We start from the raw sequence: 41582 nt of genomic DNA, 5'->3' as shown, positions 1-41582 counted from the left end.
GCAGCGACTTGGACATTGACATCGTCAAAATTGCTGCGGCAGCCTCAACCTTCCTCAACCTTCCTCAACCTTCCTCAACCTCTCCCAACCCACATGAAATCAGTCCCACAAATCACCCCCCAACAAGCCGCTGCACTCGTTAAAGACGGCGACACCATTCTCGGTGGAGGTTTCGGCATGACGGGCAACCCCGTCCACCTGCTGCATGCCCTTGCGGAAACCACCATCAAAAATCTCACCTTCATCGGCAACAACGTTGGTGAGCCTGGTCTGGGTGGAGGCCGTTTGTTGCGCAACGGCCAAATCCGCAAAATGATCGGTTCGTTTTTTACCTCCAATCCTGATGCGGTAAAGGCAGCTCAATCTGGCGAAGTAGAATATGAATTATTGCCCCAAGGCACCTTGGCCGAGGCCATCCGGGCCGGAGGCGCAGGTATTGGAGGCTTTTATACACCTAGTTCGGCGGGAACGCTGATTGCCCAGGGGCGGCCCACTATGTTGATCAATGGGGTAGAACAAGTCTTTATCCCTGGGATCAGAGCCAATGTGGCCTTCATCCGCGCCTGGAAAGCCGATACTGCGGGCAACCTCACCTACCGCATGACTGAACAAAACTTCAACCGCGCCATGGCCACCGCTGCGGATATCGTCATTGCAGAAGTGGAAGAAATCGTGCCCGTGGGGGCCATCGATCCCAATTTTATCCATACCCCCGGTTGTTTTGTGGATTACCTCGTACAAGCCAATCTTTCACTGGAACTACTCGGCTCTTCAGCCTCAGTTGGTGCTGCTCGAAAGGCAAGTGAAAGCCGCATAAACATGGCCAAACGCGCTTTTGTCGAGTTGCAAAAAGGCGATGTGGTTAATCTAGGCATTGGCATTCCCACCCTGGTTGCCGACCTGATCCGTCCTGAACACGGCATCATCCTGCACACTGAAAATGGCATGTTGGGTGTAGGTCCTTCACCTGCTGATGGTGGCGGCGCACTGGATTATCCAGTGAATGCAGGGAAAATTCCAGTAACCGCGCTGCCTGGCAGTAGTTACTTCGATAGCGCCGATAGTTTCGCCATGATTCGTGGAGGACACGTAGATGTGGCCATTATGGGCGGTTTAGAGGTAGATGAAAAAGGAAACCTGGCCAACTGGGCCGTGCCTGGGAAGCCACTGCTGGGCGTTGGAGGCGCCATGGATTTGGCTTCAGGTGCCAAAAAACTAATCGTCACACTCACTCACGCTGACCCGGATGGGACTTCCAAAATTGTGCCGGAATGTACCTTGCCCCTCACTGCCATCGGGGTAGTGGATGTGGTGATTACAGAATTGGCGGTGTTCAAATACCTGGATGGTCAATTGACTTTGGTGGAGTTGATGCCAGGAGCCAGTTTGGAGGAAGTGAGAGCGAAGACAAAGGCAAAATTTGTGGAAAGGTTGAGTTAAGTCGCCAATTTTATCATGTGAAATAACTAAAAATAGATTTTTTGATTGTAAAACTTGCATTTTAGGTGAAAAAATCACGTAATTGCAGAAAAAATCATTATGCTGATCACTTTTCGCGTATCTAATTTTCTTTCTTTTAATGAAGAAGAGGAGTTCTCGATGTTGGCGGGTAAAGTGCGAAAGCCTGTGCGGCCAGCAGTGACGCTGGCTACGGGTGTCGAGGCGTTAAAATTGGCGGTTATTTATGGGGCAAATGCCTCTGGGAAGTCGAATTTAATCAAAGCAATTGATTTTGCTCACAAAACGATATTGAGAGGTATAAAGAGCCACTTTTATGTTAGTAATCATTTTAGGCTGGAAAAAAATAATGAAAGCAAACCTTCAAAATTTGAGTTTGAATTTGAGGTTAATGGGAAGGTTTATGCATATGGTTTTACCATTAAATTAGGTGAAAAAAGGATCCTTGATGAGTGGCTTTTTGAATTAAAAAAATCTTCTCAAAAAAGCATCTTTGAACGTGTTGTTAACTTAAATGGATCAACAACAATGAAGACTCACCCAAAATTTAAAGGTGAGGATGCTGTTAGGTTTTCAATATATGCTCAAGATGTCGAATCTAATGAGTTATTACTAACTATCTTAGGTCAAAAAGACTGGAATGAAAATTCAGCCTTTAAAATGTTTAGGATTATATATAATTGGTTTAAAACGAATCTTATATTGTTCTATCCTGGAAATAATATTTACCCATTAGATATAATTGACCTGGAAGATTCTGAGGACAAGGAATTTTACTGTGATCTTGTTAAATTATTTAGAACTGGAATAAATGACATAGAATTTAAAAGTGAAGATGCCAATGATATTTTGGAAAAAATGCCTGAGATTCGCAAAAACATGCTACTTGAAAATATAAATAAAGGGCGAAAGCATAAAATAGTGGAAAATGGAAAACCTAAATACTTTTCAAAAAATAAACAAGGCCAAATCATTGCATCACAAATGGTCACTAAACGAAAATTAAAGGATGAAAACGAGTTAGTTAATTTCGATTTTGACGATGAATCTGATGGAACTAAGCGGCTATTTGATTTTATACCTTTGCTTTGGCTCTTAAAACATCCAGATTCTGAACTTACGTTAATAATCGATGAAATTGATCGTAGTTTACATCCAGAACTGCTACATAAACTTACAGAGTATTATCTTTTTACCACCACAAATGTCAATAGCCAGCTCATCGTCACAACTCACGAATCCAGTCTCCTTGATCTCAGCCTGCTACGCCGGGATGAAGTCTGGTTCGTAGAAAAGAACAACCACGGAGAGTCCCACATCTACTCTCTCGAAGAATTCCAACCTCGCTTCGACAAAGAAATCCGCAAAGCCTATTTGCAAGGCAGATATGGCGCCATTCCTTTTATCTCGGATGTACAACAACTAAACTGGGAGACCGCCAATGCCGAGGGATAAAAAAGGACTAAGCCGCAAAAGTGGTGGGCAGCGCAAAGACCCCACGACCTTTTTTGTCATTGCCTCGGAAGGCAGAGAAAGTGAGCCGCAATACTTTGCTCACGTGGCCGATTTTATCAATACCAAATCTCTTGGTCGTTTGATCAAAATAGAAGCCTTGCGTAGGGAAGACAATGCCAGTGATTTTCGCCGGGTCTTGGCGATGCTGGATGAATACAAGAAAAAATACAAGCTTAGTGACAAGGATCAACTGTGGTGTTTGGTGGACGCGGACAAATGGCCTGAGAAGAACATGGCTGAAGCACAGCGGCTTTGCAAACAAAAAGAATATGAATTTTGTATGACCAACCCCTGCTTTGAGCTTTGGCTTTTGCTGCACCATCTGGATTTTAAAACCCTTGATGAGGCTGCAAAAAATGAATTATTGAAAAACCCCAAGGCTAGCTCTTCCAAAAATCATCTTGAGCAAATGCTCCATGAAATACTAAAAAAAGAGTTTGGTGAAGGTTATCGAAAAGGGGCAATTTCAAAAATACACCTTGAGAAAATACCTTTCGCCCTTCAGCAAGCCTTTGAGTTAGAATTGGAGAAAAACCATTGGACTTTTGATGCTTTGTGCACTCGAATCCACGTTCTCCTCCAACAAATTTTCCAATCTGAACCCCCAGATTATCCATTACCCGAATAACCAACTCATGCAAACCTACCTAATCGACGGCATACGTACCCCCATCGGCAGCTTCGGTGGCACCTTATCCACGGTAAGGGCGGATGATTTAGCTGCCCATGTGCTAGCTGAACTGCTCAAACGCAACCCGCAGCTCGACCCCGCCAGCATCACCGATGTCATCCTCGGCTGTGTCAATCAAGCGGGCGACGACAATCGCAATGTAGCTCGGATGGCACTCTTGTTGGCTGGATTGCCCTTTAGTGTACCCGGGGAAACCGTCAATCGGCTCTGTGCCTCGGGTATGGCGGCCATAGTCAATGCTCAGCGAGCCATTGGTATCGGCGACGGCGATGTGTTTATTGCTGGTGGCGTGGAGCACATGACTCGCGGGCCATACGTCATCTCCAAAAGCGCTAAACCTTTTGGCACCGATGCCCAAATGTACGACTCCAGTTTTGGTTGGCGGTTCATCAATCCCCGCATGCAGTCCATGTACGGCACCGATGCGATGGGGATCACCGCTGAAAACCTGGTCGAAATCCACAAGATCAGCCGGGAAGCTCAGGACCAATTTGCCTACAACTCCCAAATGAAAGCGGCCAAAGCCCAGGCTGAGGGTCGTTTTGCAGAAGAAATTATCCCGGTTCCAATCAGCGTTGGTAAAGGGGATACCCAAATTTTTGCTCAGGATGAATTCATCAAAGGCGGAACAACTGTAGAAAAACTGGCTCAACTGCGGCCCGCTTTCAAAAAAGAAGGGGGTTCGGTTACAGCAGGCAATTCCTCCGGCTTGAATGATGGGGCAATTGCAGTCATGCTGGCTTCGGAAAAAGCCGTTAAAGAACAAGGATTTGTGCCCAAAGCCCGTATTGTGGCCTCAGCAGTAGTAGGGGTAGAGCCGCGCATCATGGGCCTTGGACCGGTGCCTGCTACACAAAAAGCCTTGCAAAAGGCTGGCTTGAGCCTGAATGACATTGACATCATGGAACTCAATGAAGCTTTTGCGGCACAGTCCTTGGCCTGTATTCGCAGTTTAGGGTTGGCTGATGATGATCCACGCATCAATCCGAATGGTGGTGCCATTGCTTTGGGACACCCGCTGGGGATGTCGGGGGCTCGAATTACTTATAGCGCTGCGCTGGAATTGCAAAAACAACAAAAGCGGTATGCCTTGGCTACGATGTGTATTGGAGTAGGGCAGGGGTATGCAGTGATTTTGGAAAGAGTTTGATCACAATCTAACTAAAGTGTTTCTTAAGTGCCTTAGGTTTCTTAGGTGGTGAAAAAAGACAAGCTAAGCATATTTTAACCACCTAAGAAACCTAAGGCACTTAAGATACACCTTAGAAAAGCAACATATGGAATCATTGTTTGAACCACTTTTTTATAAAACGGAAGTAAATAAACTATTTAGTGCTGAAGCCTACCTCAGTGCCATGCTCCGCTTTGAAACTGCATTGGCCCAGGCTCAGGCAGAAGAAGGGATGATTCCAAAAGCTGCTGCGGATACCATCACTCGTTGTTGTACCCTGGATCACATCGATATTCCTACTCTAATTCCGGCCATCGGCCTGGCTGGAAATCCCAATATTCCGCTCGTAAAACAACTCACCGCAGCAGTCAAAAACATCGACCCTGAAGCCGCCAAATATGTCCACCTGGGGGCTACCAGTCAGGATGTGATTGATACCGCTTTGGTTTTGCAAGTCAAAGCAGCTTTGGTTTTGATCCAAAAAGACCTTGAACAGTTGTTAACCCAACTGAGCCAACTGGCTGAGATTCATCGCCCCAGCATCATGGCTGGGCGTTCCTTTTTGCAACACGCACGCCCCATCACCTTCGGGTACAAAGTTGCGTCTTGGATGGATGGGTTGATTCGCTCCTCGCAGCGTATTGAACAGGTATTGCAGCACAATTTGGTTTTACAATTTGGCGGAGCAGTGGGGACGCTGGCTGGTTTTGGAGATAAAGCATTGCCTATTGCACACACTTTAGCCCAAAAACTGGGTTTGACTTTGCCGCCCATTTCCTGGCATACTCAGCGTGATCGTTTGGTGGAAGTTGCCAGTACTTTAGGCATATTGACCGGTAATCTGGGCAAAATGGCCAAAGACATCAGCCTATTGATGCAAACCGAGGTGGCTGAGGTTTTCGAGCCTGCAGGTACAGGCAAAGGCGGCTCATCTACCATGCCCCACAAGCGCAATCCTGTCGGCTGTGTGGCCATTTTAGCGGCTGCACAACGAAGTCCATCCTTACTTTCCACCTTGTTTCAATCCCTGCCCCAAGATCACGAGCGGGCCACTGGGTTTTGGCATGCCGAATGGTTACCCTTAATTGAATTGTGCAAACTAACCGCAGGTGCTTTACAACAAGCACTGCATATGACCAATGGTTTAGAAGTGAATACCCAGCGCATGTTGCGGAACCTGGAGTTGACCAATGGTTTGATTTATGCCGAAAATGTAGCCCTGGCCCTGGCAGAAAAAATCGGCAAAGCAGCAGCGCACGAGCACGTTGAGGGCTTGTGTAAGCAGGTGGTACAAACAGGGGGACACTTAAAAATGCTGGTAAGAGCCGATGCAATTGTAGGTAAGTACTTTAGTAGCTCAGACATTGACCACTTGTTCGATCCCGCCAATTCCCTGGGTGACTGTGATCGTTTGATCGATGCGGTTTTGACGTTATTGCCACAAAGACTCTGAGCTATGAAGCAGCTCAATGCTATTTTTTAAAAATAAAATATACCGCCAGCACCAAAAAGGCAAAGCCAATGATGTGGTTTATGCGGAAAGTTTCGGTTTTAAATACCAACAGGGTAAATATGGAAAAGACGACTAGCGTGATCACTTCTTGAATTACTTTTAACTCAATCAGCGAGAATGGCCCACCGTAGTTTTTGAAACCAATACGATTGGCGGGTACCTGAAAGCAATACTCCAGCAAGGCAATGCCCCAACTGATGAAGATGATGGCGACTACGCCCAACTGACTAAACCCTTTAATCTGGTTGAACTTGAGGTGACCATACCAGGCTAGGGTCATAAAGGTGTTGGATAGAAGCAAAAGCAAGATGGTGTAAACAGCCTTCATTGGTGCATTTTTGGTTCAAGAAAGCGATAAATGTACAAAACCTTTACTCATGCCTACTCAATTGCATCAGTTGTCATTTTCAAGGTTTCATTCCAATGATTTTGAGGAATACCTGAGCTGGTTTGCCGACCCAGAACTCGACCAACATCTAGGGCCGATGGAAGCAAATGACCCATGGCTGGACTATGTAATAAGTAATCACCAAGGGACGGATTTTGCTGTTTATAGGGGTGGTGAAATGGTTGCTGAAATAGGGCTACAATTCCCAAATGAGGAAAATTTGGCTTATTACATTACCAACCTGGCTGTAAAACCAGAACTACGTGGACAAGGAATCGGCTCATTGGTATTGTCAGCAATCACCGTATTTTATCCACTTCAAAGTGGAGCGTCATGGCGTTGTTTTGTTCATAAAAATAACCATAAAACGAGGTTTTTTTTGGAGAAAAACAAATGGAAATGCCAAAACGAATTCCCAGACGAAGAGGGCTTCTTCGAATTCGTTTACATCCCCTAAATTTTATCCGCCAATGCATTCAACTGCTCATCCAACCATGCCCGACTGAACACATCGTTTGTCTTGACCATCGTTTCTCGGATTCGATCTAGTTCCAGTCGTGCTTTATCTGCTGATAAATAATCCAGTCGCGAGCGCAGGTGAGCTGCTTTGCGGGTGAGCCGGAAGAGGTTGTAATACCCCTTGCGAAAGTTTTCCGACATGGTTTTATCCCGCATCAACAACTGCCGGAAGGACTCGGTGAGCGAAAACAAGGGGTCGTATTCTTCCAGTTCGTAATAGGTTTGCAGCAGCATGGTTTTGGCTCCCAGGTTATAGCGCAAATCGCGGTATTCTACCTCCCGCAGCAGCAACATTGCCTCCTGTGGTTGCTTCAGACTCAGGTGATAACTCGCCAGATTGAAACGGTAGGCGTTGTCCTTGAACTCTGGCGCCAGCTTATCCTTGTAATCCTCAATAAACTTTCTAACCCATTCGTGTTGTTTGAGCCGTAACCCCGCCGCTACGATGTTTTTGTAATTCCACTCCAACATCACGCCTTCCTCCAGAAGTAAACCCTGATCAAGTTGATATTGATACAAACCAAATAATTTGTCCAAAAAACCCTGATCGCCCTGGTTGATGCGAATAAGACAGTAGTTTTTGAATTGGTTGTACAAATCGCTGACTTCCACTCTCGAGAAGGAATTTTCCCATTTCTGAAAAACATCAAGCGCTTGTTGGTAAAAATACGGATCATTGCCGGTCAACATGCGATAAACCATGTAGTGGGTGATGGTTTGGGGGACTTGCTGGTACTTTTCGATATTTTGTTCCACCTCTTGTAATACCGCCTCCAATAGTCGGGGAGGTTGCTCATCCCTTTTCATTTCCTGGCGAAAAATAGCTTCACAGGCATCTTTCAATTTTTGAGTAAGGTAAAATTCATCTAGTTCTTCTTGTTTTTTTCGAAAAGAACCCTCAAATTCAGGCTTATTGGATTGAGACCAGTACCGTTCACCCTCGCCAGCCAAGAGGTAGCGCATCAAGGTTTGATCCGCACCCAGGCATGGAGTTGGTTCTGGGTTTTCCTTTAAATCATTAAACAAACGCTCGTAAGGCCCAAAGGCTTGTTGCGCTCTCAATTGCCTCAAGTAAAGGTATTGCTGAAAATAAGCGTCTTCCCGGAACTCCTCGTAAGCCCAAAACTGCTCCAGCAACCTTTGGGTGTAGGTTAGTACCGGAGCCAATTGTTTTTCGCTATATTTACCGCTGTCAAAAACTGATTTATAGAGTAGTTCCTTTTTGCACTTTTTTTCGTCTAATCGAGGATAAACCTCAGAAAGGTACGCCACCAGTCGCCGCACTTCCTCGTGTTTGTTGAGGTAAGGGGAAAAAACAAACTCCTTAAAGCGGGTCATCTCTTTGCGAGACAATTTTTCTAGGTGGCGGATTAATTTGTTACTGCTCACAAAAAATCAATTTTCGATGGTGTTTTTTTGTCAATAAAATGCTGATTGACAAAAAAATATACTGTAAATTTGGCTCAATAATCGTGAATTTTTTCCAAAATTCCAACGATTATGTCGGTTTTAACGTCTGAAAAAAGCAGCACATTTGTATCAAGAGCAAAGTGTAGTTAAAAAAAATATCGCACCATGAACAATTCTACACGTTGGGTTTATCTACTGCTTTTCTGTTTTGGTCTGTTTTCGACGCAGTTGGAGGCCCAATCCCAAAAACAAGAGGTCTGTTTTAACTTCAACGACCTAGCCGACGGAACTAAGTTCGGCACCGATGCCAATCAAAAAACCGGCACAGTAATCTTTAAAAAAGATGGCATAGCCGCATCCATCGAGTCATTTTTCACCAACAACAACAGCACTGAATTTGGCTCGATCAAAGTCGAGGAAAAAAAGCTGCTTTTTGACGGAAGTTTCAAAGAAGCCGAAGGCAAAGTACTTTTTGTATCCAATGTCAATCTGAAGTGGATTTTTAGCGGATTACCCAAGAAGAAAGCGAAACGGGTTTGCCTCAATTTTATTGATGGAGGCGGCCAGGAAAATTTTTCAATCAATGGTCAGGAGGTTACCATTTTGGAAGACTGGTCATCCCTGAATGACAAAGAAGTTGCCAAAGGCGTCAAGGCTGCGGTATCCATCAAGGAAGACTCGGATTTACTGCAAGGCACCATCTGTTTTGAAGGAGAAATTGATTCCATTTCCTTTGGTGGCCAGGAATTTGGCATTGATAATGTTTGTGTGGAATATGAAAAAGATGTTATTCCAGTTGCCTGCATTCGCGATCTGGTGATTTTGCCCCGTCCCTGTACCCCCAATGGTGTTTTTTACCTTTCTGCCACCTTTAAAACCGATACAAAAGCCGACACAGCGACTTACCATGTTTTGATCAACGGCCAAAAATTTGGCCCTTTCAAATACAAAGATGTTTTCCCTGCTATTGGCCCAGTTAAACTGGACAGTACCGAGAAATACTTTTTAACCATTAGAGACAGTAAGGACAGCGCTTGTTTCAAAACTGAGGATTTTAAACACGATTGTGGAGTAAGTAATGCATGTGAACTAAAAGATTTATCAGCGAGCATCAAATATTGTCCCAAGGATACTTTTGCTACTCTTATCGTAAAGGTTGGCACTGTTCAGCCAAAAAATGCCAACATCATTTTGAGCATTGGCAATATTGTTATCGGTGAGTATTCAGCCGAAAAACTTCCCTTTGAAATCAAACTCTCTAAAAAACACCTGTTTTCCATAACTACAATCGTGCCTTTAATTCAGGCATGTGTGAGTTTACCAGGTGGTCGGTGCTGCATCAGTACAACACCAAAAATTGAATTGGATTCGAGTTGCGAGGATGACCCGGATGCATGTGGAATTAAGGAATTTGTTGCTCAAGCCGTTGATTGTAACAATGATGGTAATTTCCGCATGGTCTATAAGTTTAGTGGAGCAAACAAATGGTTGTCTGGCTATTACATTTATGTAAACAATCAGCGTTTTGGGCCATTCCGCTACGCAGTTAATGGAGGCACTGTAGGCCCAATCAAGCCAAACAATGATGGTTATTATCGGGTTGTGATGAGTGATGTGGAAAACCCACGCTGTGCGGATACCTTTGAAATTAAAAAATTCTTTTGCAAGCCTTGTTCGATTCGTGATTTAGCAGCAGCATACATCATCTGTGAAGAGGAAAATCAGGACATTTTCACCTTGAACCTGCTCTCAGGTCCAACCATAGATACAGGTTACCTCTTGACCATCAATGGAATTGAGATTGGCACTTTTTCTTTGAAAAAAATGCCACTACGCATCAGCATTTCCAAAGCCATCCCCAATTTGATCAACGATGTTCTCAAAGTGCAGGTTTGTTTGCCTGGAGTGGATAAGTGTTGCCTGGAAACCGTTGCTAAAATCATTCGGGTTAAATCCTGTACCAAACCAGAAAACCTTTGCCCAATCAAGGAGGTTAAAGCTGTAGCAACAGGTTGTGGGGTAATTGGAAAATACCGGCTAGATGTCAATGCTGCTTTTGATGAAAAATTATTGACCTCCGATCGAATATTCATCAAAGTAGAAGGCAAAACCTTTGGTCCATTCAAACCCAGTAGTTTCCCCGTGAAGCTTGAACCGATGGAGTTGTTGGTAGGAGGAATCTTTCCACTGAAGCTTCAACTTTGTACAGAAAGTTTGTTAGACACCTGTTGTGTTGAAATCACGCCTAACATCAACAACACAGAGTGTGACTGCAAGCTGGAGTTGAGTGTTACACCCCTGGAATGTAGTGGTGATAAATATTATGTGACCGCCAAGGTTGAAAGTAAAAATGGCAGCCAGGCTGGTTATTACATTCTTGGCCCTGATGGTAAAAAGTACGGCCCTTACAGTTATGAGCAACGTTCCAAAGTGCTCGGCCCATTTACCCGGGCTACCACTAGTCCACGGCAGGTTTTCTTCGCTGCAGATATGGAAAAACCTTGTGCGGATACGGTTGTACTTGAGTCAATAATTTGTTCTTCCGATACGCTTTGCCGGGTCAGAGAACTCAAAGTAGTGGTGCGTGGTTGTAGCCCCAAAGGTGGTTACGATTTATTAATCACGCCCTTGCTCAATTTGAATCCTTCCAATTTACTCTCGACTTACTACGTCTATATTGAAAACAAAAAATTTGGACCATTCAAATTATTGAGCACTCCTCAACTGATCGAAAATGTGGTCATCAATACCGACGCACTTACATTTGAAGTGAATGTGTGTGTTGACGGTCAAAGTGAAAAATGTTGTGTGCGGGCCAAGGTCGAAAAACCCAAATGCCCCGCATGTGAATTGGGTGAACTGGTGATCAAAACTGCTCCTTGCAACGATAAGGGTGAGGTGTATGCGTACCTGGATTTCAAATATTTTCGCACCAATTCAGACTATTTTGTACTTGTTCAAAATGGTAAGGAAATTGCCAAATACAAGTACTCCGAGCTACCCATCCGTTTGATTTATCCCTCACCTCAAAAAGATACCATTCGTTTGGAGGTGTACGATAGCAATACCCGTTCTTGCAGCAGCAAAGGTTTCATCAAACCATTTGAATGTAAACCACCTTGTAACCTGAGTGACATTAGTGTAAGTGAAATAAAATGCAATAACGATGGGACTTATAGCCTGTTGTTGAAGCTCAAGGCAACCAATGCTGACTCTATCCTTTGGCTACAAACCTCCACTGGCTTTGAAACACGCTTTAAATACACTGGTCAGGCGGTAAGAATCGACAAAGTACCGTTGCCTAAAAACAGCAAAACCGATTGGATCGTAGTTTGTGACAAAAACTCCCCCGATTGCTGCATCAAGTGGTTGTACGAAGTGCCCTGCACCCAAACAACTTGTGAATTTGGCCCATTGAAACTGGAACAGGTTTGCCTGCCTACTGGTGGATATTACGTGAATCTGAACTTTGAACGCAAAAATACTGGCGCACTTTTCAATCTTTACATCAATGGCAAATTGTATGGAACCTATAGTTACAATGTACTGCCTTTGCGCCTCAGCCAGATTGTGAGTGCAGATGTAGCCGTTCTGGAACTTAAGGTTGAAGACAAAGAAAAAGGCTGTACCCAGGGCGGGCGTTTGGAATTGAAAAAGTGCGAATCCAATTGCCCAATTGAAGGCTTAAAGGTAGAGTTATTGCCTTGTGAAAAAGGCTATTATTACGCCAAGGCACTGGTGGTATCCAAGCCAAGTTCTACTTTGCAAAAAGGATACATCATTTATGCCAATGGTATGCTTTTTGGGCCATTTACTTACAATGGTGAAGCCCAAAAAATTGGGCCGTTCCCAAGTTCCCCAAGTGGCAACATAGAATTCCTGGCCGTGGATGTAACCAATCCAACATGTTTTGCGGCAATCAAACTTCCTGCTCCACAATGCCCCGATCCAAACCCTTGTAAAATTTCCAACCTGGCCATTCGTAATTTAGGTTGTAACCCCGATGGTACCCGGCGCATTGCCATCAGTTTCAAGTACGAAAATGTAATCAACCGTTTCTTCAATGTTTTGGTAGATGGCAAAATCGTGGGTACCTTCCCGCTTATTCGCCTGCCTTTGGAAGCCAATTTCAAACTGCCAGCCGACAAGGAGGTATTCAAAATTACGGTTTGTATCAATGACCAAAAGGGTTGTTGTGAAACCCTAGAGGTAAAACTTCCTTGTGAGCGGCCTTGCCCTGATTTGGTGGTTGATGTGAAGCAAAAACCATGTAATGCCGGTGGCGCTTTTGGTGCGGAGTTGGTGTTTAAAAATCCAACCCCAGGACCCTTACGGATTGCCATCAATGGGAAAATCCTGGATACCCTTGAAGCGGGTAAAAAGGGATTCGATCTAGGTATGCTGCTTGGCGACGGGGTGACCGTCTATAAGGTGGATATCCAGAACCTGAAGGACACGACTTGCAAACGGATGGTGGTCTTTGGCCCGGTGAAATGCCGCAACAACCGAGTGAGTGACGTATGGCCAGGAGACGTGAACCTCGACAACATCGCGAACCACTACGATTTGTTGCACATCGGGCAGGCCTTCGGTGCCAAAGGATTGAAGCGCTTCCTGGCCAATTCCTGGGATTGGAAACCAACCCCATCTGAAGACTGGCCTGAAATCTTCTTTGATGGCATCAACTACAAAAATGCCGACGTAAACGGAGACGGAGAGATAAACCGAAAAGACATAGAGGCGCTGATCCTGAACTTTGGTTTGTCCCGAGGGCCTTTCAAAATCAGTAAGGCCTTACCTGCCACAGTACTTGACCCTAAAATTTTGGTTCAGATGCCAGCTAAGGGTGAGTTGGCGGACAGTACCCGCTTTGAAATCCCGCTTATTCTGGGCGACGACAAACACGTCATCAAGGACATTTACGGGACTGCCTTCAGTGTGAAGTTTGATCCAAAATTGATTGATCCTAAAAACCTGAGCATTGAAGTACCTACTTCCTGGATGGGGCAGCCTGGGGTAAATCTGGAATTCATCTACAAAGTATATCCCAACGAAGGCCGGGTGGACATCGCCATTACCCGTACGGATCAAAACGAAGTTTCCGGTTATGGTACCATCGCCAAAATGAAAGGTATCATCATTGACCTGGTTGGCCGTGCTGAAACCAAGTTACAAACCGAGGATGCCATCCTGAACCGATTGGACGGCGAGATCCTGCCATTGAATACCGAAGTAACTGCCTTTAATATCGTAGATGCCCCTCGGGCAGTGCGTCCTGAAGATTTGTTGAGTGGCGTTACGGTTTATCCCAACCCAAGCAACTCACAAATCAACATTACGACAGCAGTTGGCACTGTTACGGAAGTAGAAGTTATGGGTCTGGATGGCAAAACCATGCTAAAATCCTTCCGCAACACCAGCCAGATCGAGATCGATGACCTGAAGGCAGGTATGTATTTCCTTCGCATCAAAGTAGGCCAACAAACCTTCTTTGAGCGGATCATTAAGCAATAATTGAATGTTTAACATACTAGTGAGTGTTTTTTTCATATAATCCCATGTAACTGTTTTTTTAATCGTTTTCCATGATGCATATCCGGCTGCCGATTCCCATAAAAGGGGATCGGCAGTTCTTTTTTGATTTCGTTGTTCGACCTCCTCGAAAGTCTGAAACTTTCGAGGAGGAGTTTTAGTTTTTTGTATACTCAAAAACTGTGGTAAACATAACCAAGCATTGAATTTCTGGTTAATTTTCCCAGAACAAACACCACATCATGCATCACAAACGCCTAATCCTCCTACTCTCCTTTGCCTTCATTTTCTCCTTTTGCAAAACGCCAGCAAAGCATAACAGTCTTCATTCCACCGGAGAACGCCAAGCATTGGCCGATACCCTGGAGCAACTGCTCAAATCCAACCTAGTTGAAACCTGGTACCCAGTTGCCATCGATACCCAATACGGAGGTTACCTCTCTACTTTCAACGTCCAATTTAAACCCGTAGGCAACCAAGACAAGATGATTGTATCCCAGGCCCGACACCTGTGGAACAATGCCAAAGCTTCCCAACACTGGCCCACTGAAAAAAAATACCAAAGCTTCGCCCGTCATGGGTTTACTTTTTTAAGGGATAAGATGTGGGATCTGGAAAATGGAGGTTTTTTCTGGCAGGTGGATCGTTCCGGCAAACCGCGTGGAGATTCCTCCAAAACCGCTTACGGCAATGCCTTCGGCTTGTACGCAGTGTCCGCATATTACCAGGCCAGCAAAAACCCTGAAGCACTGGTTTTAGCTAAAAAGTCCTTCAACTGGTTGGAGCAACACAGCCATGACCCCATCCACAAAGGCTATTACCAACACCTGGATAAAACCGGGAAAATCCAACCCCGAAACAAAACCACACCTTCCACTGCTGATTTGGGTTACAAAGACCAAAACAGTTCAATTCACTTGTTGGAGGCTTTTACGGAATTGTACCAGATCTGGCCCGATCCTCTGGTCAAAACCCGACTCGAAGAGGTGATTTACCTCATTCGAGACAAAATCGTGAATGAAAAAGGCAACTTGGTTTTGTTTTTTCAACCCGATTGGACCCCCGTGAGTTTCCGCGATTCCAGCCGGGCCAGCATTCGGAAGCACCATAACCTGGATCATGTTTCCTGGGGACACGATATCGAAACGGCTTATTTATTGATGGAAGCCTCCCACGTGGTAGGTTGGAAAAATGACACCACGACTTGGCGTATTGCCAAAAAAATGACCGATCAATGTTTGGCTTTGGGTTGGGATGATCAGGTGGGAGGTTTTTATGATGAGGGGTATTTTTTCAAGGAAGATGGTGGTAGAATTACGGTAACGCAGGATACCAAAAACTGGTGGACGCAGGCAGAGGCTTTGAATACTTTATTGATTATGGCTGATTTGTATCCTGATGACCCAATGGATTATTACGGAAAATTTAGAAAGGAATGGCATTACATCAATACTTATTTGATTGATCATCAACATGGCGAGTGGTACGATAGTGGTTTGGATAAAGACCCGCGGAGTGCGGAAAGGAACAAAGGACACATCTGGAAGGCGGGGTACCACCAGTATCGGAGCTTGGAGAATTGTGTGCGGCGACTGAGGGGAAGTGGGCACTGAGGCTAAGGCCAAAGCGACATTTTTTTCCACAAAGAAAAAAAGAGAAGACACAAAGGACACAAAGTTAGACGTTGACGTCACCTTATGTCCCTTGTGGAGTTATCAGTAAATTTAAAACTTCAGCGTACTCGGCAAATACTTCGCGATCAAATCCTCATAATAAGGCTTCAATTCCTTCACATTTGGTGGAACCGGTGCCTTGGAATACAAGTCATAGGGATTGAACAACTTCACGTATTTGAACATCTCCCGATCGTAGTCATCCATCAGGTGCTCGTACGCATGTTCGCGGTGCTGGGCATAGAAGGAGTGATAACGGATCATGTACAGGGCCGAATCAGGCAGGTGATCTTTAACCATTTGGTACAGGTACTCATCGTGCCCCCAGGACATGTGTACATTGCGCAAACCACAGTTGGGCTCGTATACACCGTAAGTGGTGTTGTAGCGCTCATCCTGGCTATCCGGATTGAATTCAAAAAACTCCGGGTAAACGATTTTATCCGAATGCTTGCAACCAACCGGGAATGTGTCGCCAACTACCGCCCATTGCGGCTCGCCAAACAAACACAATACCTTGCCCATATCGTGCAACAAACCCGTCAGCACAAACCAATCTGGATGCCCATCGGCACGGATAGCCTCGGAGGTTTGTAACAAGTGTTGCAATTGATCCAATTCGATATCGGGATCGGAATCATCTACAAGCGTATTCAAAAAGTCGAAAGCAGACCAAACCGGCATTTCTTTTTTGTCAAATTTGAGGTAGTCTGCCTCCTTTTGCATTACAAAATCGTAGGTTTGGTAAGTATGGTTCAAACGATAAAACTCCCGTACGGTATCCCGTTTGGGGTCATCGTAGTTGCGAAATTCTTCTTTGGCTTTGGCAGTTGTATTGGGCTCAGGGTAGCGGAGTAGCAGGTCATCCTCCCACTCATCGAGGCTACCCAGAGGCGCATTGATATCGAAGTCCTGGTTCATTTTGATTGATTTTAGGCTAAAATTACAAAGGATTACCAGAATACGGTATAAAGTGCTGCTAAAATGCCACAAATCAGGATAGACAAGATAGCAAAACTACCAGTGACCTTAAACATTCCACTATCCAATTCCAAACCTTTGGAATTGTCGGCACTTTTTTTGTCCAGCAGAGAAATCACCACCATAATGGCTACCAGGATCAAAAAACACCATCCCGTACGGTGCAAAAAAGGAATGGGAGTGCTAGGTATCAATTTAAACGCCACTGCCAATGGAATGGATACGGCCGCTGCCACAATTGCTGCAGTGGAAGTTGTGCGCTTCCAGAACATCCCCAGGAAAAACAGCGCAAAAGCCCCCGGTGTCAAATAGTTCGAATATTCCTGAATGAATTGGTAGGCCTGTTCCAATTGCCGCAACTGGGGTGTGATGCACAAAGCAATGGCGAATGCGCCCAATACTGCCCAGCGTCCAATCCGTACGGTTTGTTTTTCGCTTGCTCCTGTGTTGAGGTATTTTTGGTAAATATCCAGGCTAAATATAGTTGAAATACTGTTGCATTTGCCAGCCAAGGAAGCTACGATTGCAGCGGTCAAAGCTGCAAACGCCAAACCTTTGAGACCATTGGGCAACAAATTCATCAGGGTAGGATAAGCGCGATCGGGCTTGACAGTACCTGCTGCATCTACCAATTCCTGTTGAAAATAACCATTCTGGTACAACACGTAAACCGCAATCCCTGGGATCACACAAATAAGCGGAATCAACAGTTTGAGAAAAGCCGCAAAAAGAATTCCCGAGCGAGCTGTATTCAAATCGGCACCTAAAGCCCGTTGTACGATGTACTGATTGCAACCCCAATAGTTCAGGTTGTTGATCCACATCCCGCCAAAAAGTACGGCCATGCCGGGCAACTCGTAATAGTATTTGTGGCCTTTGGCAAAAATCATGTGGAAATGATCATCGGCTTTGTTGTGCAATAAACTGAGCCCGTCCAGCACGCCTGAACCACCAAAATGATCAGAAACCATAGATAGTGCGAGGTAGGTCACCACCAAACCACCCATAACCAGCACCACCACCTGAACAATGTCGGTGTAGCCAATTACCTTCATGCCACCTAGCGTGATAAAAATGGCAAAAGCCGCCAACCCAAACATACAATATGTAAAAGGCACGCCCGAAATGCTCTCTACGGCGAGGGCACCCAGGTATAAAATGGAAGTCAGGTTGACAAAGACATATAAAAGCAGCCAAAACACCGCCATGATGGTTGCCACAGTGCCGTTGTAGCGCTTGGCCAGGAACTGAGGCATGGTGTAAATTTTATTCTTCAGGTAAACTGGAATAAAAAATACGGCTACCAGGATAAGGGTTGCTGCCGACATCCACTCGTAGGAAGAAATAGCCAACCCCATGGCAAAGCCTGAGCCAGACATGCCGATAAAATGCTCAGCTGAAATGTTGGAGGCAATGAGTGAAGCTCCGATGGCCCACCAGGTCAGGGAACCCTCGGCCAGAAAGAAGTCTTTGGTGTCGGTTTCTTTGGATTTTTTGCGTTGGTAAATCCAGTACCCATATAGCGACACGGAGACCAGATACACCAGAAAAACCAGGTGATCAAGGAATTGTAGTTGGTTCGTCATTTTGTTTTGCGATTGATGTAACTGTTCTAGGGGCGAAAAAAAATAAATGTTCATTTTGGCAGAGGAATAGATAAGTAAACGCTTCAATTTAAGTGTCTTATCTATTCCTCTGGCTCAAAGAAAAATGAACATTTATTTTTGCCCCACTAACTAGGAAGAAGTTTCAAAAAAATTGCTGGAAATTTTAAAAAACCGATCTTTTTTTATTGCAACACACCAATTACCTGAGCCAACCCCTGTTTTAGTTTATCCAAATCTTCCACTGAATTGTACACCGAAAAGGAAGCCCGCACTGTGCCCGGAATCTCATAAAAATCCATAATCGGTTGGGTGCAATGGTGACCGGCGCGGATACAAATGTCTTGTTGTCCAAGAATTGTAGCGAGGTCATGCGGGTGAATGCCATCGATGGTAAAGGAGATGATGCCGGACTTTTGGGCAGCTTCGCCGTAAAATTGAATCCCAGGAATGCCCCTCAATTTTTCCATTCCTGCCACCAACAAGGTTTGTAAATGGGCTGCAATGTGATTTTGCCCCAATGATTCCACAAAATCAAGCGCTGTGGCCAAAGTTGCCACCCCCGCAATATTGGGAGTGCCTGCCTCGAACTTGTGTGGAATGGGGGCGAAAGTCGTTTTTTCAAAAGTGACATCCCGGATCATTTCCCCACCAAAGCGGTAGGGAGGCATTTCTTTTAGCCATTTTTCCTTGCCGTACAAAACTCCGGTACCCGTAGGGCCAAAGGTTTTATGCCCAGAAAAAACCAAAAAATCAACATCCAGGGTTTGTACGTCGATTTGATGCGAACTGATGCTTTGAGCTGCATCAACCAAAACCGGAATGTCCTGTGCGTGGGCCAAAGCAATGATTTCTGCAATGGGGTTGATGGTACCCAGGGTATTGGAAATATGGGTAAGCGCCAGGATTTTTACCTTTGGGCTGAGTAAGTCTCTGAGTACTTGTAAATCCAACTCTCCTTTTTGGTCGAAAGGGATGACCTTCAGTTCTGCTTTTTTGGCCAAACAAACCTGTTGCCAGGGAATCAAATTGGAATGATGCTCCATGGAACTGATCAAAACCTGATCTCCGGGCTCCAGCCGGGGCAGGGCAAAACATTGGGCTACCAGATTGATTCCATCCGTAGTGCCACTGGTGAAAATGATCTGTTTGGCCTGTGGGGCGTTGAGGAAACGGGCACAACGATCGCGGCTACCTTCATAAAGGGAAGTTGCTTTAGCCGCCAGGCGGTAGATTCCCCGGTGAACATTGGCATTGTGTTGTTCGTAAAATTCCTGTTCCGCAGCAATTACCACTTGTGGTTTTTGAGTGGTGGAAGCACTGTCGAGGTATACCAGGTTGGGGAAATGTTGAAAAACCGGAAAGTTTTGCCGAATCTGCTGTGGACTGAACATTGGTAGCGATTTGGGTTTCAATTTAGGGAAAAACAAGTATTATTGAGTCGAGAAAAATGAGCAAACCCAATTTCTCAATCATTTAACCTATGCTGACCGTAGCCCAAGCTGAAGCCACCATCCTCCAACATGCCTTTCCACTGCGCATAGAGCAAGTGCCTTTGTCCAAGTCCCTTGGGCACATCTTGGCCGAGGACCTCTTCGCCGACCGCGATTTCCCCCCTTTCGACCGCGTAACGATGGATGGTATCGCCATAAATTTCAACGAATTTGCAGCGGGAAATCGGCACTTCCCAATCGAGGCCGTACAAGCGGCTGGGACAGCACAACTTACCTTGCGACAGACTCAAAACTGCCTCGAAGTGATGACGGGTGCTCCCTTGCCTCTGGGTACCGATACTGTCATTCGCTACGAGGACTTGCTGATTGAAAATGGTATTGCCAAAATCAACATCGAAGCCATCACCAAACGTCAAAACATCCATCCTCAGGCAATTGACCGCCGCCAGGGAGACTTGATCATTGCCGCTGGACGCAAAATTGGCCCGGCAGAGATGGCTACGGCGGCCACTTTGGGTAAGGCTGAAATTGCAGTAGCTCGTTTGCCCCGCACTGCCATTGTTTCTACGGGCGACGAACTGGTAGAAGTACACCAAACACCCTTGCCTCACCAAATCCGCCGCTCCAATGTATATGCCATTCAAGCTGCTCTGGCCGAATGGAAAATCGAGGCGGATGCTTTTCATTTTTACGACGATGAAGCGGCCATTCAAAAGGGGATTCAGGATATACTGGCACAATACGAACTCGTCATCTTGAGTGGTGCAGTTTCGGAGGGCAAATTTGATTTTGTCCCCAAAGCCCTGGCTGCAGCGGGCGTGCAACAGCTTTTCCACAAAGTGAGCCAAAGACCTGGGAAACCCTTTTGGTTTGGGGTTTTTGGCACGAAGGCTGTGCTTTTTGCCCTGCCAGGAAATCCAGTTTCCGCCTTTGTCTGTACCTACCGTTATATTTTGCCTTGGTTGCAGCAATCACTTGGTCTTAAGGACCGACCAGTACAAACGGCAACCTTGACCCGTGAACTCGATTTTAAACCAGATTTATCCTATTTTGTTCCAGTTAAATTGGACAATGGAAGTGCTGGTATCATCAGGGCAACGCCACTGGAAGGGCACGGCTCAGGCGATTTGGCCAATCTGAACGATGCAGATGGCTTTTTGGAGTTGCCCAAAGAAAGGTCGCATTTTTCTGCAGGAGAGGCCTTCCCATTGTACTGTTACCGGTAATTATTGCAAGGATATGGAGCAGGAACTGAATGAATTGTATTCGCCCATTATTTTGGATCACAACCAAACCCCCCGACATTACCAAAAACGACCAGAGGCAGCCTTGATTTTGGACGCATACAATTCCTTATGCGGGGATAAATTCAAATTGTACCTGGACCTGCAGGAGGATAGGGTAGTGGAGGCTTCTTTTTCGGGTTATGGTTGTGCGGTATCCAAGGCTGCTACTTCGGTTTTGATAGAAAAAATTCATGGCAAAACTTTAGAGGAAGTGAAGGCTTTGGTACAGGACTATTTTAAAGTCACCAAAACGGATCAAGGGTCGACAACTGACGAGGAATTGCTAGCTTTTGCAGTAGCAAAAAAATTCCCGGGGAGGTTGAAATGCGCGGTGTTGAGCTGGGAGGCGGTGGATGAGTATTTGGAGGAACTTTAAAACTGCCACACATCCAAATACTTTAAAAATATCTTCGCCAAATTCTGTGCATCCGCCAGCGCCCGGTGCTGCGGCCCTGTAAAATCAAAGCCCTCCGCTTCTACACTCGCCTTTAGCCCCCGAGGACGACGCAGGCGCTTTAGCTCCATATACTGGTGTTTGATGTTGATATGAGAATGTACCCAGTCATCTTCGATGTCGTGGAGTTGGCAATCCTGGAGCAGCAGTCGTTTGTCGGCGCCTCCCCATGAGCAAAGGACGTAATCCTCGTCCAGCATCAAACCCCAATCCTGAAAACTCTCTACCACGCTTGGAAAAAGAGCGGCCCGATCCACCTCCATTTGTTTGATGTTCGTCAATTCCTGGCAATACGCCGACAGGCGGGGATTGAGAATTGGGCGAACCATGCGGCTGAATTCATCTTCCACCTCGCCGTAACCATTCATTAGGACGGCGCCAATCTCGATAATCTCCTGGACTTTGGAGGGTGGGCTGCCCTCCCAACAAGTGGCTTCAAGGTCAAAAATGATGAAATTCAAGGCGATTGGGTTTTGAGTTTTTGAGTATAGGGCAAAAAAAATGAACATTTATTTTTGCCCACTATTAAGCTTTTATTTCGGCTCCAGGGTAAGGAGGGCTTCCTTTTTGATTTCGATTACCTCGTCCAGCTGGTAATTGTCCAGGCGGTTATGGTAATAGTACAACAGGGTAAAGTCTTCACTGACAATGGCTTTGTCCCGATTGTATCTCAACGGTTTTTTCAAGTGAAAAGTGCCTAGGTGTGTCAAACCATCCCGGATCAGTTCATCCAAGCCCCCCCTTACAATGGTGGATAGTTTTATTTTGCCCGCATCTTCCAGGCGGTATAACTCTTTCCGGATTTGTTCAATCACGTCCTTGAGTACCGACTCATCAAATACATAATCTTCGTTGGGCAAACGCAAAACCCCAAATAAATCAAGGCGGGCATTTTCTTTGCGCAACATTTGAAAAGCAGCAAATGCGACCAAATGACTACTTAAAACGATGTTGTCCGCATGGTAGCGCTCCACGATTTTTTCAGCCAGATCCTTGGTGTATTCTGATTCCCGTTGCAGGTTTTCAGTGACTTTGCCCTCGTATACAAAATAATCGCGCACCTGGATCAGATTCCCATATTTGTCGTAACTCTTGCCATCAACGTTCACCGGATTGCCCAATACGTCCATGGGTTGCCCAAAAGAAAGGGCGATGTCATTGCCCTCCGAGAGCACTTGCCAAATGAAACGAATGATTTGTAAAGGGTTGTAAAAATCATCCTTGGCTTTTAAAAAACGTTCTTTGCCCATGGCCCGCAAGTAGCCCTCGATCAAAAACGGAGCTTCCAACACGAAGTGATAGCCCAAAACCAGGGGCACAATGAAGATTTTATCCTGTTTTCCCTGTTGGTACAAAGCCCGTTGTGCTTCTACCGTTGTGCTCAATAACCCGAGTTTGAGTTTTTCCTCCAACTTGCCCGAACGAGAACGAGTACCTCCGGGGAAAAACAAACTATTGGTTCCCCTTTGAAGCGACAAGTTGGACATGGTTTTGAGCGTCTCCAGATAGATGCCATTTTTTTTGCGGCGATCCACTCGGTACGCTCCCAGGCGATTCATAAAATAGGCAGTATACCCCGTATTGTAAAGATTTAAACCGGCCCCATAGGAAAAAGAGGGCAGTCCCAGTACCAAGTCCAGGACATAGCCGATCAAAATGGAATCAAGGTTGCTGAAGTGGGTAGGTACAACCACTACGGTGCCTTTGGTCATCAAGCCCCGGATTTTTTCCAATTCACCTTCTACGATCAACTTTTCTGCCAGTAGCCTTTTTTGGTAGGCAAAACGCCAGAATCCCTTCTGCCGGGCTTGCAAAAGGCTGTTGAAAAAACGGGTCAAAAAACGCCGGGCAAAGCGGAAAGTGGAAATGCGAAAGGTGCCGACAATTTCCTCAGAATAACGGTGGATGATGCTTTGCAGGATTTCGGCATTGTTTTTGGCTGCTTCCTGATCTGGCTTGTCCAGGGAGTATTTGATGAGTTTTCGCCGGATCCGGCTCCAAAACTGCCTTTCCTTGGGTGGGTCTACTTTCCAGCGCTCCTCTTTGATGCGGATGCGTTCCTGATAAATGGTTTCCGCAATCAGGTCGGTGACCTTCTGTGTCGGTTTTCGGGTAAGCCGATCCTGGGTAAAAGCGTCGATTTCCTGGATAAAGGCCTTACGGTCCTCACTCAACTTATAAATCGGCCATTCTTCAATATCTGGAATGACTGGCGGAAATACGGGCGTTTTGGATCGTTGCTTCATACGAAATAAGTTGAGGGGTTGGGAGTTGAGGCTGCCGCGAGGTATTTTAACAATGCCCTTGTCTAAGTCTCTTGCGGCAACCTCAACTCCTCAACTTTCATCATTTTTTCTTTTTAATCTCCAGCGCCCCTTCTGCGGCTAAACCATCAATAAAATTTAGAATTTCATCCCGTCCGATGTTTTTACTGGCCGAGGTGAAGAATTGCTGGGGCAACTCATTCCAGTATTCCAACAGCTTTTTTTGCACTGCCTGGATATTTTCCTCTATCTCCTGCGGCTTCAACCGATCCGTTTTGGTGAATGCCAATACAAATGGAATGTGCATTTCCCCCAACCAGTTGATGAAATCAATATCCACGGTTTGTGGCGGAATATTGGAATCGATCAGTACAAAAGCGCAACACAAGGTAGGCCGCAAAACCAGGTAATCCTGGATCATTTTTTGCCATTCCTTACGTTTGATTTTGGAAATTTTGGCATATCCGTAACCTGGCAAATCGACTATGGCCCATTGTTGATTGATCAGGTAATAATTCAACAATTGGGTCTTACCGGGTTTTTGTGAGGTATGCGCCAACTCCTTTTTGTTGCACAACATGTTGATCAAAGAGGATTTACCCACGTTGGATCGCCCAATAAATGCAAATTCTGGCAATTCCTCCTTGGGGCATTGCAAATGACTAGGAAAACTCCCCTTAAACTCCGCTGTCACTATTTCCATCATTTCTGTTCCTCTTTTTGTGGGGTAAAAGTAATAACTAATGGTGGTTTGGCGTAAGATTTGCATCTTTTGTAGTGCACGGGATTGAAATATTCATTAAACTACCCGTGGATAAAAACTTAAAACCATGAAGAAGTACGCTTTGTTTTTGTGCTTGATGACTTTGGCTACAATGAGCTTCAGTCAAATTCGTTTTGGTGTAAAAGGGGGCTTATTGACTTCCAGTCTGAATCAGGAAAACCTGGCAATTTTGGATGCCGGTGGAGTAACCCGCCTCAAATTGGCACTGGAAGATGCCAACTATGGGGTCAATTTTGGATTTTTGATCCGGGCAGAAATTGGTGATGGATTTCTACAACCAGAAATCAACTTCCGCTCTAATTCCGTTAATTTCACCCTCGATGACTTGGGACAGCCAGGTACTCCAGGTGATATCTTGAAAGAAAGTTATCAGTATTTTGACATCCCAGTTATGGTGGGTTTCCGCCTTGGCCCTCTCCGTCTGCAAGGTGGGCCACAAGGGAATTTTTTCCTCAACAGCACCTCCGACCTGTTTGATTTTGATGATTATGATCAAAACTTCAAAGACTTTACGGTTGGATACGTTGTAGGGGGCGGCCTCGACATCTGGAACCTGATGATTGACCTGCGTTACCAGGGGAATTTCAGTAAATTTGGAGAGCACATCAATTTTTTTGGCAAACAGTATCAGTTTGACCAAAGCCCGGCGCAGTTCAATCTTACGGTTGGCTGGCTGTTTGGAGGGAGAAAATAGTTGGAAAGTTGAAATCTTTAATAGTTGAAGAGTTGAAGAGTGGGCTACTGCAGCAGCTTTGAAGAGGACCTAGTCTAAGTCTCTGCGGTAGCCCACTCTTCAACTTTTTAACTAAATTGTGCTACTTTTGATATGACTTTTTCTGGTTTTCTGCATCCAAATAAAAAACCAAGGACCAAATGAAAAAAATACTGAAAAGATTGTTGTTAGCACTTGGAGTGCTTTTGTTGTTATTTGTTGGAACAGCTTTGGCAATCCCCTATTTTTTTAAAGATGAAATCTTGGCCAAGGCCAAGGAGGCCATCAATGCCAACCTGAATGCCAAGGTAGATTTTTCGGATGCCAATCTCAGTATGTTGAGTACTTTCCCCAACTTGGGCTTGAGTATGGACAGTTTTACCATAGAGGGAATTGACGCCTTCGAGGGAGTAAAACTGGCGGATGTAAAAAAAATGACGCTCACACTCGATTTTTGGTCGGTCTGGAATGGCATGAATCCGATCAAAATCACCTCAGTAACCGTAGATGACCCCAAAATTCATGTATTGGTGACCAAAGAAGGGCTGGCCAACTACAACGTAGCCAAACCTACCGACGATACCACTACTACGGAACCCACTGATTTCAAAATAGACCTGGAAGACTACCGCATCAACAATGGTAGCCTCATTTACGATGATGCGAGTATTGGTGCTTATGTAGCAGCCAAAGGCCTCAACCACAGCGGCTCCGGCGACCTCACTGCAATGATCTACGACCTTGATACCCAAACCGAAATAGATTCTTTAACGGTAACTTACGGTGGGGTGAGTTACCTCCGCAATGCCAAAACTGCCCTGGATGCCATTTTTCAGGTAGATCAAAACCAAAGTAAATACACCCTGAAAGACAACGACCTTTTGGTCAATGCCTTGCGTTTGCAAGCGGATGGTTGGTTGCAATTGCCCGATGAGGACAATGTAAAGATGGATTTGAGCTTCAATGCGCCTGAAAATGATTTCAAAAATTTGTTTTCCATTATTCCCGGCGCTTACCTGCAAGGATATGAGCAGGTGAAAGTAGACGGCAAATTTGCCCTAAATGGAAAGGTGAAAGGCACCTACAATGCAGTGACCGAACAAATGCCTGCATTCAAAATCAATTTAGGTGTTGACAACGGACGGGTGAAATACCCCGATTTGCCGCTATCAATCGCCAACATCAATGCCAAAGGCAGCATTGCCAGCCCTGGTAGTGATTTGGATCAAATGGTGATTGATTTTTCCAAATTTGCCCTCAAAATTGGCAGCAACCCGATTGATTCCCGCTTTATCCTCAAAACACCTAAGTCCGATCCAGATGTAGATGCAAAAGTTAAAGGAATCCTCAATTTGGCTGAATTGGCCAAAGCATTTCCAATGGAAGGTCTGGAAGACTTGCGTGGCAAAATCACTGCTGATGTGGTGATGCGGGCCCGCCAATCCCAAGTCGAAAAACAACAATACGAAAGTGTGGACATGCGTGGCAATGCCCGGGTTGAAGGTATGGCATACCGGGGAGCAGGTTTGCCAGTGGTCAACATCCAGGACGCCCAGATGAGTTTTAGTCCTCAGTTTGTGGATTTGAGCCGTTTCGTAGGGAAATTGGGGAAAAGTGATCTCCAGGCCAGTGGCCGCATCAACAACATTTTGGCCTACTTTTCACCCAGCAAAACCATGACAGGCAACTTGAGTGCCCGCTCGCACTATTTTGACGCCAATGAATGGATTCCTGCCGAGGAAAGCAGCAGCACCGTTACGGCAGCTTCCCTTTCGGGATCGGGGACGACTACCACCTCCGCGGAAATTTTTGACCGTTTCGATTTTGGAATTGATGCCCAGGTAGACAAATTGGTGTACGATAAATACACCTTACTCAATAGTGTGGCCAAGGGCCAAATCAGCCCCAATCGCATGAACATCAGTTCAGCAGCTACACAAATCCAGGATAGCGACATTGCAGTCAATGGCACGATTACCAACGTGTTTGACTACCTCTTCAAAGGCGGCACTTTGGGCGGAAACATCAACCTCAATTCCAATAAACTGGATCTCAACCAGTTTATGACCGAGTTTACGGGTACCCCATCCAGCGTACCTGTAACTGAAGCTCCCGCCGAAGAATACGGGGTCATCCTGGTGCCCGACAACATCGATATCAACATCAATGCGAATGCCTTACAGGTGCAGTACACCAACATGACGCTCGAAAACATCAAGGGTAGCCTGGCAGTAGCAGATAAAGCGGTGGAATTGCACGACATCACGGCCAATACCCTGGGGGGATCCATTGGCTTTGAGGGCTTGTACGATACCAAAAATGAAAAAAATCCACTGTACAACATGCGTTTGGGTATGTCAAAAATGGATTTCCAAAAAACCTTCAAAACCTTTAACTCCTTCCGCATCCTGGCGCCAATTGGTGCTTTTATCACTGGGGTGTTTAATACCAATCTGGTCCTAAAAGGCAACCTGAAAGACAACATGATGCCCGACCTGAGTACGGTAGACGCCAAGGGCTTTTTGGAAACAGTCAACGGTGTGGTGAAAGGGTTTAAACCCCTGGACGCCATTGGTCAGGCCCTGGATATTGCCGAAATCAAGAAAGAAATGTTCCTGAATACCAAAAACTGGGTAGTTATTCGGGAAGGAGGGATTGATGTGAGTGCCTTTGACGTAAAGGTGAAAGACATCCAAATGACGATCGCCGGACGGCACACCATCAATCAGGACATCGATTATACCGTAAAACTCAAAATACCAAAAAAATACCTGGATCAAAACCCCGCCGGTAAGCTGGCCGCTACGGGTTGGAAACAACTCAAGCAACAGGCTTCCAAAATCGGGGTACAAATGCAGGAGTCGGAATTTGTCAATGTGTTGGTGAACCTAACAGGCAATGTGACCAATCCCAAAACTCAGTTTAACCTGCTTGCTGGAGATGGTAAAACCGTCGTTACCGATGCCGTGAAAAATACCGTTGACCAAGAACTGGACGTTCAAAAGAAAAAACTAGAGGAAGAGGCCAAAAAGAAAATGGCCGAAGCTGAAGCGAAAGCGAAAGACCTGGCAGGTAAAGCAGCCGACTCCTTGCGCAATGCAGCACAGCGGGAAATTGACAAGAAAAAAGCCGAACTGGAAGCCAAAGCCCGTGAAAAAATTGGCAAAGAAATCGGTGGCAAAGTGGCGGATACCTTGGGCAAAAAGGCCCAGGAAAAATTGGGCAACGTAATCGATAAAGGCAAAACCCAGCAAGAGGTGGATAAAGTGAAAAATGAATTGGAGAAATTCAATCCATTTAAAAAGAAAAAGGCAGCTACAGATACAACCGGAGTGAAGAAAAACTGAGTCTTTTGGCTGCTCAGCTGAGGTGTACCTTAAGTGCCTGTGGTTTCTTAGGTGGCGAAAAAGAACGCGACTTATTTTCACCACCAGAAACCACAGGCACTTAAGGTACACCCAAGCAGTAGCATATATTTTACCTGAAATTACAGCATATGCGTACCCTCTACTTTACCCTACTCCTTTTCTGCTCCATCCAAGTTTTGGCACAGGACACCAAAAAGGCCACCACCTTACCCGATTGGCCCGTCAAACCAGCTGCCCTGAGTTCGCTCAACTCCCCACAACGCGATATCAACCTGTCCATTACCCCCAATGGTCGGTTTTTGTATTTCATGAGCGGCCGTGGCCAACAAGCCTGGTCGCAATCCTCTACCAGCTACAAAGGCCGCCCCGAGTATGATGGAGACATTTGGTACGCTGAAAAAAAGAATGGCCAATGGGCTGCCCCAAAATGTTTACAAGCTCCCATCAACACCCACAGCGGAGAAGATGAACCCAATATTTCAGCGGATGGTCAAACGGTGTATTTCCAGAGTTGGCGTGATGATTGGGCGGTTACTGGTGGCCCTTATTACAAGGCCGAACTCCGGGGTGAGCACTGGGAAAACCCCCGGGGACTGGGTAGTGGGATAACTCGCTTTTTTCGAAGTACCGGATTTACTGCCACGGATGGGATGTCCATCTCGCCCAATGGCCGAGTGATGGTCCTCGCCTGTGGCCGGGTGTACGATGGCCCTATGGACTTGTTTGTCAGTTGGAAAAACGAAGAAGGCATCTGGAGCGTGCCCGAACGCCTGGATGTTTCTACCCGTGGAGACGAACGTTCGGTATTCATTGGGGCCGATAGCAAAACCCTCTATTTCGCCTCTGATGGCTGGGGTGGTTTTGGCAAGCTGGATATTTTTAAAACAACGCTCGAAGGTGGCGCAACTACCGGAGAGTTGATCAACATCGGTAAACCTTTCAATACCCCAAACGAGGACTATGGTTTTGTCCTAGATGCCCCCCGCAATGATGTATATTTCGTGCAGGAAGGCGACATTTATTATGCCAATTTAGGAAATAACGTAGATGCCCGCATCAAACCCGAAGCGGTGATTGTTATCAACGGGACGGTTCGGGAAAAAGGGAAAGGCGCCTTGGAATCCAACCTGTTCTTCCGCTTTGATGAAACGGAAGATGTTTTGACCAAAGCCCGCAGCAATGGCCTAAGTGGTGAATACTCTATGTCACTGCCCCGTTATCCTGGCGAATATACCCTGCGGGTGAATTTTATGGAAGGCTACCCTTCGATTGAAAAAAAAGTGATCATTGATGAAAATACGCCCGAAGTTCTGGAAATTTCTTTTGAGGTAGACCCGGCCGCAGCCCCGGAACCGGAGCCAGAAAACCCCAAGCCTGTAGTGGTCGAGAAGACGCCAAGCCAATCGATGTCTTCCATCATCCTCTTTGCTTTTGATCAGGCTGTCATCAATGAAAGTAGCCGGGCAGATTTATTGGCGATTGCCGAAGCTGCTAAAAAGGCTGGCAGTTACACCTTGACCATCATCGGCCATACCGATGATGCGGGCTCCTCTGATTACAACCAAAAATTGTCGGAGCGCAGGGCCAAAGCAGTGGCTGATTTTTTTGCCAGCCAAGGGCTTAAGGCCAAGATTGCAGCTAAAGGAGAGTCGGTGCCCGCTGTGGCAAATGATTCGGATGGGAATAAGGCCAAGAATAGAAGGGTAGAGGTGGTGTTGGAGGTGTTGTGAGGGTCTGCATCAAATGAGCACATTTTTTTTAGTCGAACCCATTTCTAAGCACACTCCATTTTTGGAGGCGAAATGCAAATAAACATGATTTGCTTTTTAATTTAGAATGAGTATATTGAATTGATTATTAGTGAAGAATTAAATTAATTTTGTTGACAAAGACTCTTCTACTATACGGGGTAATGGAAATTCCTCATCAAAAATTAAAAAAATATGAAAAAGATTTCTCTCTTTATCTGCTTTATTTTTTTGTTAAATGCTCATGTAAAGGCACAAAATTGGGTGTCGTACAGTACTTCAATTCCAGCTAAAGGATTGGAAGGATTGCCATTCCGCTTGAAAGCGATGATTAAGGCAGAGATAGCCCACGATAGTGCAAATGCAAGAATGTGGATTAGAATTAATAAACCAACAAAGATGGGTTTTTTCGAAAATATGCGGAATAGACCAATCCGAAATAAAGCATGGAAACCTTATCAAATTGATGGAATAATTGATTCTGGGGCGGTCAAAATTTCATTTGGAGCCTTATGTGAATTTGATGGTAAATTTTCCTACGATGATTTCAAATTGGAAGTAGAAACGCGCAAAGGGGAATGGAAAACCATTTTTTCTGAAGATTTTGAAGATGGAAAAACTGAGCCATTTGTGCAAGGGGTTCAAGGAGGAACCTCGGGGATTAACAACAAATTTTCGGCTACAACAATTAAAGGCGGAAGTTCAAAATCAGGACAATACCTTGAGATTTTAGGCAAAGGGGTGCCAAGTTATGGATTTAATAAAGCAGCTGGGAAACTAGCTGAAGTGAATGGTGCTCGAATTTATTATGAGGTTTACGGAGAAGGGAAGCCTTTAGTGCTTTTACCTGCAAATGGTTGGGGGATGCCAGGATTGGTCAGCGAAATAGAGTATTTTCTGAATAAAAAATACCAAATTATAGTCATTGAACCACGAAACTCCCCAAAAAATTGGAGCAAGGGGCAAGCACTTTCTTTTGAGTTGATGGCCTCTGATGTCAACGAGGTGCTCAAAAAACAAGGTGTAGATTCTGCCTACATCATCGCTAGTGACCAAATTGGCTTTTATTTGGCCCAAAAGTTTCCCGATAAAGTCAAAAAAATGGCCATTGACGAATTTTATGTTCGATCTGATACTTTTGGAATTGAGCCTTGGGCACATCAGTTGCTCAAAAATTCTATGGAAAAAGAGAAAGAGGAACGCAACCACAATCGGTTAAACCTAATTCTAAATACACCTCAGATTTCTTTTTCTGACCTTGAAAAAATCCAAGCTGAAGTCCTTTTAATCAATGTTGACTGGGATGGACTTGTTCGCCTGAGCCACAGCCTGGAAATCATTAAACATTTGCCCAAAAGTAACCTTTTTGTCTCACCCGGAGGATACGACGCAAATGTTCAAAACCGCGAATTGACCTTAATAGCCATCGAAAACTTCTTTGAAAGGCGGTTTACAGGTAAACCGTAAGTTCGGGGGTATAACAATACCTTGTTGTTTGACACTAGAGCAACCTATTGGCGTATACACCAATAGGCTGCTCTGGAGCTTAGACACAAGTTGAAAATTTATGGATCCGCAATTTTCGATGAACATTTGAGTCCGTTTATTCAATACTTTTACCCAACCAAGCCGGATTGCAATCAATAAGGTGGTATTGTTCCGCATATACCTAACCACAACCCAAACCCACCCATGTCCAAAAAATCCGAACTCATCGCTGACTACTTCCCCAACATCTACCTCGCCGTCATTTCCTTGCTCCAGGGCATTGCGTTGTCCCAACTGGTGCCTATTTTTTTGACCTATGTTGAGGTTGCAGGGAACCCTTGGTTGGACATCCATTTGTTGCCTATCCTGCTGATGTTGCTGATCATTTTTACGATCTGGCACCATTATGCCATCAGCATTTTTTTCCTACGCTGGTTCCCCAACATCATTGATACGCTGGTGCCCTTTTTAGTCGGGGTAGCACAGTTTGTCCTCATTTCTTATTTGACCATCAAAACGGATTTGACTGACATGAGAATGGAAGATTGGACGCTTGGCTTTGCCATTTTTCTAATGTCGGGCTCTTTTCCCTATTTGGCCGCCGCCTGGCGCCTGGAGGTGGATTTGTTTGCCAACATCATGAGCAAAAAGAACGCCATTCGGCATGGAGAACTGACCAAAAAATACTACAAATGGGCTGGTTATTCTATTTTCATTCAGGGCGTTTTTGTTATGCTGATTGTCCAATTGAAGCAGGATACCTGGTTGTGGCTCTCTTTGCTTTTTTTATTGAGCCATCTCTTGTTGTTTGAATATTGCCTTTTGTACCGCATCAAGCCACATTATGTCCAAAGTATGGATGAATTTGAACGGCAAAGAGATTGATTTTCAGTAAACTCCCCATTCAGTGGCATTTTTTCGATCTCCCCCTTTAGGAGGATGAATTTGGTGTGTCAATTGCCGACCTTTACACCATTCAATTTTAACGCACCAAAACCAATTGCCATGAAAACCATTGCCACGCTGAATGCACTGCCGCATTTTATACTCAAACAGACTAAAAAAATATGCCAAAAATGCCTATTGATTTTTGGCCTGCTGCAAATTTTTATCCAATTACAGGCTCAAAACCCCAACGAAGCGGCACATTCCATTCTACCTGCTGACGGCATCATTCAATACCTACCTAAGGATACTTCGGCTGCATCCAATCCCGCTATCCTTTCCACCAACAAACTTCAATTCACCCCACAAGTCAATTTTTTCTTCCTGCCCGAAGGCACCCTGAATTACAAAGGGGCTGGCCTGGCAGTAGATACCGGCCATCTTAATTTTTACCTACGTGGTGATTTTGGGGCCAAACTTTCCTTGCCCAAAAACGTGGATATGGTTTTTAGTCTGCAATCCTACGGCATTTACACCCGCAGTTTGGGCCCCTTGGACCCCAACCTGACCCTATATGAAGGTTACGTGGACTTGAAAAAACTGGGCCGCAACAGCAACCTGGCCCTGCGTTTTGGCCGCATGTCCCTGGGCAAATACGGCAACGAAATCCTGGTTGGCGATGATGATTTCATCAAAGGCCGCAGTTTTGAAAGTGTAAGGCTCCGCTACAAAAAAAATCGGGTGACCAGCGACTTGATGTGGGTACAACTCTACCAACCAGCCCCGCCTGCTGCCAACTTCGACTGGAACCACCCCATTTTCCTGGCTACGTTTAATACCTTCAATTTTTCCGAGGCATTTAATATTGATGCCAACCTGCCTTTTATCATCGATCAGTACAACAGTGGGTGGCGGACTTCGGTATTCATGCCCGATGTGCGCGCCTTCGGACACTTGGGCAACTTCAAATATTCTGCCGAACTCATCCTGCAAACCGGGACGGCAAAAGACATCCTCAACCCCAACATCACCGGAACCCTCAATGCCTATGCTACCGAATTTAGCGCAGGTTACACCTCTACAAGCGGCAAACTCAACGCGAGCCTGGCCTACTACCGTGCCAGCGGCGATGACAATACGGCGGACAATCAGCTGAAATCCTACAATGTGTTGTGGCAAAATGAACACCGCCGCTTCGGGTACATCGATGCCTTCAAAGGGTCAAACGTTCAGGCTGTAACCTTTCACCTGGATTGGAAACTGGGCAGACTGGTATCGTCTGGGGTGCATGGAGTGATGGCACAAGTCCTGGAGTCAAAGGATCGTGCCAGTGGCGTAATTACCCTTGAAAATTTGAATCGGCTCAACACGATCAATAAATTCATTGGTATAGGTGGCGATTGGTACCTCAATTATTACTACAATCACAATCTGAATTTCCAGTTTTCCACTTCCGCATTTAAAACAGGAGAGTATTTTACGGCAGTGAATGGGACGGATAAAACGATGATCCGTTTTTATTTGATGATGGCTTTGCGGATTTAGAAGAAATCTTTGGTACCACTTTTGTGTCTCTGGTTCCTTAGGTGGTGAAAAATACCCTGCGAAGCAAGTTTTCTCTTCACCACCATCAACCAATTCCGTCCTCATCTCATTTTATCTCTACACAAAACCAGGACACCACAACATGGAAATAGGCATTGATAGTTTTGCCGCCGCCCATTTTAGCGGATCGGCCAGCGACCCCAACAAAAACATGCAAGCAATGGCCGACCTACTGGAACGCGTACAACGCGCGGATCAGGTTGGATTAGACGTATTTGGCATTGGTGAACACCACCGCAAAGAGTTTTTGGACTCGGCCCCCATCACCATTCTTTCCGCAGCTGCGGCCATGACTAAGCGCATTCGCCTGACCAGCGCAGTCACGGTATTGAGTGCTGCTGACCCGGTGCGGGTGTTCCAAAATTTTGCCAGTCTGGACATCATCTCCAGAGGAAGAGCCGAGATCGTAGCCGGGCGAGGCTCTTTCATTGAAGCTTATCCACTCTTTGGCTTTAATCTGCAGGATTACGATGCCCTTTTTGCAGAAAAATTGAACCTGTTGTTGCACATCCGCGACAATGAAGTGGTTAGTTGGAAAGGGAAGTTTCGCCCAGCACTGGAAGAAGCGGAGATTTACCCACGCCCGGTTCAGCCAAAATTGCCCATCTGGCTGGGGGTGGGAGGAACGCCACAGTCCTTCATCCGCGCGGGAAGCCTGGGGCTACCTTTGATGGTGGCCATTATTGGCGGTGAAACCCGGCGTTTCCGCCCCCTGATCGACTTGTATCGTCAGGCTGGGGCAGCCGCAGGTTTTAAACCAGAAGACTTGACTGTGGGGCTACACTCTCTGGGGTATGTTGGGGAAACGAGTAAGGATGCACGCGATGAGTTTTTTCCCGGCTATGCTGAGGTATTCACGCGGATCGGCAAGGAGCGGGGCTGGCCACCGGTGACCCGGCCTCAGTTTGAAGTACAAGCCGGGCATCACGGAGCATTGTTGGTGGGGGGGCCAGAAGAGGTCGCCGAAAAGATCCTGCGCCACAGCGAGGCGTTGGGTGGCATTTCCCGTTTGACTTTTCAAATGGACAATGCAGCCTTGCCCCAAAGCAAGCTGTTGCGGTCTATTGAGTTGATTGGAGAGCTGGCAACGCTGGTGAAAAAAGGATAGATTAAAGTCGAGAGAGGTTAAAAATCACCCGCATTTTTAACCTCTCTCAACCTGAATGCATCAAAAATAATTATGAACCCAAGGCCTTGTCTCTAGCGGATGTATCGTTCAAAAAACTCGTAAATTCTCAACATCCGGTCGATCCTTTGGCGCACATTTCCTGAGCGACTCAACTCGTGGGTGCCGCCTGGCATCAGGACATATTCCACATCTTTTTCCAGGTATTTCAAACTGCGGAACATCATCTGTGATTGGATCACTCCGGTGCGCAAGTCATTTTCGCCGTGTTTGATCAAAAACGGAGTACGGATTTTATTCACGTAGCTGTAGGGTGATTCAGCGTCGATTTCAGTGGTTTTTTCCTCTTCCCAGGGCAGGCCGAAATAATTGGGCACCAGGCGCCAGGCATTGCCTTCGCCCATAAAAGTGGTCAGGTCATATACTCCCCGCTGGGCAAAAGCAGCTTTGAAGCGGTGATCGTGCGCGATGATCCAGGCGGTAAGGTAACCCGCATAAGAACCGCCCGTAATCACTTGTTTGGCAGTATCTACCCAAGGGGCTTTGGCCGCATCGGTGCAGGCAGCTAGGGCATCCTCCTGTGGGCCAGGGCCCCAGTCGCGGTAATTGGAAAACTGAAAATCCTTGCCATAACCGCCTGAACCCCTTTGGTTGGGATACACTACACCATAACCTTGCGAACAAAAATATTGGAACTCATGCCACATCGAAAACTCACCAGGTCCCCACATGGCGGTGGGGCCGCCGTGTAGTTGCAGCAGCAAAGGATACTTTTTGCCAGCTTCCATGAACGTTGGCTTCATGATCCAATACTCTACTTTTTGGCCTTTCGTGTTGGTATATACCCGTTTTTCCGGCAAACTGAGTTTTTTGTCCTTCAGCCAGGCTTCATTGTGACGGCTGAGTTGAACGGGGTTTTTCATGTTCAGGTCAGCGTAAAAAAGCTCGGAAGGATTCAAGACATCCGTTTTGCTGTAGACCACCTTGTTGCTCGTCAGGTCAAAAGCGTTGATGCCGGTGTCAAAATCACTCAAACGTTCAACTGTACGGGTTTTGGCGTCGACGCGGTACACTGGTGAACCACCATTAGAGGGCGCAGTCAGGTAAATGTATTTGCCATCAGTTGACCAGTTGGCGCCACTAGGAGTACGGTCGAAAGGTACAATTTGCAGGTTGCTGCCGTTGGCATTAGCCAGAACCAATTGGCTGAATGACAACAAATTTGGCGTCGACATGATGGCCGCTAAGGTACTGCCATCGGGGGAGAGACTATAGCCACCAAAAGATTTGCCGCTTTCGGCCAGGACGGTTTTTTCATCCCCTCCTTGCAGGTTCATACTGACAATGGTGGATTCCTGCTCCCGGTCGGGGTGTTGGTTGCGGTCTTTTCCCGTTACGGCCCAAATGCGCTGGCCATCAGCCGACCAATTGCCCTGACCATACGACCAAAAACCTTTTGTGACCGGGCTGGCCTTGGCACCTTCCTTAACCTCAATCACAAAGAGATGATTGAATTGAATTTCAGGCTCTACTGTGGCTTCGCCCTGGAAGTTAAGGCGATTGAATACCTTGGCCTTGCGGTCTTCCACATCTTTATCGAGGTAGGCGCGGATTTCTTCCAGGTTCCCATCGGGATCGGGTTTGATTTTTTTATCGCGGTTTAAAAATTCGTTTTTTGGAAACCCGGGTTTTTCAAGCGACCAACCGGGAACTCCTTTGCCTGGATTTAAAATGGTGTCCTTGAGCAAAGTGCTCAAATTGAGGGAAACACTAAAGAGGATTTTTCGCCCATCTGGTGAAAAGCGGGGATTCCCGGCGCCATAAGATACATCAGTCAATTGCCAGGCTTCGCCGCCGTCCAGGGGTAAAATAAAAATTTGGGACTTACCTTTTACTGCCCTTGCAAAAGCAACTGTTTTGCCATCGGGTGAAAATACCGGACTGGAAACACTTTCAGCACCCCGGGTTAAGGCGCGGGGAGCAGCATTGGCTTGTAAGTCAACCAGGTACAGGTGATTGCGGTAGTCGTACTCCAGTTTGTTCTCGGCATTGGGCTCAATGGTTCGTAAGGTATACAGCGCCTTATTTCCATCGGGTGAAGCAGCGACCGATACTACTTGTTTGATACGGGTAAGATCCGTGACCAGGATTTTTTGGGTGCCGTTTTGGGCAAATACGCTGATGGCTTGAATGGAAAACAAAAACAGCAGCAAGTGAGTGTGGATGCTTTTCATGTATGGTCTTACTATGATTAGGAATATTGATGAACACTAAGGTAACCCCAAAATAATAAAAACTATAAGTCTAATAAGCCTTCCGGTAAATCCACCAGCACTTTTTTTCCTTTGTGGTCTACCGATTTGATAAAAACAGGATTTAGAGGTACACTTACCTCGCGCCCCTGGTATTCTAGAAAAGCCAGGTATTGCCCTGGAGATTCAACCACTTCTTCAATGGCACCTAAGTCACCCAATTCCACATCCTGCAATAAATAGCCTTCAAAACGTTCGTATTGCTCTACATTGGCCTCGGCAGCTTCTGGCAACAAGTCGCTTTCCCGCATAAAAAGTTCCTTGCCACTAAGGGCTTGGGCCAGTTCGCGTTGGTTCAAATCTTCAAATTTGACGATCGGGTCGAGGCCTCCACGAAACTCTTCGATGAAATAAGGCACTACCTTTCCAGCCGATTCCACAAACAGCACTTTTGCTTCCGCAAAATCATCCCAATACCGATCCTTGATTTTTAGTTTTAGTGCGCCATCTACCCCGTGGGTTTTGCTGACTCGACCAATGGCAATGTACTTATCCATGCGTTATTTCATTTCCGTTCCTGAGGATTTGTGGTACTTCTTTATAGATGATTCCGCCTCCAATCACATCATCACCTTCCATAAATACGGCCGATTGCCCTGGAGCAATGCCACTCACATTGGCAAAAAACTCTACGGAGATGCGCCCATCGGGGATATTGTTCAATTGGCTCATGGTTCCGGCATCTTTATAGCGTACTTTGGTCAAAGCCTCAAGTCCATCAGGAATTCGATCGTATTTCATGGAGTTGACTTGATATACGCTCATGCTATTGCGGATCAGTTCATCCAACTCCCCGAGTACTACGGTGTTGCTTTCTGGGCGAATTTCGGTAACAAACATTGGTTGGCCGAATGCTACCCCCAAACCTTTGCGCTGGCCGATGGTATAAAAAGGATATCCTTCATGTTTGCCGATGACCTCACCTTTGGTATTGACGAAGTTGCCTCCTTTAACCTGTTCTTCAAGATCGGGCAGGCGGCGTTTGAGGAAACCCCGGTAATCGTTATCAGGTACAAAACAAATTTCGTAACTCTCCGATTTTTTGGATAATTCGGCGTAGCCAGAGTCAAAGGCAATTTGCCGGACTTCCGGTTTGGTGAACTTGCCTACCGGGAATTGGGTACGGTGCAGCGCCTCCTGGCTCAAACCCCACAACACATAAGACTGGTCCTTGTGTGGATCGGCCCCTTTGCTGATGTATTTTCGGCCATTCAACTCCTTAATCTGAGCGTAATGCCCTGTAGCAATGAACTCACAATCCAGTGAATTCGCACGTTTCAGCAGTGCGCTCCATTTGATGTGGGTATTGCACAATACACATGGATTGGGGGTACGCCCGGCAATGTATTCTTCAACAAAATTGTCAATTACAAAATCACCAAATTCATCTCGAATGTCGATGATGAAATGATGGAAACCCATACTGACCGCCACTTCGCGGGCATCGTTGATGGAATCGAGACTACAACAACCGGTTTCTTTTTTCGACCCGCCAGAATTGGCATAGTCCCAGGTTTTCATGGTAATGCCAATCACTTCGTATCCTTCCTCGTGGAGCAACATCGCCGTGACGGTACTATCGATTCCTCCACTCATGGCCACTAAAACCTTTCCGTGTTTACTCATTAGTTGATTTTTGAAAAAATATCCCGGCAAAATTACAAATTTATCGACCCAAAAGTTCGCAATAGGACAAAAAGGACTTCGTTTAATAGTTAAAAAAAGTAGACTTTTGCACCGGAGGAGTTTAATTTTGCCTCCCGGTTGTTTTATCACTTTATTCAAAAAAAGAAGAATGGAGCCATCACCCGCTCTGGTGTTTTTACTAAGCATGTTGGCTAGTATTGTTGGTACTTTGCCCTTCGGCCCCATCAACCTATCCGTAGTTGATACCACCATCAACCGCAGTTGGCGAGCTGCATTTCATTTTTCAGTAGCGGCTGCTTTGATCGAAATCCCACAATCCTTTATTGCCATACGTTTTAACCCAACGGTTCAAGCACTTTTGCAGCACAATCTATGGGTTAAAGCCTTTGTGGTTGTTTTCTTCGTAGCCCTGGGTTTGGTTTTTTTCTGCAGAAAACCTGCTGGAAGCCAGGAAAAGAAACGAAAGATTAAAGAAAATGACTTTTTGCATGGTTTGCTGGTTGCCATTGCAAACCCTCAGGCCATCCCCTTTTGGATTTTCATCCTGGCATTTTTAAAATCGGCCGAATACCTAGATATTTCAGCACACCCACCTTTGTTCTTTTTGTGCATCTTTTTGGCCGGAGTAGCTTGTGGCAAATTGCTCACGTTATTGTTTTATGCATTTCTAAGTCAATTGATTGTGCGGCGCGCAGCCTTTGTGAGTCAATGGATGAACAAAATCATTGGAGTCATTTTGATCGGTATCGGCCTTTTTCAAGGGATGAAAGAGGTAATGGCGCAGTAGTTTTCCGAAAGTCCTTTGTTTGGAAAAATCCAACATTTATTCTATATTTGACTACTTTCCATGCGTCCTAAGTATAAATTGGGGCTTCATGGTCGTTTATGTACCGAATAAACCTGATATTCCACATGAGATCAATCACATTTGCTTTTTTGCTGGTACTGTCGCTCTGTGCTTCAGTATTGAGCGCGCAAGAATTTGGTTATGCTTCCTACTATTCCGATGAATATCATGGTAGCGAGACCGCTTATGGAGAGCTTTACGATCGCAACAAAATGACTGCGGCACATAAAATGCACCCACTGGGCACCCGCCTGAGGGTAACTCGACTGGATACAAAGAAATCAGTTATTGTGCGGGTCAACGACCGGGGGCCTTATCTCAAAGGTCGGATTGTGGAATTGTCTTATGTTGCCGCCAAACAATTGGGCATGCTCAGCGATGGCCCAGTTGAGGTAAAAGTGGAGGTCCTAGGCCAGGAGGTAGCGCAAAAAGAAGAGCCCAAAACAGCTCCGATTGCAGTGCCGACTGTAAATACGGAAGAAGCGGCAAAACCTACTACTACGGCGATCAACACTCCTCCACCTCCCGTTGAAACTAAACCCGCCCCTGCAATAGTTGCGGAGAAAAAAGTGGAAGTGGTTGCTACCCCAGTGAAACCGAATACGAAGTTACAGGTAGACAAAAACAAACTGGTTCGTGGCGACCTGGGGACCAGTGGCCTGTTCAAAATAGCCATTGCCCACTCTGATAAAAAGGGTTTTGGGGTTCAGGTAGCTTCAGTAAGCTCATATGAGAGTATGATGGAAAAAGTAGCTGAACTGCAGGGCAAGTGGTTCGACAACATCTTGATCAGCATGGATGGTGGGAAAAAATTCCGGGTTATCCTGGGGCCATTTGACACTGAGGGTAGTGCTAAAGCTTACGACAACAACTTGAAGAAGAAGCGGATCGATGGATTCGTGGTGAATTTGGCGGAGCTCAAGTAGCACTCTATCGATTCCTTTAGTGCCTAAGGTTTCTTAGGTGGTGAAGAAAAAAGCCTGCGGAGCAGGACGTATTTTTTTACCACCTAATTCTACTTTGTCAGATTAGAAATATAGTAAATTTATGGGGTTTAAATCAAAAAAAGATGACTGAAAAAAACTGGAATCCTACGTTAGTTGCTACGGTGGCTACTTTGTCCGAGGCAAACGTTCAGTCTTGGGGC

The 41582-nt window shown here is 45.8% G+C and carries 30 protein-coding genes; 19 read left to right on the top strand and 11 right to left on the bottom strand.

What is annotated here, in order from left to right; genetic code table 11:
• Window positions 1–93 precede the first annotated feature (93 nt).
• From SFV55_RS25210 to SFV55_RS25190, 5 genes are all read left to right on the top strand, one after another.
• Window positions 94–1440, top strand: a complete 1347-nt coding sequence (locus SFV55_RS25210) for a 3-oxoacid CoA-transferase (protein ID WP_320032347.1) — start codon at window positions 94–96, stop codon at window positions 1438–1440.
• Window positions 1441–1539: 99 nt separating this feature from the next.
• Window positions 1540–2913: an ATP-binding protein gene (locus tag SFV55_RS25205; protein ID WP_320032346.1), complete on the top strand. Its 1374-nt coding sequence runs from the start codon at window positions 1540–1542 to the stop codon at window positions 2911–2913.
• A 103-nt stretch (window positions 2914–3016) separates the two neighbouring features.
• The gene (locus SFV55_RS25200) at window positions 3017–3601 is read left to right on the top strand and encodes an RloB family protein (RefSeq protein WP_320032348.1); all 585 of its coding nucleotides are present in this window, start codon (window positions 3017–3019) and stop codon (window positions 3599–3601) included.
• A gap of 7 nt (window positions 3602–3608) precedes the next feature.
• Window positions 3609–4814 (top strand): 3-oxoadipyl-CoA thiolase, encoded by a 1206-nt coding sequence (gene pcaF / locus SFV55_RS25195; protein WP_320032345.1) that lies wholly within the window; start codon window positions 3609–3611, stop codon window positions 4812–4814.
• A gap of 127 nt (window positions 4815–4941) precedes the next feature.
• The gene (locus tag SFV55_RS25190) at window positions 4942–6288 is read left to right on the top strand and encodes a 3-carboxy-cis,cis-muconate cycloisomerase (RefSeq protein ID WP_320032344.1); all 1347 of its coding nucleotides are present in this window, start codon (window positions 4942–4944) and stop codon (window positions 6286–6288) included.
• Between the two features lie 19 nt (window positions 6289–6307).
• Here the strand turns inward: SFV55_RS25190 and SFV55_RS25185 are convergent, their stop codons facing one another.
• Entirely contained in the window at window positions 6308–6676 is a 369-nt protein-coding gene (locus SFV55_RS25185) for a DMT family protein (RefSeq protein ID WP_320032343.1), read from the bottom strand.
• Between the two features lie 10 nt (window positions 6677–6686).
• Between SFV55_RS25185 and SFV55_RS25180 the strand changes: the two genes are divergently transcribed.
• A complete protein-coding gene (locus SFV55_RS25180; protein ID WP_320032342.1) occupies window positions 6687–7193 on the top strand; it encodes a GNAT family N-acetyltransferase in 507 nt (168 codons plus the stop codon).
• Here SFV55_RS25180 and SFV55_RS25175 read toward each other — a convergent pair.
• Window positions 7190–8644 carry a hypothetical protein gene (locus SFV55_RS25175; protein WP_320032341.1) on the bottom strand — a complete coding sequence of 485 codons (1455 nt, stop codon included), beginning with the start codon at window positions 8642–8644 and terminating at the stop codon, window positions 7190–7192. The genes SFV55_RS25180 and SFV55_RS25175 overlap by 4 nt on opposite strands.
• 186 nt (window positions 8645–8830) lie before the next feature.
• Here SFV55_RS25175 and SFV55_RS25170 point away from each other — a divergent pair, with 186 nt between their 5' ends.
• Both SFV55_RS25170 and SFV55_RS25165 read left to right on the top strand, forming a co-directional pair.
• Entirely contained in the window at window positions 8831–14179 is a 5349-nt protein-coding gene (locus SFV55_RS25170; protein WP_320032340.1) for a T9SS type A sorting domain-containing protein, read from the top strand.
• Window positions 14180–14439: 260 nt separating this feature from the next.
• Window positions 14440–15810, top strand: coding sequence for an AGE family epimerase/isomerase (locus SFV55_RS25165; protein WP_320032339.1), 1371 nt, complete (start codon window positions 14440–14442; stop codon window positions 15808–15810).
• Between the two features lie 111 nt (window positions 15811–15921).
• On the opposite strand, the gene SFV55_RS25160 is transcribed toward SFV55_RS25165, so the two are convergent.
• The 3 genes from SFV55_RS25160 to SFV55_RS25150 form a co-directional block, all read right to left on the bottom strand.
• A complete protein-coding gene (locus SFV55_RS25160) occupies window positions 15922–16791 on the bottom strand; it encodes an inositol oxygenase family protein (RefSeq protein ID WP_320032338.1) in 870 nt (289 codons plus the stop codon).
• Window positions 16792–16823: 32 nt separating this feature from the next.
• A complete protein-coding gene (locus tag SFV55_RS25155) occupies window positions 16824–18437 on the bottom strand; it encodes a sodium/sugar symporter (RefSeq protein WP_320032337.1) in 1614 nt (537 codons plus the stop codon).
• A gap of 203 nt (window positions 18438–18640) precedes the next feature.
• Window positions 18641–19849, bottom strand: a complete 1209-nt coding sequence (locus SFV55_RS25150; protein WP_320032336.1) for a cysteine desulfurase — start codon at window positions 19847–19849, stop codon at window positions 18641–18643.
• An 89-nt stretch (window positions 19850–19938) separates the two neighbouring features.
• Here SFV55_RS25150 and SFV55_RS25145 point away from each other — a divergent pair, with 89 nt between their 5' ends.
• Complete coding sequence (locus SFV55_RS25145; RefSeq protein WP_320032335.1) at window positions 19939–21135, top strand: molybdopterin molybdotransferase MoeA; 1197 nt, start codon at window positions 19939–19941, stop codon at window positions 21133–21135.
• Between the two features lie 13 nt (window positions 21136–21148).
• Window positions 21149–21571 (top strand): Fe-S cluster assembly sulfur transfer protein SufU, encoded by a 423-nt coding sequence (gene sufU, locus SFV55_RS25140; RefSeq protein WP_320032334.1) that lies wholly within the window; start codon window positions 21149–21151, stop codon window positions 21569–21571.
• Here the strand turns inward: sufU and SFV55_RS25135 are convergent.
• From SFV55_RS25135 to yihA, 3 genes are all read right to left on the bottom strand, one after another.
• Window positions 21568–22110 carry a 3'-5' exonuclease gene (locus SFV55_RS25135; RefSeq protein WP_320032333.1) on the bottom strand — a complete coding sequence of 181 codons (543 nt, stop codon included), beginning with the start codon at window positions 22108–22110 and terminating at the stop codon, window positions 21568–21570. The genes sufU and SFV55_RS25135 overlap by 4 nt on opposite strands.
• Window positions 22111–22182: 72 nt before the next feature.
• Entirely contained in the window at window positions 22183–23895 is a 1713-nt protein-coding gene (locus tag SFV55_RS25130; protein WP_320032332.1) for a 1-acyl-sn-glycerol-3-phosphate acyltransferase, read from the bottom strand.
• A 100-nt stretch (window positions 23896–23995) separates the two neighbouring features.
• Window positions 23996–24616 carry a ribosome biogenesis GTP-binding protein YihA/YsxC gene (gene yihA, locus SFV55_RS25125; protein WP_413776741.1) on the bottom strand — a complete coding sequence of 207 codons (621 nt, stop codon included), beginning with the start codon at window positions 24614–24616 and terminating at the stop codon, window positions 23996–23998.
• Window positions 24617–24743: 127 nt separating this feature from the next.
• Here yihA and SFV55_RS25120 point away from each other — a divergent pair, with 127 nt between their 5' ends.
• From SFV55_RS25120 to SFV55_RS25090, 7 genes are all read left to right on the top strand, one after another.
• Entirely contained in the window at window positions 24744–25391 is a 648-nt protein-coding gene (locus SFV55_RS25120) for a porin family protein (RefSeq protein WP_320032330.1), read from the top strand.
• 179 nt (window positions 25392–25570) lie between these two features.
• Window positions 25571–28756 carry an AsmA-like C-terminal region-containing protein gene (locus tag SFV55_RS25115; RefSeq protein ID WP_320032329.1) on the top strand — a complete coding sequence of 1062 codons (3186 nt, stop codon included), beginning with the start codon at window positions 25571–25573 and terminating at the stop codon, window positions 28754–28756.
• Between the two features lie 149 nt (window positions 28757–28905).
• On the top strand, window positions 28906–30507 hold the full coding sequence (locus tag SFV55_RS25110) for an OmpA family protein (RefSeq protein WP_320032328.1): 1602 nt from the start codon (window positions 28906–28908) through the stop codon (window positions 30505–30507).
• Window positions 30508–30720: 213 nt separating this feature from the next.
• Window positions 30721–31992, top strand: a complete 1272-nt coding sequence (locus SFV55_RS25105) for an alpha/beta hydrolase (RefSeq protein ID WP_320032327.1) — start codon at window positions 30721–30723, stop codon at window positions 31990–31992.
• 225 nt (window positions 31993–32217) lie between these two features.
• Window positions 32218–32898 (top strand): hypothetical protein, encoded by a 681-nt coding sequence (locus SFV55_RS25100; protein ID WP_320032326.1) that lies wholly within the window; start codon window positions 32218–32220, stop codon window positions 32896–32898.
• A 120-nt stretch (window positions 32899–33018) separates the two neighbouring features.
• A complete protein-coding gene (locus SFV55_RS25095; protein WP_320032325.1) occupies window positions 33019–34443 on the top strand; it encodes an alginate export family protein in 1425 nt (474 codons plus the stop codon).
• A gap of 142 nt (window positions 34444–34585) precedes the next feature.
• Entirely contained in the window at window positions 34586–35611 is a 1026-nt protein-coding gene (locus SFV55_RS25090; protein ID WP_320032324.1) for an LLM class flavin-dependent oxidoreductase, read from the top strand.
• Between the two features lie 92 nt (window positions 35612–35703).
• On the opposite strand, the gene SFV55_RS25085 is transcribed toward SFV55_RS25090, so the two are convergent.
• The 3 genes from SFV55_RS25085 to mnmA all read right to left on the bottom strand — a co-directional run bounded on the left by SFV55_RS25085 (window position 35704) and on the right by mnmA (window position 39567).
• Window positions 35704–37863, bottom strand: coding sequence for a S9 family peptidase (locus SFV55_RS25085; RefSeq protein ID WP_320032323.1), 2160 nt, complete (start codon window positions 37861–37863; stop codon window positions 35704–35706).
• 62 nt (window positions 37864–37925) lie between these two features.
• Window positions 37926–38438, bottom strand: coding sequence for a ribosome maturation factor RimM (gene rimM, locus SFV55_RS25080; protein WP_320032322.1), 513 nt, complete (start codon window positions 38436–38438; stop codon window positions 37926–37928).
• Window positions 38431–39567 (bottom strand): tRNA 2-thiouridine(34) synthase MnmA, encoded by a 1137-nt coding sequence (gene mnmA, locus SFV55_RS25075; RefSeq protein ID WP_320032321.1) that lies wholly within the window; start codon window positions 39565–39567, stop codon window positions 38431–38433. The genes rimM and mnmA overlap by 8 nt, the downstream gene beginning before the upstream one ends.
• Before the next feature lie 169 nt (window positions 39568–39736).
• Between mnmA and SFV55_RS25070 the strand changes: the two genes are divergently transcribed.
• Entirely contained in the window at window positions 39737–40375 is a 639-nt protein-coding gene (locus SFV55_RS25070) for a LysE family transporter (protein ID WP_320032320.1), read from the top strand.
• A gap of 125 nt (window positions 40376–40500) precedes the next feature.
• Window positions 40501–41361, top strand: coding sequence for a septal ring lytic transglycosylase RlpA family protein (locus tag SFV55_RS25065; protein WP_320032319.1), 861 nt, complete (start codon window positions 40501–40503; stop codon window positions 41359–41361).
• Window positions 41362–41582 lie beyond the last annotated feature (221 nt).

This window comes from Haliscomenobacter sp. (assembly GCF_033763495.1).
Classification (GTDB): Bacteria; Bacteroidota; Bacteroidia; order Chitinophagales; family Saprospiraceae; genus Haliscomenobacter.
The sequence above is the reverse complement of the archived record's forward strand: the minus strand, read 5'-3'. Positions and strand labels throughout refer to the sequence as shown.

Excerpts from the sequence above, each read along its gene's own strand:
- SFV55_RS25210 (WP_320032347.1), top strand. The coding sequence starts at position 94 with ATGAAATCAGTCCCACAAATCACCCCCCAACAAGCCGCTGCACTCGTT.
- SFV55_RS25205 (WP_320032346.1), top strand. The coding sequence starts at position 1,540 with ATGCTGATCACTTTTCGCGTATCTAATTTTCTTTCTTTTAATGAAGAA.
- pcaF (WP_320032345.1), top strand. The coding sequence starts at position 3,609 with ATGCAAACCTACCTAATCGACGGCATACGTACCCCCATCGGCAGCTTC.
- SFV55_RS25190 (WP_320032344.1), top strand. The coding sequence starts at position 4,942 with ATGGAATCATTGTTTGAACCACTTTTTTATAAAACGGAAGTAAATAAA.
- SFV55_RS25185 (WP_320032343.1), bottom strand. The coding sequence starts at position 6,676 with ATGAAGGCTGTTTACACCATCTTGCTTTTGCTTCTATCCAACACCTTT.
- SFV55_RS25170 (WP_320032340.1), top strand. The coding sequence starts at position 8,831 with ATGAACAATTCTACACGTTGGGTTTATCTACTGCTTTTCTGTTTTGGT.
- SFV55_RS25165 (WP_320032339.1), top strand. The coding sequence starts at position 14,440 with ATGCATCACAAACGCCTAATCCTCCTACTCTCCTTTGCCTTCATTTTC.
- SFV55_RS25160 (WP_320032338.1), bottom strand. The coding sequence starts at position 16,791 with ATGAACCAGGACTTCGATATCAATGCGCCTCTGGGTAGCCTCGATGAG.
- SFV55_RS25155 (WP_320032337.1), bottom strand. The coding sequence starts at position 18,437 with ATGACGAACCAACTACAATTCCTTGATCACCTGGTTTTTCTGGTGTAT.
- SFV55_RS25150 (WP_320032336.1), bottom strand. The coding sequence starts at position 19,849 with ATGTTCAGTCCACAGCAGATTCGGCAAAACTTTCCGGTTTTTCAACAT.
- SFV55_RS25145 (WP_320032335.1), top strand. The coding sequence starts at position 19,939 with ATGCTGACCGTAGCCCAAGCTGAAGCCACCATCCTCCAACATGCCTTT.
- sufU (WP_320032334.1), top strand. The coding sequence starts at position 21,149 with ATGGAGCAGGAACTGAATGAATTGTATTCGCCCATTATTTTGGATCAC.
- SFV55_RS25130 (WP_320032332.1), bottom strand. The coding sequence starts at position 23,895 with ATGAAGCAACGATCCAAAACGCCCGTATTTCCGCCAGTCATTCCAGAT.
- yihA (WP_413776741.1), bottom strand. The coding sequence starts at position 24,616 with ATGGAAATAGTGACAGCGGAGTTTAAGGGGAGTTTTCCTAGTCATTTG.
- SFV55_RS25120 (WP_320032330.1), top strand. The coding sequence starts at position 24,744 with ATGAAGAAGTACGCTTTGTTTTTGTGCTTGATGACTTTGGCTACAATG.
- SFV55_RS25115 (WP_320032329.1), top strand. The coding sequence starts at position 25,571 with ATGAAAAAAATACTGAAAAGATTGTTGTTAGCACTTGGAGTGCTTTTG.
- SFV55_RS25110 (WP_320032328.1), top strand. The coding sequence starts at position 28,906 with ATGCGTACCCTCTACTTTACCCTACTCCTTTTCTGCTCCATCCAAGTT.
- SFV55_RS25105 (WP_320032327.1), top strand. The coding sequence starts at position 30,721 with ATGAAAAAGATTTCTCTCTTTATCTGCTTTATTTTTTTGTTAAATGCT.
- SFV55_RS25100 (WP_320032326.1), top strand. The coding sequence starts at position 32,218 with ATGTCCAAAAAATCCGAACTCATCGCTGACTACTTCCCCAACATCTAC.
- SFV55_RS25095 (WP_320032325.1), top strand. The coding sequence starts at position 33,019 with ATGAAAACCATTGCCACGCTGAATGCACTGCCGCATTTTATACTCAAA.
- SFV55_RS25090 (WP_320032324.1), top strand. The coding sequence starts at position 34,586 with ATGGAAATAGGCATTGATAGTTTTGCCGCCGCCCATTTTAGCGGATCG.
- SFV55_RS25085 (WP_320032323.1), bottom strand. The coding sequence starts at position 37,863 with ATGAAAAGCATCCACACTCACTTGCTGCTGTTTTTGTTTTCCATTCAA.
- rimM (WP_320032322.1), bottom strand. The coding sequence starts at position 38,438 with ATGGATAAGTACATTGCCATTGGTCGAGTCAGCAAAACCCACGGGGTA.
- mnmA (WP_320032321.1), bottom strand. The coding sequence starts at position 39,567 with ATGAGTAAACACGGAAAGGTTTTAGTGGCCATGAGTGGAGGAATCGAT.
- SFV55_RS25070 (WP_320032320.1), top strand. The coding sequence starts at position 39,737 with ATGGAGCCATCACCCGCTCTGGTGTTTTTACTAAGCATGTTGGCTAGT.
- SFV55_RS25065 (WP_320032319.1), top strand. The coding sequence starts at position 40,501 with ATGAGATCAATCACATTTGCTTTTTTGCTGGTACTGTCGCTCTGTGCT.